The sequence below is a fragment of the Phytopseudomonas seleniipraecipitans genome (assembly GCF_900102335.1).
Classification (GTDB): domain Bacteria; phylum Pseudomonadota; class Gammaproteobacteria; order Pseudomonadales; family Pseudomonadaceae; genus Aquipseudomonas; species Aquipseudomonas seleniipraecipitans.
Genome location: NZ_FNBM01000004.1, coordinates 179,052 through 236,722, shown reverse-complemented (window position 1 = coordinate 236,722; position 57,671 = coordinate 179,052). Strand labels below are relative to the sequence as shown.

Here is a 57,671-nt window from a genome sequence, read left to right as displayed (position 1 = left end):
TCTGGGATCAGAGTGGTCGTGAGCTCATCGATTTCTCCGGTGGCATTGCCGTCAACGTACTGGGCCACGCCCATCCAGCGCTGGTTAAGGCGCTGACCGAACAGGCCAATACCCTGTGGCATGTGTCCAACGTGTTCACCAACGAGCCGGCGTTGCGCCTGGCCAAGAAGCTGGTCGAGGCCACGTTCGCCGAGCGCGTGTTTCTCTGCAACTCCGGCGCCGAAGCCAACGAGGCGGCCTTCAAGCTGGCCCGTCGTGTTGCCCACGACCGCTTTGGCGCCGACAAGTACGAAATCATCGCTGCCACCAACAGCTTCCATGGCCGCACCCTGTTTACCGTCAGCGTCGGTGGCCAGCCGAAATACTCCGATGGCTTTGGGCCGAAGATCCAGGGCATCACCCACGTGCCTTACAACGATCTCGAGGCGCTCAAGGCGGCCATCAGTGACAAGACCTGCGCCGTGGTGCTGGAGCCGATCCAGGGCGAAGGCGGCGTGCTGCCGGCAGACCTGGCTTATCTGCAAGGCGCGCGTGAACTCTGTGATCAGCACAACGCGCTGCTGGTGTTCGATGAAGTGCAGAGCGGCCTGGGACGTAGCGGTCATCTGTTCGCCTATCAGCACTACGGCGTAACGCCGGATGTGCTGTCCAGTGCCAAGAGCCTGGGCGGTGGCTTCCCGATCGCCGCCATGCTGACCAGCGAAGCGTTGGCCAGCCACTTGGCCGTCGGCACCCACGGCACCACCTACGGCGGCAACCCGCTGGGCTGCGCGGTGGCCGAAGCGGTGCTCGATGTGGTCAACACCCCTGAGGTGCTTGATGGCGTGAAGGCCAAGCACGAGCGCTTCAAGACTCGACTGCTGCAGATTGGCGAGCAGTACGGTGTGTTTTCCGGCGTGCGCGGCATGGGCCTGTTGATCGGTGCGGTGCTGTCCGACGCCTGGAAGGGCAAGGCGCGCGCCTTCTTCGACGCGGCGGCTGAGGAAAATCTGATGATTCTCCAGGCCGGCCCGGACGTGGTGCGTTTCGCCCCGAGCCTGGTAGTCGAGGATGCCGACATCGACGAAGGCCTGGACCGTTTCGAGCGTGCTGTGGCCAAGCTGGCGGCCGCTGCTTGATCTACCTGACTGGCGGCCTGAGTGCCGCCAGTACTCATACTCGCCTGACCGGATGATCCGGTCGGCATCACGGATGATGGTTCTCGCTGCCGGAGACTGCTGTCTCCGGGTTCTGTTGAAGGAGTGACACCATGCTGGTGATGCGCCCCGCGCGAATGACCGACCTCGCTGAAGTCCAGCGTCTGGCTGCTGACAGCCCGGTCGGGGTCACCTCGCTTCCGGATAACGCCGAGCGCCTGCGCGACAAGATCACCGCCTCGGAAGCCTCGTTCGCCGCCGAAGTGAGCTTCAATGGCGAAGAGCGCTATTTCTTCGTCCTCGAAGACACCGAATCCGCTCGTCTGGTCGGCTGCTCGGGCATCGTCGCCTCGGCCGGCTACTCCGAGCCGTTCTACAGTTTCCGTAACGAAACCTTCGTTCACAACTCCCGTGAGTTGAAAATCCACAACAAGATCCACGTGCTCTCGCTGTGTCACGACCTGACCGGCAACAGCCTGCTGACCAGCTTCTATGTGGAGCGCTCGCTGGTGGACAGTGTGTGGTCCGAGCTCAACTCCCGGGCGCGCCTGCTGTTCGCCGCCTGCCACCCGGAGCGCTTCGCCGATGCGATGGTGGTAGAGATCGTCGGTGAGAGCGACGACGCCGGCGAGTCGCCGTTCTGGGATGCAGTGGGTCGGCATTTCTTCGGCATGAGCTACGCCGAGGCTGAGCGGTTATGCGGGCTGCGCAGCCGCGCCTACCTGGCCGAGCTGATGCCTCATTACCCGATTTACGTGCCGCTGCTGCCGGATAGCGCCCAGGAGTCCATGGGACTGGTGCACCCGCGGGCGCAGGTATCGTTCGACATTCTCATGCGCGACGGTTTCGAAACCGATCACTACATCGACATTTTCGATGGCGGGCCGACGCTGCATGCACGCACGTCGGGTATCCGCTCCATTGCCCAGAGCGCGGTGGTACCGGTGATGCTCAGCGAAGCGGGCGAGGGCGGTCAGCCGTACCTGATCAGCAACGAGCAGCTGCAGGGCTTTCGCGCGGTAATCGCCGAACTCAACTGGGCGCCCGGCCAGCCGGCTGTGCTCGACCCACTCACGGCGCAGACGCTCGGCGTCAGCGAAGGCGGTCAGGTCCGGTTGGTGGCGGTATGAGGTTGTCAGCGATGCATGCCACGTGTCTGGCCCGCAGTTTTCCGGAGGCATCATGATCGTTCGCTCCGTCCGTGCTGGCGATCTGCCGGCACTCATTGACCTGGCGCGCAGCACAGGCACCGGCCTGACCACCTTGCCGGCCAACGAGGCGCGCCTGGCCTATCGGGTTGGCCGCGCCGAGAAAACCTTTCGCGGCGAGGCCGAACGTGGCGATTGCGACTACATGTTCGTGCTCGAGGACGACGACGGCCGCGTGTTGGGGATTTCGGCGATCGCCGGCGGGGTTGGCCTGCGCGAGTCCTGGTACAACTACCGCGTGGGGCTGACGGTCTGCGCGTCCCAGGAGCTGAATATCCACCGCCAGGTACCGACGCTGTTTCTGGCCAACGACCTGACCGGCCATTCCGAGCTGTGCTCGCTATTCCTGCATGCCGACCACCGTAACGGGCTCAATGGCCGGCTGCTGTCCAAGGCGCGTTTTCTGTTTATCGCCGAATTTCGCGAGCAATTTGGTGACAAGATCATCGCCGAGATGCGTGGCGTCTCCGATGAAGAAGGCCGGTCGCCCTTCTGGGAATGCCTGGGCCGACACTTTTTCCGCATGGAGTTCTCCCAGGCGGACTACCTCACCGGCGTTGGCAACAAGGCCTTCATCGCCGAGCTGATGCCCAAGTTTCCGCTGTACACCTGTTTTCTGTCCGAGGCTGCGCGTGAGGTGATCGGCCGCGTTCACCCGGACACCGAGCCGGCGCTGGCGATGCTCAAGTCCGAAGGCTTCAGCTATCAGGGCTATGTCGACATCTTCGACGCGGGCCCGGCCATTGAAGCGGAAACCGCGAAAATCCGTGCCATCCGTGACAGCCAACTGCTGGTGCTGGCCATCGGCACACCCGGCGATGACGCGCCGGTGTACCTGGTGCATAACCGCAAGCGAGAAGACTGCCGTATCACCGCGGCGCGTGCGCGCATGGCGGCCGGCACCCTGGTGGTCGACCCGCTCACGGCCAAACGCCTGCGCCTGAGTGTTGGCGACCAGGTGCGGGCGGTGGCGCTGGCGGCGCAAGCCTGACGCACGATTGTGAAGTAAGCCGGGGCAGGGCCCCGAACCGGTGATGTCGCCACAGAGCGGCAGCCGTCAGATGTACAAGGTCATCGCCTGGCGGTGGCCCTTGAACCGTGAAGCCTGGAGTGAACGACCATGAGCACGCATTACATTGCAGGTCTCTGGCAGATTGGACAGGGTGACACCCTGGAATCCCTTGATCCGGTCAGCCAGCAGGTGCTCTGGGTGGGGCGCGAAGCCAGTACCGAGCAGGTCGAGGCGGCCGTGCAGTCTGCGCGCGAGGCGTTTCCTGCATGGGCGGCTGCACCGGTTGCCGAGCGAATCGCCGTGCTCGAACGTTTTGCCGCAGTGCTCAAGCTGAAGCAGGACGACCTCGCTCACGCCATCGGCGAGGAGACCGGCAAGCCGCTCTGGGAAGCAGTTACCGAAGTCACCAGCATGATCAACAAAGTGGCTATCTCGGTGCAGAGCCAGGCGGAGCGTAGCGGAACCCGAAGTGGCGTTCAGGGCGACGCCAGCAGTGTGCTGCGCCACAAACCACACGGCGTGGTTGCCGTGTTCGGGCCGTACAATTTTCCGGGCCACCTGCCGAACGGGCATATCGTGCCCGCGTTGCTGGCCGGCAACACGGTGGTGTTCAAGCCCAGCGAGCACACGCCGAAGGTCGCCGAGCTGACCCTCACGTGCTGGATCGAAGCCGGCTTACCCGCTGGCGTGCTCAACCTGGTGCAAGGCGCACGCGATACCGGCGCTGCGCTGGCGGCCAGCTCGGGCATCGACGGCCTGTTCTTCACGGGTTCCAGCCGCACGGGCAACGTGCTGCATGCCCAGTTCAGTGGCCGACCAGAAACCATCCTGGCCTTGGAGATGGGCGGCAATAACCCGCTGATCGTCGAGCCGGTGGCCGATCTGGATGCCGCGGTGTATTGCATCATCCAGTCCGCCTTCATCTCGGCCGGCCAGCGTTGCACCTGTGCACGGCGTCTGCTGGTGCCCGCCGGTGAGTGGGGCGACAGGCTGCTGGCGCGCTTGGTGAGCGTGGTGGCGAGCATCACCGTCGGCGCGTTCAACGCCCAGCCTGCGCCGTTCATGGGCGCGGTCATCTCCCTGGATGCCGCTCAGCATCTGCTCAAGGTGCAGGCGCGATTGATCGACAAGGGCGCCCGCCCGCTGCTGGACATGAGCCAGCCCCTCGAAGGCGCGGCGCTGCTGACGCCCGGCATCATCGACGTCACCGACGTGCAGCCGCGTGCCGACGAAGAGGTCTTTGGGCCACTCCTGCAAGTGGTTCGTTACGCCGATTTCGACTCGGCCATTGAGGAGGCTAACGCCACCCGTTTTGGCCTCGCTGCCGGCCTGTTGTCCGACTCGCGCGAGCGCTACGAGCAGTTCTGGTTGCGCAGCCGCGCCGGCATCGTCAACTGGAACAAGCCGCTGACCGGCGCCGCCAGCAGCGCCCCGTTCGGTGGTGTCGGCGCTTCCGGCAACCACCGCCCCAGCGCTTACTACGCGGCGGATTACTGTGCCTATCCGGTTGCCTCGCTGGAAAGCGAACGGCTTGCCTTGCCGGATACTCTGGCGCCAGGAGTGAGCCTATGACCCGTTCGCTGGCCTCGGCGTGTGAGCTGAATATCGACGGTCTGGTTGGCCCGACGCACAATTACGGTGGCTTGTCGTATGGCAACGTCGCCTCGCAGAACAACAGCCAGGTGGCCTCCAATCCCCGCGAGGCTGCTCGCCAGGGCTTGGCGAAAATGAAGGCGTTGATGGACATGGGCTACGCCCAGGCGGTGCTGGCGCCGCAGGAGCGGCCGGACGTGCAGGCGCTGCGCGCCTGTGGTTTCAGCGGCAGCGACACACAGGTGATCGAGAAGGCGGCGCGCGATGCCATGCCGCTGCTGATCGCCAGCTGTTCGGCGTCGAGCATGTGGACGGCCAACGCCGCCACCGTCAGCCCCAGCGCCGACACGGCCGATGGCCGCGTGCATTTCACCGCCGCCAATCTCAACTGCAAGTTTCATCGCTCCATCGAACACCCCACTACCAGCCGCGTGCTGGCAGCAATGTTCGCTGAAGAGCGCTATTTCGCCCACCATGCGGCGCTGCCTGCGGTCAGCCAGTTCGGGGATGAGGGGGCGGCCAACCACACGCGCTTCTGCCGCGACTATGGCGAGCCGGGTGTGGAATTTTTCGTGTTCGGGCGCAGCGCCTTTGACCTGCGCCTGCCATCGCCACAGCGTTACCCGGCGCGGCAGACTCTGGAAGCGTCCCAGGCGGTCGCGCGCCTGCACGGCCTGAACGACAATGCGGTGGTATTTGCCCAGCAGAACCCCGCGGTCGTCGATCAGGGCGTGTTTCACAACGACGTGATCGCGGTCGGCAACGGTCAGGTGCTGTTCCATCACGAGGATGCTTTTCTCGACAGCCCGCGGGTTATCGGTGAGCTGCATGACAAGCTCGCGCGCCTTGGCGGCGACCTGCAGCCCGTGTGTGTGCCACGCCAGGCGCTGCCTGTGGAGGATGCAGTGCGCTCCTATCTGTTCAACAGCCAACTGCTCACCCGCGCCGACGGGCGTATGCTGCTGGTGGTGCCGGAGGAGTGCCGCGGCAATCCGCGTGTCTGGGCGTACCTGCAAACGCTGCTTGGCAGCGACGGGCCGATTGCCGAAGTGCGCGCGTTCGATCTCAAGCAGAGTATGCAGAACGGTGGCGGCCCGGCGTGTCTGCGTTTGCGGGTAGCCTTGCAGGCCGAGGAGCTGGCTGCGATGAACCCAGGCGTGATGCTCACGCCAGCGCTGTATCAACGGCTGCTGCAGTGGGTCGACCAGCATTACCGAGATCGCCTGAGTGAAAGCGACCTGGCCGATCCGCAACTGCTGAACGAGTGCCGCACCGCTTTGGATGAACTGACGCAGATCCTTGGACTCGGCGCGGTTTATCCCTTTCAATTGAATTGAGGCGGCTCGCCTTCGAGCCGTTACTGACCTTGGAGTACTTATGAGCGACGCCCTGCAACTGATCCTTGAAGATAACGACGGCACCCAGCTGGAAACCTCGTGCACGCGTTTTGCCGTGCTCTGGCAGGGCAAGGAAGTGTGGATCCAGCAAGTCGGAAACGGTCAGTTGATGATCGGTGTCGATGTGGCCGAGGGCGATACCGAATACGCCAGCCTGCTGCTGCGCCCGATGGCCACCAACCTGGTCAGCCTGGAACTGGAAATCGAGCCCGCAGACGATGACGCCGATGACGGCCACGTCCACGGTCCGGACTGCAATCACTGAGGAACGCCCATGCTCGCCCTCGGCAAACTGCTCGAACTGACCCTGGCTGGCTATGAGCCGGCCGCGAAGATCCAGTTGACGCCGGAGGGCACGCGCCTGCGCTGGCTGGCCGAAGGTGCGCTCGAAGTGACACCGGCAGCGGGCCGCGACAATGGCATGGACCTGCTGCTCTCAGCCGGTATCCATGGCAACGAAACAGCTCCCATCGAGCTGCTCGACCGCCTGCTGCGCGGCATTGCGCGTAACGAACTGCAACCACGCGCGCGCCTGCTGCTGTTGTTCGGCAACCCATCGGCGATGCGCCGTGGCGAGCGCTTCGTCGAGCAGGACATCAACCGTTTGTTCAGCGGTCGCCACGAGCTGAGCAGCGGTGCCGAAGCGATGCGTGCCTGCGAGCTGGAGCACCTGGCGTCGTCGTTCTTTGCCGATGCCGAGCGCACACGCCTGCATTACGACCTGCACACCGCCATTCGCGCTTCGCGCATCGAGCAGTTCGCCTTGTATCCCTGGGCCGAAGGGCGCCGCCAGTCGCGTCATGAATGCGCCCGCCTGCAGGCCGCCGGTATCGACGCCGTGCTATTGCAGAGCAAGGCCTCGACCACCTTCAGTGCTTACACCTACGCTGAGCTGGGCGCCGAGGCATTCACGCTGGAGCTGGGCAAGGCAAGGCCGTTCGGGCATAACGAACTGGTCAATCTGGATCGCCTGGAAATGCGCCTGCAGGCACTTATCGAAGGGCGCGAGCCGCCTGTAGATGAGTCGGCTATCGAGCACCTGCAACTGTTTGCTTTTGCCCGTGAAGTGATCAAGCACAGCGACGCCTTCACGCTGCACCTGCCAATCGACGTGGAAAACTTCACCGAGCTGGCGCCCGGCTATCTGCTCGCCGAGGACCTGGCCAGCAGTCGCTGGGTGGTGGAAGAGCAGGGCGCACGCATCATTTTCCCTAATCCCAAGGTACACAACGGCCAGCGTGCCGGCATCCTCATCGTGCCCGTCGACGCTTCGCTGCTGGCGTGACTGACCGCCGCGGCGTTGTGCTCGATCTCTCAATCATCTGTTCGCCCAGGAGCGTTCATGTCCATCATTGATCTGCGTAGCGATACCGTCACCCAACCCACCGCCGGCATGCGCGAGGCAATGTTGGCCGCCGAACTGGGCGACGACGTGTATGGCGAGGACCCGACCGTAAACCGCCTGGAGCAGCGGCTGGCGCGGGAACTGGGGTTCGCCGCTGCGCTGTTCGTGCCGACCGGCACCATGAGCAACCTGCTCGGCCTGATGGCTCATTGCGAACGGGGCGACGAATACATCGTCGGGCAGCAGGCGCACACCTACAAATACGAAGGCGGTGGCGCAGCGGTGCTGGGCTCGATTCAACCCCAGCCGCTGGACATGGAGGCCGACGGCTCCCTCGACCTGGCACGGGTCGAGGCAGCAATCAAGCAGGACGACTTCCATTTCGCTCGCACGCGTCTGCTGGCGCTGGAAAACACCATGCAGGGCAAGGTATTGCCGCTCGATTATCTGGCTGAAGCCCGTGCCTTCACCCGCGACAAGGGGCTAGCACTGCACCTAGATGGCGCTCGCCTGTTCAATGCCTCCGTCCGGCTGGGCGTCGAGGCGCGCGAAATAACCCGGCATTTCGATTCGGTGTCGGTGTGCCTGTCGAAAGGGCTGGGCGCGCCGGTCGGCTCCGTCTTGTGTGGCAGCGAAGCGCTGATCGGCAAGGCCCGGCGCCTGCGCAAAATGGTCGGCGGCGGCATGCGCCAGGCTGGTGTGTTGGCAGCGGCAGGGCTGTACGCGCTGGATCATCAGGTCGAGCGGCTGGTCGAGGATCACGCCAATGCCGACTGCCTGGCGGCAGGCCTGCGTGAGCTGGGTTACTCGGTCGAGCCGGTGCAGACCAATATGGTTTATGTGCAGGTCGGCGAGCGTGCCAGCGAGCTGAAAGCCTTCTGCGCCGAGCGCGGCATTCATCTCAGTGCAGCGCCGCGCCTGCGTATGGTGACCCATCTGAATGTTGGAGCCGACGCCATCGGCCAAGTCATCGAGGCCTTCGCCGCGTTTCGCGGCTGACGCGCCTCGCGGCGCCATGGGCTCCGTTCGTGCGGGCTGATCGAGGGCTACGCAACGCCGTCTCTCAGTGGCCCGCCGGATTGTCGCTAGCGCCCGGAAATTCCGGTTATCGAGCTGCCCGCAAATAATTCCGCTATGGCCTAGCCGCCGCGGACAAGCCCGATATAATGCGGGCTTTTGCCGGCTTCGCCGTGGCCGCCTGTTTTCCTGGAAAATGCCAATGAAAAGCGCAGAAATCCGTGAAGCTTTCCTGAGCTTCTTCGAAGAGAAGGGGCACACCCGTGTCGCTTCCAGTTCCCTGATTCCAAACAACGATCCCACGCTGTTGTTCACCAACGCCGGCATGAACCAGTTCAAGGACTGCTTCCTGGGCCTGGAGAAGCGCGCCTACACCCGCGCCGCCACCAGCCAGAAGTGCGTGCGCGCCGGTGGCAAGCACAACGACCTGGAAAACGTCGGCTATACCGCACGTCACCATACGTTCTTCGAAATGCTCGGCAACTTCAGTTTTGGCGACTATTTCAAGCGCGACGCCATCCATTTCGCCTGGGAATTCCTCACCGGCGAGAAATGGCTGAAGCTGCCCAAGGAGAAACTCTGGGTTACGGTCTATGCCACCGATGACGAGGCGTACGACATCTGGACCAAGGAAGTCGGCGTGCCCGCTGAGCGGATGATCCGTATCGGTGATAACAAGGGCGCTCCGTACGCGTCCGACAACTTCTGGACCATGGGCGATACCGGCCCGTGTGGCCCATGCACCGAGATTTTCTTTGATCACGGCGAGCACATCTGGGGCGGCCCACCCGGCTCGCCAGAAGAGGATGGCGATCGCTACATCGAGATCTGGAATAACGTTTTCATGCAGTTCAACCGCACGGCGGATGGCGTTCTGCACCCGCTGCCGGCACCGAGTGTGGACACTGGCATGGGCCTGGAACGTATCAGCGCGGTGCTGCAGCACGTCAACTCGAACTATGAGATCGACCTGTTCCAGAGCCTGCTCAACGCTGCGGCCAAGGCCATCGGCTGCGCCAATGAAGGCCAGGCCTCGTTGAAGGTGGTGGCTGACCATATCCGCTCCTGCGGCTTCCTGATCGCTGACGGTGTGACGCCGTCCAACGAAGGCCGTGGCTACGTGCTGCGCCGTATCGTTCGCCGCGCCTGCCGCCATGGCAACAAACTGGGTGCCAAGGGCAGCTTCTTCTACCAGATCGTCGCGGCCTTGGTCGCCGAGATGGGCGATGCGTTCCCGGAACTGAAACAGCAGCAGGCGCACATCGAGCGCGTGCTGAAGACTGAAGAAGAACAGTTCGCCAAAACCCTGGAGCAGGGCCTGAAGATCCTCGAGCAGGACCTGGCTGAACTGAAGGGATCGGTCATTCCGGGTGAAGTGATCTTCAAACTGTACGACACCTACGGTTTCCCGATGGACCTCACTGGCGACATCGCCCGTGAACGCGAGCTGACCCTAGACGAGGCCGGTTTCGAGCGCGAGATGGAAGCTCAGCGCGTGCGTGCGCGTTCTGCCAGCGCGTTCGGCATGGACTACAACAGCCTGGTCAAGGTTGACGCAGACACCCGTTTCCTCGGGTACGCCGCCACCGTTGCCAGTGGCGAGCTGCTGGTGCTGCTGCGCGACGGTCAATCCGTCGACACCCTGAACGAAGGTGAGGAGGGCGTGGTAGTCCTCGATCAGACGCCGTTCTACGCAGAGTCCGGCGGCCAGATTGGTGATTGTGGCTTCCTGGAAGGCCCGGGCGTACGTTTCGACGTGCGTGACACCACCAAGGTCGGCGGCGCCTGGCTGCATCACGGCGTAGTCAGTAAGGGCAGCCTGAGCGTCGGCGCGACGATCCACGCGGAAGTAGACGCCTCGGTGCGTACCGCAACTGGCCTCAACCATTCGGCGACTCACTTGCTGCACGCCGCGCTGCGTCAGGTACTGGGCGAGCATGTGCAGCAGAAAGGTTCGTTGGTCGACAGTCAGCGCCTGCGTTTCGACTTCAGCCACTTCGAGGCGATCAAGCCGGAGCAGCTCAAGGAGCTCGAAGAGATCGTCAACCGCGAAGTGCGCCGTAATACCCCGGTGCAGACGGAAGAGATGGACATCGAAAGTGCCAAGTCCAAGGGCGCGATGGCGCTATTCGGCGAGAAATACGGCGACAGCGTTCGCGTACTGACCATGGGCGACGGCTTCTCCGTCGAGCTGTGCGGCGGCATCCATGCCAACCGCACCGGCGATATCGGTGTGTTCAAGATCGTCAGTGAAGGCGGTGTGGCAGCCGGTGTGCGTCGTATCGAAGCCGTCACCGGCGCTGCGGCATTCGCCTATCTGAATGGCGCAGAAGAGCAATTGAAAGAAGCGGCATCGCTGGTCAAGGGGAGTCGCGACAACCTGCTCGACAAGCTGGCTGCCGTGATCGATCGCAATCGCCAACTGGAGAAAGAGCTGGATCAGCTCAAGGCCAAGGCCGCCATCGCGGCAGGCAGCGATCTGGCCGGCTCGGCCGTGGACATCAAAGGCGTCAAGACGCTCAGCGCACGCATCGACGGTCTCGATGGCAAGGGCCTGCTGGCGCTGGTCGATCAGTTGAAGAACAAGCTTGGTAGCGCAGTGATTCTGCTCGGCGGCGTGCAGGACGATAAAGTCGTGCTGGTGGCCGGCGTGACGCAGGACCTCACTGCCAAGTTGAAAGCGGGTGATTTGATGAAGCAGGCTGCTGCGGCAGTCGGCGGCAAAGGCGGTGGTCGGCCGGACATGGCGCAGGGCGGCGGGGTCGATGCGGCCTCGCTCGACGGCGCTCTGGCGTTGATCGGTCCCTTCGTCGAGCAGGGTCTTTAAGATCCCGTAACTCAAGCGTGACCAAGCTGCTCGCCATGCCCGGCGAGCGTCTTGGTGGTGTGTGGTGTTGTCTGTTTAATGGGCGCCCTTCACGGGCTGAGGCAGCTTTGAAATGGCTTTGATCGTACAGAAATTCGGCGGTACTTCCGTCGGCACCGTCGAGCGTATTGCGCAGGTTGCCGAGAAGGTGAAGAAATTCCGCGAAAAGGGTGACGATATCGTCGTCGTGGTATCCGCCATGAGCGGCGAGACCAATCGCCTTATCGACCTGGCCAAGCAGATCAGCGATGACCAGCCGGTAGCGCGTGAACTCGATGTGATGGTGTCCACCGGTGAGCAGGTAACTATTGCACTGCTGGCGATGGCGCTGATCAAGCGTGGCGTGCCGGCGGTGTCTTACACCGGCAGCCAGGTGCGCATCCTGACCGACAGCTCGCACACCAAGGCGCGCATCCTGAGCATCGACGACAGCAATATCCGTGCTGACCTGAAGGCTGGTCGTGTGGTGGTGGTCGCAGGCTTCCAGGGTGTGGACGAGCACGGCAATATCACCACCCTGGGACGCGGCGGTTCGGATACCACGGGGGTCGCACTCGCTGCGGCCCTCAAGGCTGACGAATGCCAGATTTACACCGATGTAGACGGGGTCTATACCACTGACCCGCGCGTCGTGCCAAAAGCCCAGCGTCTGGAGAAGATCACCTTCGAAGAGATGTTGGAGATGGCCAGCCTCGGCTCCAAAGTCCTGCAAATCCGTTCGGTGGAGTTCGCCGGCAAGTACAACGTCCCGCTGCGCGTCCTGCACAGCTTTCAGGAGGGTCCAGGCACCCTCATTACCCTTGATGAAGAGGAAACCATGGAACAGCCGATCATCTCCGGCATCGCTTTCAATCGCGACGAAGCCAAGCTGACCATCCGTGGCGTACCCGATTTGCCGGGCGTTGCGTTCAAGATTCTCGGCCCGATCAGCTCCGCCAATATCGAAGTGGACATGATCGTGCAGAATGTCGCGCACGATAACACCACCGATTTCACCTTCACCGTGCACCGCAACGATTACCAGAGCGCTCAGCAGGTGCTTGAAGCCACTGCGCGCGAGCTGGGTGCTCGTGAAGTGGTGGGCGACGTGAATATCGCCAAAGTGTCCATCGTCGGCGTTGGCATGCGCTCGCACGCCGGTGTCGCCAGTCGCATGTTCGAAGCGTTGGCCAAGGAAAATATCAACATCCAGATGATCTCCACCTCGGAGATCAAAGTCTCGGTTGTCATCGAAGAGAAATATCTGGAGTTGGCAGTGCGTGCCCTGCACACTGCGTTTGAATTGGATGCTCCAGCCCATCAGGGTGAGTGAGTAATTCACAAAGAGGCGCGGCTATCCGCGCCTTTTTGCTCTTTTGGTTGGTGTTGGCGGAACTTTCCTTCCGTTCGTGCTGGTCAATACTAGGGTGTCGATAGCTTCGTCTTAGCGCGTCGGTGCTTTTCAACTGCTTGCAGACTTGTTGTCCGAAATTGAATCCGTAAGGAGAAAGGAATGCTGATTCTGACTCGCCGGGTCGGAGAGACCCTGATGGTGGGTGACGAAGTCACTGTCACTGTGTTGGGTGTTAAAGGTAATCAGGTGCGGATTGGCGTGAATGCGCCTAAGGAAGTCGCCGTTCACCGTGAAGAGATCTACCAGCGCATCCAAAAAGAGAAGGACGAAGAACCAAACCACTAATTTTTCTCGAAATTTTGGTTTGCAAACGGGGAAAACATGTTTATCATGCGCCCCGTGTTGCGGAGAGGTGGCCGAGTGGCCGAAGGCGCTCCCCTGCTAAGGGAGTACACCTCAAAAGGGTGTCGGGGGTTCGAATCCCCCCTTCTCCGCCATTATTTGGCACGCTTGGCTCAGGCCAGGCTGGCAAACAAACCAGAGGTGATCTGGTCTAAAAACACCAACGGACTCATAGCTCAGCTGGATAGAGTACTCGGCTACGAACCGAGCGGTCGGAGGTTCGAATCCTCCTGAGTCCGCCATATTGAATGGCTTGCAGCAGTGCAGGCCATTTTGTTTCAACCAGCGGTGATCTGGTCTAAAAGCACCAAAGATCGCATGAAAGCGTTGCTAGCGAAGGTCAGGCAAGGCGAAAGCAAGCGAAGAAGCGCAGTTTAGGTTTCTAAATGAGCATTCTGAGTTTGCTTTCAACGCAGCATGATCGAGCGCAGTAGCTTTCAGGTGATCTGTTGATTTGTTTGCTACGAACCGAGCGGTCGGAGGTTCGAATCCTCCTGAGTCCGCCATATTGAATGGCTTGCAGCAGTGCAAATCATTTTGCGTCAACCAGCGGTGATCTGGTCAAAAAGCGCCACACGGACTCATAGCTCAGCTGGATAGAGTACTCGGCTACGAACCGAGCGGTCGGAGGTTCGAATCCTCCTGAGTCCGCCACATAAAAAAGGGCCTGCAGCGATGCAGGCCCTTTTTCTTTGCCTAGCGTTTTCCCGCCACGCAATCATTCTGGTCGAAGCTGACCGTACGCCGCTCGCTGTTGTGCTTGCTGACATAGTGATAGGTGGTCTGGCCGTTGCGCCGGCTGATGCGCTCAGGTTTGCCCAGTGCGCTCTCGACGTCATTGCGCGTCATCCCCGCCCGCACCTGTTTTCTGATGATAGCTTCACGTCGAGCGTTGCCAGTGACGGCGTTGTCGCAGCCATCCTGCTGCTCGCCGACGATGGTGAGCGAGCTTGCGTTGCTGCTCGCTGGTGGGCTTTTGTTGGTGGGTTGCGGTATCGCCAGCGGAACGGCTGCGCCGCTGCCGGGTCTGGGGTTGTAGGCGTTTTGTATATGCTGTTGCTGGCTCTCGGTGCAGCCGTGCCGAGTGAAGGTGATGTGGCCCTGGTCGTCCACACAACGAAACACGCTGGAGGCCAATAGAGGGGTAGGGCAGAGCAGGATGGTGAATATGGCTGTGCAGTGCATCCAGTGCATGATGGCGTCCTCCGTGACGTTCCTGATAAAGCTTAGCTGATGATCCTCTTGCTGCCAGGTGTCTTGCCGGGCTCTACGTGCGTCGCAGTATCGGAGCTTGTGCAAGTGGGCTCAGGAAAACGCTGCAAGCGCTTGTCTTGCCATGCCTTTGTCACGTAGACGGCTGCTTCGCGTGTTATTATTCGCATCGTCAGCCCCGCCGGGGCTTGTGGATCCTCACCATGGACTTACCCAGTAGTAACTCAGAATTCCAAGTGTGCAATCACGTACTGACTGATTGATCCTCGCGGGCGCGCGCCGCCGCTGGGGGCGGAGTGTGCCAATGACCGAAGTAGAAGCCAAAAAGCCGCAAGAAAGCCTGCAGGACCGACTCGCTCAGGTCGTCGAACTGTTGCAGCGGCATCGGCTGGTCGAAGACCTGACCCATCGCCAGGAAGGCCAGCACCAGGACCGTGTCGAAGGCCTGGTGCATCGGCAGAATCTCGCCGAGCTGCAACGCAAGCTCGATGACCTGCACTCCGCGGACGTCGCCTATATTCTCGAAGCGCTTCCCCTGGAAGATCGCCTGGCCATCTGGCAGTTGGTCAAAGCGGACCGCGACGGCGATATTCTTCTCGAAGTCTCCGATGCAGTGCGTGAAACGCTGCTGGCCGACATGGAGGATCACGAGATCCTGGCGGCGGCCAAGGAGATGGATGCCGATGAGTTGGCCGACCTGGCCTCCGAGCTGCCGCGCGATGTCGTCCACGAGCTCATGGAGACACTTGACGCCCAGCAGCGTGAGCGCGTGCGCTCTGCGCTCTCCTATGAGGAGGATCGGGTCGGTGCGCTGATGGACTTCGAGATGGTCACCATCCGCGAAGATGTCAGCCTGGAAGTGGTACTGCGTTACCTACGTCGCCTCAAGGAGTTGCCGGGGCACACCGACAAGCTGTTCGTGGTCGATTATGACGGCGTGCTCAAGGGTGTGCTGTCTATCAAGCGGTTGCTGGTCAATGATCCCGAAACGCAGGTTGCCGAGGTCATGGCTAATCATCCGGTCAGCTTCCACCCGGATGAAGACGCCTACGACGCAGCGCAGGCGTTCGAACGTTACGACTTGATTTCCGCGCCGGTGGTCGACAAGAACGGCAAGCTGATCGGTCGACTGACCATCGACGAAATGGTCGACCTGATTCGTGAGGAAAGCGAAAGCGAAGTCCTCAACATGGCGGGTCTGCGGGAAGAGGAGGACATCTTCGCCTCGGTCTGGAAGTCGGTTCGCAACCGCTGGGCGTGGTTGGCGGTTAACCTGGTCACTGCGTTCATGGCCTCGCGGGTTATCGGCTTGTTCGAAGGCTCGATCGAAAAGCTGGTCGCGCTGGCAGCCTTGATGCCGATCGTCGCTGGTATTGGCGGGAATTCCGGCAACCAGACCATCACCATGATCGTGCGCGCCATGGCGCTCGATCAGGTCAGCACCGGCAACGGCAATACGTCGCGGTTGATTCGCAAGGAGCTGGGGGTCGGGTTGATCAATGGCCTGGTATGGGGCGGGGTGATCGGGGTGGTCGCTTACGCGCTATATGACAGCTGGTCGCTGGGGGTGGTGATGACCGCCGCGATGACCCTTAACCTGCTGCTGGCAGCGTTGATGGGGGTGCTTATTCCCATGACGCTGATGCGCTTTGGCCGCGATCCGGCAATGGGCGCCAGTGTGATGATTACAGCTGTGACCGACAGTGGCGGTTTCTTTATCTTCCTGGGGCTGGCATCGGTGTTTCTGTTGTAAGGCGCGCGCATTGTTCGAAGCAACAAAAAAACCGGCTCGGAGCCGGTTTTTTTGATTTGCAGATTTAGTCGTCGTTGCCGGCGGCCATCTCTGCATCGTGGGCAATCAACGCCACGAGAGCGTTTTGCTGGCGACGCGATAGCTGGCGGAAGCGCTGTAACAGTTCCCGCTCATGCAGGGACAGCTCAGGGCTATCCAGGCGCACGCCGAGCTCGTCGTCCAGAGCGCCTTCCTGAAGCATGCTCTGCTCCAGGCGCGCAATGATCTCAGAATTCATACTGCGATGGTGTTGGCGGGCAACATCAGCAATGCGCTCGCGCATGCCGTCGGGCAACCGAACGACAAACTTGTCAGCCGTACGGCTTGAGTAGATAGCCTGTTTCATAGGGCGCATACATCAACCAATTAGTTCAGGAAAACGAAGCTGTAATGGCATATAGCTACGGGATAGTCGACATTTTGACCATCCTTTACGCTAGCCGTTCCATTCCGTCGGCATTTTGTCTGATGATTACAGTTGTTGCTAGCAGATAATTGACGCCAATTACGTGTCGCATTCTGGCTCGGCTAGAGGCTTTTTGCCAGCACCAGTTATCGAAATTCATTCAAGTGTGCGTAACGCCGCATATTTCGTGGGTTTTCGAGATGGCCGCTTACGTTTGAAGCAGGCTCACTAGGCCTCGATGAATGATGGTTGGGCGCAATTTCCGTAGCTGGGTCGCCTCGCTTCGTCGCAGCGCAGCTGCCGCTGTAAGCCGCTCATGTCCGTAGGCGAGCGATGATAGCGCTCTGCTTGATCTGCGCAATGAACCACGTCGCTTGGTAGGCAAGGTTTGGAGGATTTTATGGTGGGCAGGCTGATTTATCTGATGGGCGCCTCTGGAGCCGGCAAGGACAGCTTGCTCGATGCTGTGCGTGGGCAGCTCGAGGCCCAGCGGTGCCGCATCGTTACTCGAGTCATCACGCGTTCCGCTGAAGCCAAGGGTGAGAACGCCTTCGCCGTTTCTGCGACAGAGTTTGATAGGCGGCGTCGCGATGGCGATTTTGCGATGAGCTGGGAAGCCAATGGCTTGGCTTATGGCATCCCTAAAGAAATCGATGCCTGGCTGGCAGCGGGCTCCCATGTGCTCGTCAACGGTTCACGGGAATATCTGCATGAAGCGCGCAAACGCTACCCGGACCTGTTAGCTGTTCTGCTACAGGTCGAACCTGAGATGCTGCGAGCACGGCTATTGGAGCGTGGCCGGGAGACGCCCGACGACATCGAGGCCAGATTGATGCGTAACAGCAGGTTCGCGAGCAATGCCGGGAAGGGCGGTGACGGCGTGATCTGCTTGGATAATTCCGGGCCGTTGCAGGATAGCGTGACCCGGCTGGTGCAGTTGATCGGCAGTTCTGCGCATGCCTTTGACTAAGTTAGCGACGCTGCGACTAACTCAGCTCAGCGCAAAACCGGGTCAAATTTGACCCGCTTGCCAATCAGCAATGCGACTGCCAGTGAAATTCCACTTAGAGCCAGCACTGCCTTGGCTGTAGCGGTCAGCCAGTCGGCTTGCTCCGGCGCTGCCCATAATAGGCACCCAGATATCACTGCCGTCAGCAGAAACAACAAGGCTGGTTTGGACATCATGCTCTCCTCGCGCTGCACAGTTGGCGTCTAGAAAAAAGGATCGTGGGGACCGTTTTGTTCATCCGTGAACGTATTGGGAGGGACTCGATCCGAGAGTCCATCTATCAGCCATATGGCCGCACAGGTGATCGCAGCGAGTAGCAGCACAAAGCCCGGAAAGAAAACGCTCCACATGATCAACTACTCAAAATGTGAAGCGTTGCTGTGGACGTGGCTGCAAATCGCTGTTGGTCAGCGGTTTGGCTGCGAACTGGCCGGGCTCGACGCGGGTCGCATGTTGGAACTGGACCGGAGTGGCACGCATCTGCTGAACCAGTTGCGTGGCAACTGCCTGCTGCTGATCACTTTGGAAGTTGGCGAATGCGGCGCCTGCAAGCAGGGTCAGGGCAATGGCGGTAGCCAGGGCGATGAGGCTGTTCATGGTTGGGATCTCGCATTCAAGTTTCTATGCGAGTAGAAGAGCAGTTCTCGTGCCAGTATTTTTAAATTAAAAATACTATATAAATCAAAGGCTTATTTAGATATCGGATTGCCTTTCCCGTGCATGTTGCAAGGTGGTCGAACTGTTGTATTGCAAAATGCATGACCGCGCTATGGCGTCAGTCCAGTGGCAGCTCCGTTGTACGCTTCACTTCGCTCATGGCGATGCCGGAATGGGCCTCCTGAACGTGCGGGCGCTGTAAAAGCTGATCCCGGAGAAAGCGCTCATAGCTGGCAATATCCCGCGCTACGACCTTGAGCAAATAGTCCGAGCTGCCTGCCATGGTGAAGCATTCGAGGACTTCGGGATAACCGATGATGGCTTGCTCGAATTCGTCCAGATTGCTGCGCCCATGGGCGGACAATTTGATGCTCACGAACACGGTGATGTCGAAGCCGAGCCGCTTATGGCTCAGCAGGGCTACCTTGCGTTCGATAAAGCCGTCTTCTTGAAGGCGATTGATGCGCCGCCAGCATGGCGATTGTGACAACTCCACCTTCTTGGCAATTTCGGCAGCGCTCAGGTCTGCATTGCGCTGCAGCAGGCGCAAGATGCGGCGGTCGATGGCGCTTAGAGGCTCATGCATGTTCGTTTCCATCTTTTGATTTTTATTGGAACGTTCATGTGCAGTATTGGCGCTGACGGCACGAATGAGAAAGAAAAACTCACCGAACTCCGGTCTATGCTTAAGACATTCGTCCATACAGTGATCCTGATGGATGTAGGCAGGTGGTACCTACCGTTACCGCTTGAAGGTCGCGATAAAAACAATAGGAGCGCCGTCCAATGTCTCTGGCTGAAGTCCGCTTGGATGATAAGTATCGTCTCGCTACAGGTCATCTCTATTTAACCGGCACACAGGCGCTGACTCGCCTGCCCATGCTGCAAAAGCAGCGTGATACGGCCGCTGGCTTCAATACCGCATGCTTTATTTCTGGCTACCGGGGCTCTCCTCTCGGGGGGCTGGACAAGAGCCTCTGGGAGGCGAGGGAGTTTCTGCAGCAGAACGCGATTCACTTCCAGCCCGGCGTCAATGAAGAACTCGGTGCCACAGCGGTTTGGGGTAGCCAGCAGACCAACCTGTTTCCAGGCGCCCGGTATGACGGTGTGTTTTCCATGTGGTACGGCAAGGGGCCGGGCGTTGACCGCAGTGGCGATGTATTCAAGCACGGCAACTCGGCGGGCGTGTCGCCTCTAGGCGGTGTGCTGCTGTTGGCCGGAGACGACCACGGTTGCAAGTCATCCACCATTGCCCATCAGAGCGAGCATGCGTTCATTGCCGCGTCGATTCCCGTGCTCAATCCTGCAGACGTCCAAGAGATTCTCGACTACGGCATCATTGGCTGGGAGCTCTCACGCTACAGCGGATGCTGGGTAGCCCTGAAAACAATTGCCGAAAACGTCGACTCGTCGGCCGTGGTGGATGTCGACCCGCAACGCGTGAAGGTTTACCTGCCAGATGATTTCGAGCTGCCGGACGACGGTGTGCACATCCGCTGGCCAGATCCACCGCTGGCACAAGAGAAGCGCCTCAACGTCTACAAGATCTACGCGGCCCGGGCGTTTGCGCGCGCCAACGGCCTGAACAAGGTCATGCTCGATTCGCCCAATCCTAGGCTGGGCATCATCACCACAGGCAAGTCGTACCTGGACGTACGCCAAGCGCTGGACGACCTTGGTTTGGATGAGGAGCTCTGCGCCCGCGTCGGCCTGCGCGTGCTTAAGGTAGGGATGAGCTGGCCGCTGGAGCCTGTTTCCGTACACGATTTTGCCGACGGCCTGGATGAAATCCTGGTGGTGGAGGAGAAGCGCAGCATCATTGAGGACCAGTTGACGGGGCAGCTCTACAACTGGCCGGTCGGCAAACGGCCGAGAGTGGTTGGCGAGTTCGACGAGCAGGGCGAATCGCTCTTGCCGAACCTCGGCGAATTGACGCCCGCCATGATTGCGCGTGTGATCGCGCGGCGCCTGGCGCCGATCTACACCAGCGAATTGATCGAGGCGCGACTTGGCTTTCTCGACGCCAAGGAAAAGGCGCTGGCAGCACGCAGTTACAGCACCGTGCGTACACCGCACTTCTGCTCGGGCTGCCCCCACAACAGCTCGACCAAGGTGCCCGAAGGCAGTCGGGCGATGGGCGGCATCGGCTGCCATTACATGACCCAGTGGATGAATCGCAGTACTGAAACGTTCACGCAAATGGGCGGCGAGGGGGTGACGTGGATCGGTCAGGCGCCGTTCACTGATACGCCTCACGTGTTCCAGAATCTGGGTGACGGCACGTATTTTCATTCCGGCCATCTTGCTGTGCGTGCTGCCGTGGCCGCAGGCGTCAACATCACTTACAAGATCCTCTACAACGACGCGGTAGCGATGACCGGTGGTCAGCCCGTGGACGGAGAGCTGCGAGTCGATCAGTTGAGCCAGCAGGTGTTCGCGGAAGGCGTGAAGCGCATTGCGGTGGTCAGTGATGAGCCGGACAAATATCCGAGCCGTTCGACCTTCGCTCCTATCACCAGCTTTCACCATCGGCGTGAGCTCGATGCCGTGCAACGCGAGATGCGCGAATGCAAGGGCGTTTCGGTGATCATTTACGATCAGACCTGCGCGACTGAAAAGCGCCGTCGGCGCAAGCGCGGCAAGTTGGTCGATCCGGCCCGTCGCGCATTCATCAACGCGGCGGTGTGTGAAGGCTGCGGCGACTGCAGCGTCAAATCGAACTGCCTGTCGGTGCTGCCGCTGGAAACCGAGCTGGGCCGCAAGCGGGAAATCGATCAGAACGCCTGCAACAAGGATTTCAGTTGTCTGGACGGTTTTTGCCCGAGTTTCGTAACGGTTCACGGTGGGCAGTTGCGCCAACCCGAGGCAATAGGCGCTGGCGCCTTGTTCGTAGCCCTGCCTGAGCCACAGCTGCCGTCTCTGCAGCGCCCCTGGAGCATCCTATTGCCTGGGGTGGGTGGCAGCGGTGTAACCACCGTCGGCGCTCTGCTGGGCATGGCGGCGCACCTCGAGGGCAAGGGCTGTACGGTTCTGGATCAGGCCGGGTTGGCGCAGAAGTTCGGTCCGGTGAATACCCACGTGCGTATTGCCGCCCACCAGGCTGATATCTACGCGGTGCGTATCGCCGCCGGCGAGGCCGATCTGTTGATCGGCTGCGATCTGGTAGTGGCTGCTGGCGAAGATGCGTTGGCCAAGCTCAATGAGCAGGTCTCTCATGCTGTGATCAACAGCCACGAGGCAGCGACCGCCGAGTTCACCCGCAATCCCGATGCACAGGTACCGGGCCAGGCAATGCGCCAGGCGCTGACCGACGCGGTGGGTGCGGACAAGACCTGGTTCGTCGATGCTACTCACCTGGCGACTCGCTTGCTGGGTGATAGCATCGCCACCAACCTGTTCATGCTCGGTTATGCCTATCAGAAAGGCTTGGTGCCGATCAGCGCGCATGCTATCGACAGGGCCATCGAACTTAACAACGTAGCGGTGGCGTTCAACCAGCAAGCGTTTCTCTGGGGGCGGCGTGCCGCTCACGATGCGGCAGCGGTGGCGCGTCTGGTGCGGCCGGCCATCGCAATAGCGCCGCGCTGCGAAACACTGGAAGCGCTTATTGAAGACCGTGCGGCGCGTCTCACTGCCTATCAGAACGCAGCCTACGCTGATCGTTATCGGCAGCTGGTACAGCGCGTTAGCGCGCGCGATAGCGATCCGCAGAAGCTACTGAGCCAGGCGGTGGCGCGTTATTACTTCAAGCTGCTGGCCTACAAGGATGAGTATGAAGTCGCGCGCCTGTATAGCGATAAGGCGTTCACTGATTCTCTGCAGGCACAGTTCCAGGGTGATTTTCGTCTGCAATTCCACCTGGCGCCGTCCTGGCTCAGTCAAACGGATAAATCCACCGGTGAACCACGCAAGCGCAGCTTTGGCCCCTGGATGCTGAAAGCGTTCAAGGTGCTGGCAGGATTACGCTTTCTGCGCGGCAGCTGGTTGGACCCATTCGGCCGAAGCGAGGAGCGCAAGCTCGAACACAGGCTGATCGAGGAATACGAGCAAAGCGTCGTATCGCTGTTGGAGCGTCTGACCAACAGCAATTACCAAACAGCACTGGCGATTGCCGAACTGCCGGAGCAGATTCGTGGGTATGGCCACGTCAAGGAGAGGGCGGTGGAGCAGGCGAGGGTCCAGCGGCAGCATTTGCTGGCAAAGCTGGCGGCGGAGGACGTTACGGTGGTGAGGTTGTTTGAGCCGGCCGCCTGACGAGCGTAAGCTGCTGATGGCATGACAAATTGCGGTTTGATGGTTAACATGCCGGCCGGCTGCAGAAACGCACGCCGGATCGAGCAGGTCTCCTTAGTTCAACGGATAGAATAAGCCCCTCCTAAGGGCTAGATGCTGGTTCGATTCCAGCAGGGGACGCCATGATCCAGCGCGGGACGAAAGCACTCATCCAATTCAGCCGACGGTTTTCATTAGCCTGAAAAAAAGCAAAAAAAGACCCGGCAAAATAGCCGGGTCAATAACCGTGATTAGCCTGATGAGGAGATAACTGGAGCTTCCGTCTGGATGCATTCAGATTATCAAGCCAGCTTGGCAGCTGACGGCTTAGATAATAATCATTCTCGAATCATAGTCAATACAAATCCTTCTCATTTCTATCGCGATATTTTCTGAGCACTGCTTTGTTCAGGAAAATCATTGATTTGCGCGCTATGAAATATCTGCATCGCGCATGTCATCTTGCGAGTCAGCAAGCTACGCTAGGGCTTCTCCCTCCAGCCAGGTAAGCGACATGTCCGATCAGCCTAACGATGTATCTGGCGCAGAGCCGTTGACCGCCATCGAGGCGCGCATTCTAGGTAGTCTGATTGAAAAACAGGCGACGACTCCAGAAGCCTACCCCCTGACGCTGAATGCCCTGGTGCTGGCATGCAACCAGAAGACCAGTCGCGACCCGTTGATGGCGCTTACTCAGGGTGCCGTCGGCCAGGGGCTGCGAAGCCTGGAAGAGCGAGGCATGGCGCGGCTGGTGATGGGCAGCCGTGCTGATCGCTGGGAGCAGCGAGCCGATAAGGCGTTGGAGTTGGTTGCGCCGCAGGTGGCGCTGATTGGCTTGCTGTTGCTGCGCGGGCCGCAGACGGTCAGTGAGCTGCTCACGCGCAGCAACCGTCTGCATGAGTTCGACGATGCCGAGCAGGTACACCACCACCTGGAGCGTTTGATCGGCCGCGGGTTGGTGAAGTTGGTAGGGCGCCAGCCTGGTCAGCGCGAGGACCGCTATGCACATCTTTTGGGCGACCCGGCTGAACTGCAACTGCAACTGGACGAGCGCGCGGGGCAGGGGGAGCGCACCAGCACTGCATCTTCTGCAGAGCGCCTGGAAGCGCTGGAGGCGCGGATCAATGAACTTGAGGCACGTCTGGCAGTGCTGGAAGGCAGCACCTCAGCCTGAGTGGGTGGCCATTCGGGTTTGGTTTTCTTGCCACGGAATAATGAACGTTACGTATCGCCGGTCATCAATATGGCACTGGTCATTATTCTGACTCAAGGTCGATCTGGCCGCTTTGCATGATGTTCTCAGATTTAGGTTGAGCTTCCGATCGAGGAGCTGGTTACAAGGAGTTGTTGCAGTCCCATGCGTACGATCTGGAAGTCCTTCAGCTCGCTGTATATCGCCACCGTTCTGATGTTGCTGGGCTCCGGTCTGCTGAGCACCTACCTGGCGCTGCGCCTGGCTGAGTCCGGTGAAGGCGTGTGGGCGGGCGCGCTGATGGCCGCCAATTATTTCGGCTTGGTGCTGGGCGGCAAAATTGGCCATAGGCTGATTGCGCGGGTCGGGCACATCCGTGCTTATGTCGCCTGTGCCGGGGTGGTTACCGCAGCGGTGCTCGGGCATGGTCTGCTCAACTGGTTGCCCGCCTGGCTGGTACTGAGGGTACTGGTCGGCCTGGGCATGATGTGCCAGTACATGGTTATTGAAAGTTGGCTCAACGAGCAGGCCGATACCAAGCAGCGGGGGCTGGTTTTCGCAGGGTACATGGCAGCGTCCTACCTTGGCTTAGTGCTCGGGCAGTTGGTATTGGTCGTGCATCCGACGCTTGGTCTGGAGCTGCTGATGCTGGTAGCCCTGGCATTCGCCTTGTGCCTGGTGCCAGTGGCCCTGACACGGCGCTTGCACCCTGCGGCGCTGCATCCGGCTCCGCTGGAAATGCGTTTCTTCTTTCAGCGGGTCCCGCTGTCGCTCACTGCTATCGGTGTGGCGGGCCTGATGATTGGCTCCTTCTACGGCCTGGCGCCGCTCTATGCCGCCGAGATGGGGCTGGCGACCGAGCAGGTCGGTATGTTCATGGGCTGCTGCATTCTTGCAGGCCTGATCGTTCAGGCGCCGCTTGGTTGGCTGTCTGATCGCTTCGATCGGGTCAAGCTGATGCGGGGCATGTCGGGCGTCATGGTGGTGGTGGCTGCACCGCTCGCCGTACTGACAGAAGCGCCGCTGCTGCTGCTGATCTCGGTCGGCTTTATCGTCAGCATGCTGCAATTCAGTCTCTATCCCCTGGCAGTGGCGTTTGCCAATGACCACGTCGAAGCTGATCGGCGAGTGTCGTTGACAGCCATGCTGTTGGTGACGTTCGGGGTGGGAGCCTGTATCGGACCGTTATTGGTCGGCGTGCTGATGCGCTTCTTCGGCCCCAATATGCTGTACGCCTTCTTCTGCATCTGCGGGCTGTTCCTGGTCTGGCGTGTGCGCTCGAATATCGTTACGCATCTCCACCAGGTTGACGACGCGCCGCTGCAGCACGTGGCCATGCCCGTGAACATGACCGCATCACCTTTGATGGCAGCGCTGGATCCACGTGTCGATGAGCAGGTGGTTCAGGAGCAGATGCAGGATCCGGTGGTGGAGGATGCCGATGCTCACGGGCAGGCCGATTCTGCGGAGCAGCCTGCGCAACCGTCGCAGGCCTGATCGGCCAAGCGCGGCTATAGAAAGGTGTCGTTCTCGAAGCGGCGGGCTTCACGTTGCAGCTGATAGACGAACCGTTCTATCAGTCGCTGTTGCAGCCCACTGAGCGTTGCGAAGTGCAGACCGATGAAGGTCAGATCGAGCTTGTCGTCATAACGCACATGGCGCAACTCTACCGCAGCCTCAAGGCGACCGACTGGTAGCAGTGCAACGCACTCTTCATACACCTGCCCTGGCTGAAGCTGTTCACTGGCGTTACCGGTCAGGCGTACTTTGCAGCCCGATGCGGAAATATCTAGCATCAAGCCGTCCAGTGGCGTGCGCAGCTTGGTGCCACCCAGTTCGACTTTAACCTGATCGGCTTGTCTGAGTGCCGCTCGGAACGCGTTACGGCGCTGGTGATAGAGCACCTCGTCAGGAATGCCGCCAACGTAACAGCGCTCTCCCTGGTAGTCGCTCTCCTGCATGCCAGCCGCGCAATCCCAGGCGATCCGTACGCCGTCATGAAGGGATTCGACCCGGAAAGCCTCGCCGCCATTCATGTAGCGCTCACCATCGCTGGGCATCAGTTCGTCGAGAATCAGCAGATTCTTCTCGCGATCCACTTCAATGACATAGCTCTGAAAGCGCTGGTTGCGCTCTTTGAACATGATGATCAGCGGGTCGTGGTGTTGTTGCAGCAGACGTAGGTTGGCGACAATTTCCGTGGGTGTCTTGAGCACTTTCGGGGGTTGCGGGCCACCGTCCGAGACGAAGGGGTTGGACACGGTCCAGTGATCTCCAGAGCAAGGTACTGCGCGTCAGTGAGTACGGCATTATGCCGGCACTGAGCATCTTGTCATTATTTCAGGCCTGGCTAAGCGGGCGCTTGCTGCCGATTTTAGCGGTACCGCCGCTGCTGTCATAGAGCGATGGCGTCTCATTGCCGCGCAATATCCCTAACATGCTCTCGGTAGACTTCTGGCTTGAGCGGATGATGCGTCCGTTGCGCAGATTGGCGCTCTGGCAGCTCTCCAGTAACGCGCTCAACCGATCACTGGCGCTCAGCAGTTCGTCGCCCCGATCAGCGCGGGCGGCAAGCGTCTGCAGGCCGGCACGATCAGCCGTCAGTTGCTGGCCGAGAAGCGCTTGGGTGCGAGTTTTGCCGTGCTGATCGAGACTGGCCAGCAAGGGCTGCTTATCGGCCAGGATCTGCTGCAAGCGCGGCAAGTCATGCTCGCTCAGCGCGTGGTATTCGGCTTCGATCAACTCAAGTAACTGCTCGGCGTGGCCGATATCTTCGTTGAACAGGTCAAACAGGGGCGTAACGTTCATAAACGGGCTCTCTGGGATGAACCGGTACAAAGTCTTCCAGCCAACAAGCTAGAAAACCCCGAAACGGTTCCTGGGCGTCCAACACCCCAGTGCAAGCCCGCAGACTAGCGCTGGGATTCGAAATTAAGCAGCTTGCTGGCGACGCGCTGGTTGTCGACCTGGTAGCTGCCGTCAGCGACAGCCTGTTTCAGCTTGGCGACGCGCTCGGTGTCGACGACGGGTTGGTCGCGAAGTTTGTCGACGGTCTTCTGCAATTGCTGTGCTTCGCTGCTCAGCTGAACGGATTCGCCGCTCTTGCTGCTCACTGCTGCCTTTTGGCTTGCGGCTTCGCTACCACCGGCCTTGTTGTCGATGGCTTCGTTCTTGCCGCCCTGGGTGCTACCGGCACGTGTGGTGCTGGCCGGCGTGGAGCTGTTGAGTCGGTTGAAATCGATGACCATGATGCAGAACCTCTGACAGGGTTTGGACGCTTGCCTAGTGTGTCGGCTACTGCTGAGAAAACTTTAGGCAAAAAATCGCGTCGCTTGCACAGTCTAAAACACGCTGCTTGAACAGTCAGCCAGAGGCTTCGACAATCTATGGCTCAGAAGAATTCCAGCGGCTTGTTACATAGAAACTTCAACCTGTCCTGGGCCGATGACACGGGCACGGACCACACGTTGCGAGCGCTGGTTGCGGACATTGATCTGCCGGCCCACTGCGCCGTCAGATAGCGCCTCGCCAGGCATGCGTACATTGATGCCGCCAGTGCGTGCGCTGATCACCACCTGATCGCCACGGCGAATCACCTCGGCTTGCCGCAAATGCACGGGTGCGAGGATCTGATCGGGTTGCATCGCTCGGGTGATCTTTTTGCCAAGCGCCTGCTCGATGTCAATCAGGTAGCCCTGATTAAGCAGGCCGACGTCGCGTTCCGCGAGGGCGATATCGGCACTGCTGAGCACACCCTCACGCTTGACTGGCCGCACCAGCGTGACCACGTCGCGGAACAGCCGCACCTGCGCAGGCACGAAAACCGTCCAGGGCGACGTCCCGTCGCAGCGCACGCGCGTGGTGACCCTGCCGATGGGTTCTGCGGGTGTTTCGAGGGTGACGGTCAGCGGCTGATCACATAGCGGCAGGCGCAGGCGTGGATCAAGTCGGCTGACCTCGATCTCGTGCCGCGCCTGGATGCTGCTGCGTTGTAAATACTCTTCAACTGCCTGCTCAAGAAATCGCTGGGTCTCGCCGATAAGCTGATCGGGCAGAGTGACTGATGCGGTCGTCAGCGTGCTATAGCCGAGCGCCAGCAAAGCGGGTAAAACTGCCCGGCAGCGAAGGCTCTTGGTCACGGAGCGTCGATTAATTGTCGTTTGTGCATTCATACCTGGTTGGAAGCAAGGCGCGTGCCGCCTGCTACGCTAATCAAATCAGATGCACTATTGGAACATGGGAGCCCGTACATGGCCGGTGTGATGGACTCGGTCAACCAGCGTACTCAGCTGGTTGGACAGAATCGCCTGGAACTGCTGCTGTTTCGTCTCGATGGCCCACAGCTATACGGGATCAACGTCTTCAAGGTGAAGGAGGTGTTGCAGTGCCCGAATCTCACCATCATGCCGAAATCGAACCCGGTGGTTCGCGGTGTGGCGAACATCCGCGGCGGCACCATTCCGATCCTGGATCTGTCCATGGCGACTGGCAAGCGGCCGTTGGGTGATCTGCAGGGCAGCTTCGTCATCATTACCGAGTACAACACCAAGGTGCAGGGCTTCCTGGTGCGTTCCGTGGAGCGCATCGTCAACATGAACTGGGAAGAGATCCACCCACCACCCAAGGGCACCGGGCGTGACCACTACCTGACCGCGGTAACCCGGTTGGATGACAAGCTGGTCGAGATCATCGACGTGGAGAAGATCCTCGCCGAAGTCGCGCCGACTTCCGAAGTGATTTCCGTTGGCGTGGTAGATGCCGAAACTCAGAGTAAGGCCGTCAGTCAGCACGTATTGATCGTCGACGACTCGTCGGTGGCGCGTAAGCAGGTGATGCGTTGTCTGCAGACCATCGGCGTCGAGGTGACAGCGTTGAATGACGGGCGCCAGGCACTGGATTTCCTGCGCGCGTTGGCAGATGAAGGCAGGTCTCCCGAGCAGGAGCTGCTGATGCTGATATCCGATATCGAGATGCCGGAAATGGATGGCTACACGCTGACCGCAGCGATCCGTTCCGATCCTCGTATGCAGAAGCTGCATATTCTCCTGCATACTTCGCTGTCTGGGGTGTTCAACCAGGCAATGGTGAAGAAAGTGGGGGCCAATGATTTTCTGGCGAAATTCCGTCCGGATGACCTAGCCTCTCGTGTGGTCGAACGTATCAAGTCGAGCGACCACTCGGCATAACGCTTGAGCTGGCGAGTGAAAAGACTCGGCGGCGATGGCGATAAAATCGACAAATGGGTATTGGCCATTTGCCGAATCGACTTTTCAGATGGGCGAGGCTCCGCGAGTGTCTACAGGTAATTTGGATTTCGAACAGTTCCGGATCTTTCTGGAAAAAGCCTGTGGCATCGTACTGGGTAGCAATAAGCAGTACCTGGTCTCCAGTCGCTTGAACAAACTGATGGAGACTAACGGCATCAAGTCGTTGGGCGATTTGGTTCAGCGCATGCAGACCCAGCCGCGCAGCGGCCTGCGCGAGCAGGTGGTCGATGCCATGACCACCAACGAAACCCTGTGGTTTCGTGACGCCTATCCATTCGAGGTACTCAAGAATCGCGTACTCCCCGAACTCATCAAGGCCTATCCAGGCCAGCGGCTGCGTATCTGGTCGGCGGCCTGTTCGTCAGGGCAGGAACCGTATTCGCTGTCGATGAGTATCGACGAGTTCGAGCGCAGCAACATGGGGCAGCTCAAGACCGGTGTGCAGATCGTTGCCACAGACCTGTCGCCGACCATGCTCAACAACTGCAAATCAGGTGAGTACGACAGTCTGGCGATGGGCCGTGGTTTGGCTCCGGAACGCCTGCAGCGCTTCTTCGATCCCAAAGGGCCGGGGCGTTGGGTGGTGAAACCCGCGATCAAGAGCCGTGTCGAGTTTCGCCCGTTGAACCTGCTGGACAGCTACGCCAGCCTTGGCAAGTTCGATATTGTGTTCTGCCGCAACGTGCTGATCTACTTCTCTGCCGATGTGAAGAAGGACATCCTCACCCGCATCCACGCCATGCTCAAGCCGGGCGGCTATCTGTTCCTTGGCGCATCAGAGGCGCTTAATGGGCTGCCTGAGAAGTATCAGATGGTGCAGTGCAGCCCCGGGATCATTTATAAAGCTAAGTAATGTTGGGGAATGCACAAACGGGAGGCCTCGGCCTCCCGTTTTCATTTCGGTTTGTCTGATTCATAGCTGACAGTGTTCTGTCACCCCGCGTCAGAAAAGCGGCAAGCCACCCACGGATTGCCGCTCCCACCTTGCCAGCCGGCGGAAAACCTTTGCCGCTTGAGCCTGCCTTTGCCAGTCTTCTACGCCTATCCAGCTGATTTTAAATACAAAAATATTATTGGCACGTGCTTTGCTGAGAACTTTGCACGAAAACAGGCGAGCCGCCACGGCAAAGGTTCCTGAGATGAGCATCAGTTTCGATAGCGCACTTGGTATTCATGAAAAGGCATTGGGCTTCCGTGCCCAGCGTGCCGAGGTGTTGGCCAATAACATGGCTAACGCTGATACCCCCAACTACAAAGCCCGTGATCTGGATTTCGCATCCGTGCTGGCGCAGCAGGCCGCGAAGAGCAGTGGCAGTGGTAACGCGGGGCTGAAAACCACCAACAGCCGCCATATCGCAGCAGAAGGCGTGCCAATGGGCGACGCGGCGCTCGCTTACCGCATTCCGACGGCGCCGTCGATCGACCAGAACACGGTCGATGCTCAGGTTGAGCAGGCCAATTACGCCGAGAACTCGGTGGCGTTCCAGGCCAGCTTCACGCTGCTCAACAGTAAATTCAAAGGGCTTGTCAGCGCCCTGCGTGGTGAATAAAGGAGCCCGATATGTCACTTACCAGCGTATTCAACATCGCCGGAACCGGCATGAGTGCCCAGAGCACTCGCCTGAATACCATTTCCAGCAACATCGCCAACGCCGAAACCGTCTCGTCGAGCATCGACCAGACCTATCGCGCACGGCACCCGGTGTTCGCCACCGTGTTCCAGCAGGCTCAGGGCGGTGAAAACGGTTCATTGTTCGCTGATCAGGATCAGTCGGGGTCCGGTGTTCAGGTGCTGGGCATCGTCGAGGACCAGAGTGAGCTGATGGCGCGCTACGAGCCGAATCATCCTGCCGCCGACGAAGCCGGTTATGTGTATTACCCCAACGTCAACGTGGTCGAGGAGATGGCGGACATGATTTCTGCCAGTCGTGCCTTCCAGACCAACGTGGAAATGATGAACACCGCCAAGCAAATGATGCAGCGCGTTCTGACCTTGGGTCAGTGAGCCGGGAGTGAGAAATGAGCACTGTTGATGGCATTGGCTCCAGTTCGGTACTGGACAAGTATCAGGTCAAGCAGGACAGCACGCAGAACAAGGAGCTGGGCAAGGATCAGTTCCTCAACCTGCTGGTGGCCCAGTTGAACAACCAGAACCCGCTCGAGCCTCAGGGCAATGGCGAGTTCATCGCCCAGCTGGCGCAGTTCAGTACGGTTGAAGGCGTCGAGAAGCTCAACTCGAGCATGGAGACCATTCTGTCGGGCTATCAGTCTTCCCAGGCCCTGCAGGCGTCCTCGTTGGTAGGGCGCAAGGTGATCGTGCCGGTGGACAAGGCGATGGTCGATACCAGTGAGAGCTTCAAGGCCAGCGCGGTGCTGCCGACCAGCAGCAGCAACGTGTACGTCAACGTTTATGACAGTGCCGGTTCGGTGGTCAACCGCATCAACCTGGGCGAGCAGCAGGCCGGCAACGTCAGCTTCATTTGGGACGGCAAGGATTCCAGCGGCAACGTGATGAAGCCGGGTACCTACAAGTTCGAAGCCCAGGCGACTTATGGCAACGAAACCAAGGGGCTCTATACCCTGCTGCCGGCCAACGTCGACAGCGTCACCCTGGGTGGCAGCGAATTGATGTTGAATCTTGCGGGCATCGGCAACGTGCCGCTGTCGCAGGTCCAGGTCATTGGTCAGTAATTAACAGGCTGTAACTGCCGGGCTTTCGGCAAAGGAGATTTTCATGTCGTTCAATATCGGTCTTAGCGGCCTGCGTGCTGCGACCAGTGACCTCAACGTGACCGGTAACAACATTGCCAACGCCGGCACTGCCGGCTTCAAGCAGTCGCGTGCCGAGTTTGCCGACCTGTATGCCTCGTCGATGCTCAGCAGCGGCTCTAACCCGATTGGCAGCGGTGTGCTGCTTAGCGATGTGTCGCAGCTGTTCAGCCAAGGCAATATCAACTACACGCAGAACTCGCTGGATCTTGCCATTCAAGGCAACGGTTTCTTCCGTACCAGCAATAACGGTGATATCAGCTATACCCGTGCCGGTTACTTTGGTACCGACCGCGAAGGCTTCATCGTCAACAACTTCGGGCACAACCTGCAGGGTTACGGGGTAGATGCCAATGGCAATCTGCAGAACGGCATCATCGGCAACCTGAGGGTGGAAACGGCCAGCCAGGCGCCGCGCTCGACCAGTACGATTACTCAGCCATTCAACCTGAATTCGACTGAAGGCGTTCCGGTGCTTCGGCAGAGTGCCTATGATTTATCAATTGCTAACGCGGTGGATCCGGCCAACCCAACTCCAGAGGAAGTCAATTTAGCTCTAGCCGAAGCTAATGCCACTTTTAACCCGACAGACCCTACCAGCTATAACCGATCAACTTCGGTCAATATTTTCGATGCCCAGGGCAACGCTCACGCCTTCACACAGTATTTTGTGAAGACTGGCGCTAATAGCTGGGACGTGAAGGTTCTGGTTGATGGTCGCAATCCGCTCGATCCTACTAATACTCAGCCCCTTTCAGCAGCTGTAACATTTGATGCGTCTGGAAAGATGGAGGCATTAAATCGTGCTGGTCTGAACCCACCTGAAAATCTTACCAGCGGGTTATCAGTTAACGCCGATGGCTCGTTGAGTATGAATGGCTGGAAGCCTGCTGCTCCGACTAATACCGAGGGTACCGTGTGGGCAGAAAACCGTGCAGGAGCAAGCCCCAGTGTAAAATTTGATTTTCGCGGTTCCACCCAGTTCAACAGCACCTTCTCGGTAGCAAAGGTTGAACAGGATGGTTACAGCACGGGCGAGTTGTCAGGTCTGCAGATCGATGAGACCGGCCAGCTTTTCGCGCGTTACACCAACGGGCAAACCAAGGTTCAAGGGCAGCTGGTACTGGCAAATTTCGCCAACATGCAGGGGCTCACCCCAGTGGGTAAGACCGCCTGGGTTCAGTCTTCAGAGTCTGGTGAGCCGGTGATTGGCACGCCGAGAAGCGGCACCCTTGGCTCGTTGCAGTCCGGCGCGCTGGAAGACTCCAACGTCGAGCTGTCTGATCAGCTGGTCAACCTGATTGTTGCGCAGCGCAACTACCAGGCCAACGCCAAAACCATCGAGACCGAAAGCGCCATCACGCAGACGATTATCAACCTGCGTTAATGATCGCGTCAGGGAGTTGTTGCCGGTAGCGGCAATAGCTCGCCAAGCGACAAATTACAGGCTCCTTCGGGAGCCTGTTTCGTTTCAATAAAATCAATAAAAACAGTTACTTATCTTGTTTTTGTATCTATGGCATGTGAATTGCTTTGTTGTGTTCGTCAGAGTCGCGGGCGAGTTGCCCCACCTCGGAGGAAACATGGACAAGATGCTGTACGTCTCCATGACTGGCGCCCACAACAATACGTTGGCCCAGCGTGCCCACGCCAACAATCTGGCGAACATATCCACCACCGGTTTTCGCCGTGATTTCGAGCAGGCCCGCTCGATGCCGATCTTTGGGGAAACCCAACCTTCACGCGTGTTCGCCATGAGCGAGCGGCCGGGTACCGACTTTACGCCGGGCGCCCTGCAGGAAACCGGCCGGGATCTGGATGTCGCGGTTGGTGGCAAGGGCTGGCTGGCCGTGCAGGCACCTGATGGCACCGAGGCGTATGTGCGCACCGCCAGTCTGAACGTGGATGCCAATGGCATGCTGCGTACCGGCAATGGCATGCCGGTCATGGGCAATGCCGGGCCGATTGCGGTGCCGCCAGAGCAGAAAATCGAAATCGGCCAGGACGGCACCATCAGCATCCGTGCTCTCGGCGAAGCGCCCAACGTGCTGGCCGAAGTGGACCGATTGCGGCTGGTGAACCCTGACCTCAAGCAGATGCAGAAGGGCAGCGACGGCATGATCCGTTTCAACGGCCCGCAGCCGCCGGAAATGGACGCCACCGTGCAGATTACCTCGGGCTTTCTCGAGTCCAGCAACGTCAATGCGGTCGAGGAGATGACCTCGATCCTGGCGCTGTCCCGGCAATTCGAGCTGTCGGTGAAAATGATGCGTACCGCTGAAGACAATGACACCGCTATGGCGCGTGTCTTGCAAATGACCTGATAACCAAACGCGCGGCGCCATGAATCCGGCGCCCGAGGAGAAACGCTATGCTCCCGGCACTTTGGGTCGCCAAGACCGGCCTGTCCGCTCAGGACATGAACCTGACGACCATTTCCAACAACCTGGCCAACGTCTCCACCACGGGCTTCAAGCGCGATCGCGCCGAGTTCGAGGACCTGCTGTACCAAGTCCGTCGCCAGCCCGGCGGCCAGTCCAGCCAGGACAGCCAACTGCCGTCCGGCCTGCAGCTCGGTACCGGTGTGCGTATCAATGGCACCCAGAAGATTTTTACCGCTGGCAGCCTGCAGACTACCGAGCAGCCAATGGATATGGCCATCAACGGCCGCGGCTTCTTCCAGGTGTTGATGCCTGACGGCACGGTGTCCTACACCCGTGACGGCAGCTTCCACCTGAACTCTGACGGCCAGGTCGTGACTTCCCAAGGTTTCGCTCTGGAGCCGGCCATCGTGCTGCCACCGGAAGTGCGTACTTTCACCGTCGGTGAAGACGGTACCGCTTCGGTGACCACGACGGGCAACCCGCAGCCGCAGATCGTTGGCAACATCCAGATCACCGACTTCATCAACCCGGCGGGCCTGGAAGCGATCGGCAACAACCTGTTCCTGGAGACCGCTTCCAGCGGTGCACCGCAGGTGGGTACGCCTGGCCTCAACGGCCTGGGCACCACGCTGCAGAACACTCTGGAAAACTCCAACGTCAGCGTGGTCGAGGAGATGGTCAACATGATCACCACCCAGCGCGCCTACGAGATGAACTCCAAGGTCATCTCTACCGCTGACCAAATGCTGTCCTTCATTACACAGAACCTTTAAGAAACGTGGGGTAGGGCAGTAGCTCACCCCTGATACGCCTGAACGCTGTGAGGTAGTGGTTATGAACCGCTTGGTGTGTGTGTTCTCTATTCTCGGCAGCGTAGTGCTGAGTGGCTGTATGGCGCCTGCCGCCAAGCCCAACGATCCGTACTACGCACCTGTGCTGCCGCGTACACCGCTGCCGGCGGCGCAGAACAACGGCTCGATTTTTCAGTCGGGTTTCGAGAACAACCTGTACGGCGACCGCAAGGCGTTCCGCGTGGGCGATGTGATCACCATCAGCCTCAGCGAGCGTATGCAGGCCAGCAAAAACGCCAGCTCGCAGATGTCCAAGGACAGCAACGCGAACATTGGCCTGACCTCGCTGTTTGGCGGTGGCGTATCGATCGATAACCCCAGCTCCAGCCTCAACCCGTTGAAGGCCGAGAATCTGGGCCTCAGCGCCCAGTATGGCGCGCAGCGTGACACCAGCGGCTCCGGCCAGGCCGGGCAGAGCAACAGCCTGACCGGCTCGATCACCGTGACGGTGGCCGAAGTGCTGCCCAACGGTTTGCTGGTGGTGCGCGGCGAGAAATGGATGACCCTTAATACCGGTGACGAGCTGGTGCGCATCGCCGGGCTGGTTCGCTCCGACGACGTCGCCCGTGACAACACCGTGGCTTCGACCCGTATCGCTGATGCACGGATCACCTATTCCGGTACTGGCGCGTTCGCCGATGCCAGTCAGCCAGGTTGGCTGGATCGCTTTTTCGTCAGCCCACTGTGGCCGTTCTGAGGTTCGTGATCATGCGCAAATGGATCATCACTGTTGCAGCGCTGCTGCTGGCCTCGACCGCTCAAGCCGAGCGACTCAAGGATCTGGCCAGCATCCAGGGCGTGCGTAGTAACCAGTTGATCGGTTACGGCCTGGTCGTGGGCCTCAATGGCAGCGGCGACCAGACCACCCAAACGCCGTTTACCGTGCAGACCTTCAACAACATGATGGCGCAGTTCGGCATCAAGGTGCCGGAAGGCGGCAACGTGCAGCTGAAGAACGTCGCCGCGGTGTCGATCCATGCCGACCTGCCGCCGTTCGCCAAGCCCGGGCAGACCATCGACATCACCATTTCTTCCATCGGTAATGCCAAGAGTCTGCGCGGCGGCAGCCTGCTGATGACGCCGCTCAAGGGGATCGACGGCAACACCTATGCAATCGCGCAAGGCAACCTGGTCGTGGGCGGTTTCGATGCCAGTGGCGCGGATGGCTCGCGCATCACCGTCAACGTGCCGTCAGCCGGCCGTATTCCGGGTGGCGCCACGGTTGAACGTCCGGTGCCGAGTGGTTTCGATCAGGGCAATACCCTGACGCTGAACCTCAACCGTCCGGACTTCACTACCGCCAAGAACATCGTCGACCACATCAACGAATTGCTCGGCCCCGGCGTGGCTCAGGCACTCGACGGTGGGTCGGTTCGGGTCAGCGCGCCGCTCGATCCGAGCCAGCGCGTCGACTATTTGTCGATTCTGGAAAACCTCGAGGTCGATGTCGGACAGGCGGTGGCCAAGGTCATCATCAACTCGCGTACCGGGACCATCGTGATCGGCCAGAACGTGCGTGTGCAGCCTGCCGCCGTAACTCACGGCAGCCTGACGGTGACTATTACCGAAGACCCGATCGTCAGCCAACCGGGCGCATTGTCCGGCGGTGAGACGGCCGTGGTGCCGCGTTCGCGTGTCGGCGCCGACGAGGAAATGAAACCGATGTTCAAGTTCGGCCCCGGCACCACGCTCGACGAAATCGTGCGGGCAGTGAACCAGGTGGGCGCTGCGCCTTCCGACCTGATGGCCATCCTGGAGGCGCTCAAGCAAGCCGGCGCTCTGCAGGCCGACCTGATCGTGATTTAAAAGGAACGGGACATGGATACTCGACTCGCGGCCGCCGGCACCAGCAGCGTTGATACTGGCGCCTACACCGATCTCAATCGCCTCAACCAGTTCAAGGTTGGCGGCGACAATGAGGAGAACATTCGCAAGGTCGCGAAGGAGTTCGAGTCGCTGTTCCTCAATGAAATGCTCAAGACCATGCGCTCGGCCAACGAAGTGTTCGGTGAAGGCAACTTCATGAACAGCAATGAGGCCAAGACTTACCAGGACATGTACGACCAGCAACTGTCCGTGACCATGGCCGGCAACAAGAACGGTATTGGCCTGGCAGACGTAATGGCGCGGCAGATGTCGAAGATGCGCAACGTCAGCGATCGGCCCAATCCGTTCGCTCAGGTCGATGCACCCGTGCCCGCTGCACCGAGCAAACCGCTGGCGCGCACCGAAGAAGCCGCCGCGCCCATGCAGGTGGAAAAGGCTACCGCGGCGTCTACAGATGGTGATCGCAACGACATGGTGTTGCTCAACCAGCGCCGCCTGTCACTGCCTGGCAAGCTGGCGCAGCGCATTCAAGCCGGTATCGTGCCGGGCGCCGAGACGGCCACTGCCGCTACGGTTGCCGGCACGCCTGCGGGCGATGCGGTCGGCAAACCACTGGCCAAAGGTGACTGGTTGCCGGCCAAGGCCTATGCCGCACCGGCTGAGCGCAGCCTCAACATCAATGGCAGCGAAGAAATTGCCAGCCGCACCACGTTCAAATCGGCCAAGGAATTCATGGAAACCATGCTGCCGATGGCCGAAAAAGCGGCCGCCAAGCTGGGCGTCGATCCGACCTACCTGGTTGCTCAAGCGGCGCTGGAAACCGGCTGGGGCAAATCGATTATCAAGCAAAGCGATGGCAGCAGCAGCCACAACCTATTCGGCATCAAGACTCACAACACCTGGAGCGGCGACTCTGCCCGAGTGACGACCACTGAATACGAAAACGGCAAACCAGTGAAGCAGGCAGCCTCGTTTCGCGGCTACGAATCCTTTGCCCACAGCTTTGACGATTACGTGAGCTTTCTGCAGAGCAACGGGCGCTATGAGAAGGCCCTGAGTTCGACCGCTAACCCTGAGCAGTTCGCCCGCGAGCTGCAAAAAGCCGGCTATGCCACCGATCCGCAGTACGCCCGCAAGGTGTCGCAGATCGCTCGCAAGCTGTCGACCTATCAGATGATCGCCGCCAACGGCGCGCCCTCCAACCGGGGATGATGAAGCATGGCTGACTTACTGAGCATTGGCCTGTCGGGCCTGTCGGCGAACAAGACCTCGCTGGCGGTCACCGGCCACAACATCACCAATATCAACACGCCGGGGTTCTCTCGTCAGGACACCATCCAGGCCACGCGTACTCCGCAGTTCAGCGGGGCGGGCTATATCGGTTCCGGCACTTCGCTGGTGGATATCCGTCGCAGCTACAGCGAATTCCTGACCACCTCGCTGCGCAGCAGTACCTCGTTGAGCAGTGATGTGGCGGCCTACAAGAGCCAGATCGATCAGTTGGATTCGCTGTTGGCCGGTACCACAACTGGCGTCACGCCGTCGCTGCAGAAATTTTTCTCGGCACTGCAGACAGCCGCCGAAGACCCGTCCAACCTCCCTGCGCGGCAGTTGGTGCTTTCCGAGGCCGAGGGCCTGAGCCGGCGGTTCAACACGGTTTATGATCGGTTGAACGAGCAAAACAGTTTTGCCAACAAGCAGATGAGCGCCGTTAGCGATCAGATCAACCGCCTCTCCGGCTCCATCGCCAGCCTCAATCAATCCATCGCGATCGCGCAATCCAATGGCAGCCAGCCCAATGACTTGCTGGATGCCCGTGAAGAAGCCGTGCGCCAATTGTCGACTTTTATCGGCGTCAATGTGGTCGCGCAGAATGATGGCACGCAGAACGTCTTCATCGGCTCTGGTCAGCCGCTGGTAATCGGCAGTAATGCGGCGCGCCTGGAAGTGGTGCCTGGTACCAATGACCCGAATCGCTCGGAAATCCAGTTTCTGGTCGGGGCCTCAAAGCAGACCATCACCACGCAGGTTACTGGCGGGGAGCTGGGCGGTATCTTGCGTTATCGCGAGGAGGTGCTGGATACCACGTTCAATTCGCTTGGGCGTCTGGCCTTGGCGGTTAGCGATCAGGTCAACAGCCAGTTGGGGCAGGGCCTGGATCTGAAAGGGCAGGTCGGCACCAAGCTGTTCGGTGACTATAACTCGGAGTCACTGGCGCGCTTGCGCGTGTTGCCGTCTTCCAATAACGAAAGCAACGCCTCGCCAATATTAAATATCAGTAATAGCTCGGTGCTGACTACTAGCGACTATCGGCTGGAATTTGACGGTACCAATTACTCCGCGCGGCGCTTGAGCGACAACCAGTCGATGACCGTGACGCAGAACCCTCCCGGCACCCTGAGCTTTGGATTTGTTAGGCCTAATGCCAACCCGAATCTACCGCCAATCGTCCAGGATCAGGGCTTCCAAGTCGTCATCGGTACGCCTGCACCGGCCCCCGGTGATTCGTTCGTGCTGCAGCCGACCCGCATCGGTGCCTCGACCATTTCCACCGTGCTGGATCAGGCTGATCAGTTGGCGTTCGCTGCGCCGATTCGCGCCGAGGCCAACCTGCAGAACCGCGGCAACGGCGTCATCAGCCAGCCGACGCTTAAGCCAACTGACAGCGATATCAATCCAGGCGCACTGCAAATTGCATTTCCGCCGGTCACCCTGACTTATAACGCCGCTGACGATAATTTCTCTGGGTTACCCGCTGGGGCGAATCTGGTTAAAGTCGATGGGAAAGGTGTTCCGATTGCTTATGAGCCAGCGAATCTGAGTGATCCGAATAACCCGAGTAATCCGGACTACCAGCTATTTGTGCCGGGCCAGCAAAACAACTACCAACTGACCCTGGCCGATGGCACCAGCGTCAACATGAGCGTCAGCGGTCGCCCGGAAAACGGTGACCGCTTCGACATCAGCTTCAACCAGAATGGTGTGTCGGATAACCGCAACGCCCTTGCGTTGGTTGGTTTACAGAGTAAGCAGGTCGTTGGTGTTGACCCGAGCGTGAAGGGCATCACCACCGGGTCCAGCTTCACCGACAGCTACGGCGACCTGATCGAGCGCGTCGGCACTCTCACTGCCCAGGCGCGACAGGACAGCGAAGCCACGACCGCTATCCTCAAGCAGGCACAGGACAACCGTGACTCGCTGTCAGCGGTCAACCTCGATGAGGAGGCGGCGAACCTGATCAAGTTCGAGCAGTACTACAACGCGTCCGCCCAGGTGATTCAAGTTGCGCGCTCTTTGTTCGATACCCTGATCGGGGCATTCAGATAATGATGTAGGAGCGTCGCCCCCGGCGCGAATCGATGGTGGCCGCGACGCGATATTGACGCTGCCGCAGCTATTCGCCGTGTGGGCGCGCAGAAAACTATCAGGCACCGGGTGCACGATTATCCATTTCAACCATCCAGCGATGGCCAGATGGTGAGCAAATCCCCAAGAGGGTGCGGCCCTGGCAAACGCCAGTCGCCGCCAGAAAAGACGAGGCTGCTATGCGCATTTCCACTCTTCAGGCGTTCAACAACGGCGTGCAAGGCCTGCAGCGCAACTACGCCAATGCCATCCGCACCCAAGAACAGATCAGCACAGGCAACCGCATCCTCACGCCCGCCGACGATCCGGTCGCCTCGGTGCGCTTGCTGCAGCTTGAGCAGCAGCAGAATGTGTTGACTCAGTACAAAGACAATCTGACTGCCGCTGAAAATAGCCTTACTCAAGAAGATGTAACCCTTAACACAGTCGGGACCGTACTACAGCGTGTGCAGGAACTTGCAGTACGGGCGGGCAGTGGCTCACTGAGCGCAGATGATCGGAAGTCTATCGCCGCAGAGTTACGTGAGCGTGAAGATGAGCTTCTGGGCTTGATGAACAGTAGAAATGCTCGCGGGGAATATCTTTTTTCCGGCTTTCAAGGAAAGTCTGAGCCATTTGTTCGCAACGCTGATGGTACCTATAGATATGAAGGGGATGAGGGACAGCGCAAGGTTGAGATTGCAAGCTCTCTCGGCGTTGCCATTAGCGATAATGGCAAGAAGGTCTTCCAGAACATCACCAACGCAGGCCGTCTGCAGGCCACAGTGCCTGCTACGGTTGGTACGCCACCGGCACCCTATGCGACGCCGGCAGGATCAACCCTTAGAACATCGACGCCTCTTGTACAAGATGAGGTCGCCTTCGCTGGAAATCCCAAATTTCCAGATGCTGGAATAGATATCGTTTTTAGTGAAACAGAGCCCAATAGCTATAAGGTCTATGATTCAGCAACAGGTGAAGAGCTAAAGGACGGCAATGGATCCGTTGACGGTCGCGTTGATACGACTGACAAGCTAGTTTTTCGTGGCGTGGTAATCAATTTCAACGGTACATCGGTTGGCGGCGAGCGCATTCAGGTTACTAGCGACCCAACTGCGCAAAAGCAAGGCGTGCTGGATTCGATCGCAAACTTGCGTAGAACATTGGAAACAGAACCATCGACGCCCGAAGGTAATCTCGTCGTTCGCGATGCAATCGCCGAGGCCCTAACGAATCTCACAAATGCCAGCATCAATGTGGACAGCACGCGTGGGGATATCGGCGCCAGGTTGAACATCATTGATAGTGCAAAAGCCGATAACGATGATGTCACGCTGGTCAACAAGTCGACTCAGGCAGAGCTGCGCGAACTCGACTACGCCGAAGCGATGCCACGTTTGGCGTTTCAGACGTTGATTTTGGAAGCTGCTCAACAGAGCTATGTGAAAATCAGCGGCCTGAACCTGTTCAACAAGCTGTAACCGTTGAGTACGAATATGGCTGTAGTAGGGCGTATTAGCCGCAGGCGTAATACGCCGCACGTTCTCGGCACAGTAACACCCTAGGCTCACAGAGTCGCGTAATGCGCCAGCAATCTCGGCCCAGGTGCCGGACTACGCTTCGCTAATCCATCCGACGGTGCCGAATCTGACGCCAGAGTTGCTTGTGCCATTCGCGGCAGGACGCCACTCCTGCAGTGCGTGGTGCCACCTACGCGCTGAGGCATGCCAAAAATCTAGTAGGAGCGGTGCCCCGGCCGCGAAGCAGTCGCAGCCGCACCCTCGTAGCGGTGGAGGCATGCGTCCCAAGCGTCCGCCATCTAACCAGGGTCCGCCCATGCCGGATAACCCTACAGAAAAAGCCACCTCGGTCGATACCCATTCAGGCAAGCAACGGCGGATCGCCACCTTTGCTTGCAGGCGTGACGTGATGCTGAAAGGGCTTGCAAAAAAGTTTCACCAGTGCCCTAAAGCTTCCACCGAACACGCCGATAAAGATTACGAATGCGAAGTAACTGGGTGCCTGAGCAAGGCAACGGCCCAAGCGCTCGCACCACCCGGCTACCTTTAGTACCCGCCCCTTGGAGGCATGCAATCATGGCACTTACTGTAAATACCAACATCGCGTCGCTGAACACCCAGCGTAACCTGCAGTCTTCGTCCAACTCCCTGGCAACCTCCATGCAGCGCCTGTCTACCGGTAGCCGCATCAACAGCGCCAAAGACGACGCCGCGGGCCTGCAGATCTCCAACCGCCTGACCAGCCAGATCAACGGCCTGAACGTTGCTGTGCGTAACGCCAACGACGGTATCTCCCTGGCGCAAACCGCAGAAGGCGCTCTGCAACAGTCCACCAACATCCTGCAGCGTATGCGTGACTTGTCCCTGCAGGCTGCCAACGGCAGCAACGACTCGGTTGACCGTTCTGCCTTGCAGAAAGAAGTAGGCGCGCTGCAAAACGAATTGAGCCGTATTGCCGAAACCACGACCTTCGGTGGCCGTAAGTTGCTGGACGGTTCGTTCGGCTCCACTGCCTTCCAAGTGGGTGCGAATTCGAACGAGACCATCGATGTTTCGATAGGTAATGCCAGCTCTAACAAGATGGGTGCTTATACCTCTGATAAGGCCGGTACTGCCTCGGGGCTTGCTTCTGCTACGGCAGGCGATTCCAGCGGGACTATGACCATTTCGGCAAACGGCAAAGAGTATAAAGTTCAAGACGTCGCCGCTAAAGACACAGCCGCCGAGATTGCAAGCAAGATTAACTCTGCCGGTTCACCCATCAAGGCTTCGGCTCGTACAGATGCCGTCCTCACTAAAGCTGATACTATAAAAACTTTCGATCTTACGATTGAAGCTTTCAAGACTGATAACAGTCTTAGCCCAGCAGACTCTAAAATCGAGTTGAAAGGCCTAACGTCGTTCGATCAGGTCGTAAGTGCAGTTAACGCGAGCGGCTCTGGCCTCAGCGCCAAAGTGAATAGTAACGGTAGCCTCGAAGTTTCTTCTGGTGATGGTTCGACACTCAAATTCACCGCTTTGGGTAAGGTGGCTGCTGCAAACGCTACTGATCCAGACGTCGATGCTGCAGCTGCTGATATGAAATTAGCTGTACGCTCTGCTGAAGCGGATACTACAGACAAGAATATTGGTGCTCTGACTGCAACTCAGGATATTGGCGCTGGTGCTGCCGCGGGTGACTCAGGTTCGGCTTTCGCTAACGGCTACGTTAAACTCAGTTCGTCGGCGGCCTACTCTCTGAGCGGTACTGCTGTACCTAAAATCACGGGTGAAGCGGCAGGCGAGTTGGCCAAGATCAGCGATGTGGATGTGAGTACCGCCTATGGCGCTCAAAATGCAATCGACGTGATTGACGCTGCCATCGCATATATCGACTCCCAGCGTTCGGACCTCGGTGCCGTACAGGGGCGTTTTGACAACACCATTTCCAACCTGCAGAGCATTTCGGAAAACGCTGAAGCTGCCCGTAGCCGCATCAAAGATACTGACTTCGCTGCTGAAACCGCTACCTTGGCCAAAAACCAGGTGCTGCAGCAGGCCGGCACTGCGATTCTGGCCCAGGCCAAGCAGTTGCCGCAGTCTGTGCTCAGCCTGCTGCAGTAACGCGAGCCGTTACGAGGAAGCAAATAAAGGAGGGGCTCGCCCCTCCTTTATCCATTGATACGAGGTGAATCATGGATATAAGCAAAGTCGCGGGCAATGCGCTTGTGCAAGCCTCAGCTACGACCAACCCTGGCAGCCCAAAGGCTCCCGGGGTGTCTTCGGTTTCTGCTCAAGCTCCCGAGCAGGACCGCCGCGCAGCAACCAGCCGATCGTTAGTGGATTCGGCGGTGGTGGACATCCATTCTCAGATCCAGAATCTTCAACGCGACCTGAATTTTTCAGTGGATGATTCTACTGGTGATGTGGTGGTGAAGGTTATTGATGGTGAGTCAGGTAAGGTAGTCAGGCAAATACCTTCTAAAGAGGTGCTTGAGCTTGCTGCGCGGCTGGAAGATGTGCGCAGTTTGATGTTCGAAGCCAAGGCTTAACGGCACGATTCTTGATTAAGCAAAGCTAGGATCGCGTACGTAGTATTTTTTGACGGAGGCTATTATGGCTGGGATAACGGGTATTGGTGGAAGCGGGCTGGATATCGACAAAACCGTGAAGGCCCTGGTCGCGGCAGAGCGAAGCCCCAAGCAGACCCAGCTTGATAACCTTGAGAAAAAATCTACCACGACGATTACGTCTCTAGGTGCTGTGAAAAGTGCCATGAGTGAGTTCCAAAGCGCGCTTTCGTTGATCAATAGCCCGAGTTTGTTTCAGGCTCGCACTGCCACATCTTCGAAAACAGACTTGCTGACCGCTACCGCTGGCTTGAAAGCAGGGGCTGGCAGCTATCAGATAGAGGTCAAGAGTTTGGCGACGAGTAGTAAAGTCGCCCTTGCATCTGTTGCAGATAGCGCAAATGCCACCTTCGGCAACGGCACGTTTACCGTAAAGGTCGGCAATACCTCACTACCCGCCATCACGATTGACTCCACCAACAATACGCTGACGGGCGTCCGTGATGCCATCAACAAAGCCGGTGCCGACAAGGGGCTGTCTGCCACCATCATCAATGACAGCTCTGGGGCTCGCTTGGTACTGAGCAGCACAACAACCGGTGCGGGCGAGGATATTTCGGTCATTGCGGGATCCGATGACGGTTCAGGGAGCGTCAACCTTTCAAAACTGAACTTTTCCGCTCCTGCCTCTGGCGAGCCTGATCCTGCTGTCGGGCCGGATGATTCGGCTGCGCGGATTATTAGCCGTGCCGAGAGCGCCGAGCTCACCGTCGATGGGCTTAAGGTCATCAGCAAAAGTAATACGGTTGATACCGCGATTGAAGGGTTAACGCTCAATCTCAAAGGGGTCACTGCAGCCGATTCTCCTCTTACCGTGGGTGTTTCCCAAGATAAAGGCGGCGTGAAAACCAATATTCAGAATTTCGTCGATGCATACAACAAGCTGATGGGCGTTATCAGCGCTGAGACAAAAGTTACCCCCGTTGGCGACGGTAAAGCACCGGTGATAGCTGGGCTCGTCGGCGATGCGATGGCGCGAGGTATCCTTAGCGCAGTACGTGGTGAGTTGGTAAATGTTCCCAACGGTAGCAGTGGCGTGCGCTCGCTTGCTGACCTGGGCATCACGACCCAAAAAGACGGTACGCTGACGGTCGACAGCGCCAAGCTAGACAAGCAACTGACTAACAATTTTGAATCGATTTCGGCACTATTTACGGGTGATACGGGTCTGGCTTCACGCCTTTCGAAAAGGCTTGATCCCTATGTTCAAACGGGTGGCGTTATCGAGCAACGGGACAAATCGTTACGCTCGACCTTGACCACCATCGATAAGCAAAAAGAGGCGTTGAACACACGCATGCAAGCCGTGGAAGCGCGTTTGTTCAAGCAATTTAATGCTATGGACATGATGTATGCGCAGCTGTCCAACACTGCCTCCAGCCTCTCTGCTTCGCTTGATAACATGCCATGGGCGTCTGGCAACTCCAAAAAGTGATAATTTGGCGCTCTTTAAGCATCAAGTTTTTACGGCCCCTACCGATACATAGGTAAGTGATTTGTTACTCGAAGGGGTGCTCCATGAGATCGTTAGCCGCAATGAAGCAGTATCAGTGCGTAGATGTTCAAGCTCAAGTGACTGAGGCCAGTCCGCATCGGCTAATTCAGATGTTGATGCAGGGTGGGCTGGATCGTATCTATCAGGCTAAGGGGGCGCTTGAGCGCGGAGCTTATGCGGAGAAGGGTGAGCTGCTTGGTAAAGCAATCGCTATCGTCGGCGGCCTCCGTGAGGCATTGGATCAGAATGTTGATGGAGATCTGGTAGGTAATCTGGATAAGCTTTATGAGTACATGATCATGCGCTTGCTGGAAGGAAATCGCTCTAATGATTCAGGCAAGCTGGATGAAGTGGCCAACCTTCTTCGAGAAGTGAAATCCGGTTGGGATGCTATTGCCTAATCGGCATGAGTGAAAGGAGCCTCCCCATGAATACTTCCGTTCAGCGCTTGCAGGACACGGGCATTGCTATCCGTCAGGCTCTTTCTTCTCAGGATTGGATAGCCATCGGCGAGCTTGATCTGCAATGCCGCCAAGCTGTTGAGGATGCAATGGTCGACGCGGCTGATGACGATGGTGCGCTGCGCGCTCGTATGCAAGAGCTGCTGGATCTGTATAAGGATCTGGTGGGTGCTTGCCAGGCTGAGCGCCAACGGCTGGCAGGTGAGTTGATTCAGATGAATCAGTCGAAGCAGGGTGCCAAAGTCTACCAGCTGTTCGGTTGAATCTCGCTAGGGGCGCGGCTATGAAGTTGCGCTACCTTTGGGGAGGTTTGCCGCTATGCCTCTCTATTCCCCCCTTTGTTTTTGGCTGATCAGCTCCGCTCGTCCACCTCGCAACAAAAAAGCACGCCATAAAATTGACTAAGCGCCAAAAATTGTCTTAACTGCTGGCTAAATGCTGGCGCTAAAAAGTGCTGGGTGGCTTTTCCTTCTGGGCCAGAACAACTATGTGGCGTGAAACCAAGCTTCTGCTGATTGACGATAACCTCGAGCGCCGCCGTGATTTATCGGTGATTCTGAATTTTCTCGGTGAGGATCATCTGGCGTGCGGCAGCTTGGACTGGCGTGAGGTGGTAGATCATCTTGATTCGAGCCGAGGCGTGCTCAGCGTGTTGCTGGGAGAGGTGCAACTCAAGGGGAGAGCGCTGGATCTGCTGAAAGAGATCGCCGCGTGGGATGAGTACCTTCCTGTGCTGATGCTCGACGAGCACGCAACCGGCGACTGGCCGGAGGAGTTCCGCCGCCGTGTGCTGGCCTCGCTGGAAATGCCACCGAGCTACAACAAGCTGCTGGACTCGCTGCACCGAGCTCAGGTCTACCGTGAGATGTACGATCAGGCTCGTGAGCGCGGGCGCCAGCGTGAGACAAATCTGTTTCGTAGCCTGGTAGGTACCAGTCGCGCCATTCAGCAGGTACGGCAGATGATGCAGCAGGTCGCTGATACTGAGGCCAGCGTGCTGATTCTTGGTGAGTCGGGTACGGGCAAAGAAGTGGTAGCGCGCAACCTGCACTATCACTCCAAGCGCCGTGAAGGGCCGTTCGTGCCGGTGAACTGCGGGGCGATTCCTGCGGAGCTGCTGGAAAGCGAGTTGTTCGGACACGAGAAGGGTGCCTTCACCGGTGCAATCACTACTCGCGCTGGGCGCTTCGAACTGGCCAATGGCGGCACGCTGTTCCTTGATGAGATCGGCGACATGCCGCTGCCCATGCAGGTAAAGCTGCTGCGTGTTTTGCAGGAGCGTACGTTCGAGCGCGTGGGTAGCAACAAGACCCAGAATGCCGATGTGCGCATCATTGCTGCGACCCACAAGAATCTCGAAAACATGATCGAAGGTGGCAGTTTTCGTGAGGATCTCTACTACCGCCTCAACGTCTTCCCGATCGAGATGGCGCCACTGCGAGAGCGCATCGAAGACATTCCACTGCTGATGAACGAATTGATTTCGCGCATGGAGCATGAAAAGCGCGGCTCGATCCGGTTCAACTCGGCCGCGATCATGTCGCTTTGTCGGCACGACTGGGCAGGCAACGTGCGTGAGCTGGCCAACTTGGTCGAGCGCATGGCAATCATGCATCCCTACGGCGTGATTGGGGTCGGTGAGCTGCCGAAGAAATTCCGTCATGTGGATGATGAAGACGAGCAAATGGCCGCCAGCCTGCGCGAAGAGCTCGATGAGCGCGCCGTGCTGACGTCGCCCTCGTCTGGAATGGGATCACCGGCCATGCTGCCGGCTGAAGGGTTGGACTTGAAGGACTACCTTGGCAATTTGGAGCAGGGGCTGATCCAGCAGGCGCTCGATGATGCCGGCGGTATCGTGGCGCGTGCCGCCGAGCGGTTGCGCATTCGACGTACCACCCTGGTCGAGAAAATGCGCAAGTACGGTATGAGCCGGCGCGAAGATGAGTCCGGCGACGAGTAACGACTCGGTAGAGGGCTAGGTTGCAACGACCTGGCCCTTTTGCGCTAATTCGGCTTTATGGCCAATGATCTTCGCCACTGTACTGACGGTGGCACGCTAATAAATACCTACATGCCTGAAATTAAACGAGTTTATTTTCAGGCATGAGTATTGCTATCTCACTGGCAACTGACTGTCTTATGACGGCTCGCCACGCGAGAGAGCGTAATGAAACCCAGCCCGTACACACCCGCTTCGATAGAGCCCGAACCGCCAACACAGGCGGGGCGCGGTGATCTTGAGCAGTCACTGGCGCTGTTCGAGCAGATGTCCAGCCGGCTAGGCAGTTCTTACGATCTCCTGGAAAGTCGCGTCAATGAACTGACTGGCCAATTGGCCCAGGTCAGTGAGCAACGCGTCCAGGAATTGAACGAGAAGGAGCGCCTGGCCCATCGGCTGCAGAGCCTGCTGGATCTGCTGCCGGGCGGGATAGTGGTCATTGACGGTCACGGTATTGTGCGGGAAGCCAACCCCGTTGCTCGTGAAATGCTCGGTGAGCCATTGCTTGGAAGGCTGTGGCGCGAGGTCATCGCCCAGCGTTTTGCGCCGCGCCAGGATGATGGTCACGAAATTTCGCTTACCGATGGCCGTAGGCTTTCCATTTCCACAAGATCGTTGCAAGGCGAGCCGGGCCAGCTGGTATTGCTGACGGATCTGACAGAAACCCGCCGCTTGCAGGATCAGCTGTCCCGCCATGAGCGGTTGAGTGCCATGGGGCGTATGGTTGCTTCCCTGGCGCATCAGGTGCGCACGCCGTTATCCGCAGCGCTCCTGTATGCCAGCCACCTCACCGAACAGGTGCTGCCGGTCGAGCAGCAGCAGCGCTTCGCAGGCCGCCTAAAGGAGCGGCTGCACGAGTTGGAGCATCAGGTACGCGACATGCTGGTGTTTGCCCGCGGTGAATTGCCGCTCTCGGATCGTCTTCCTCCAGGCCAGTTGTTCGATGCGCTCAGGCGCTCTGGCGAGTCCTTGGTTCACGGGTTGGAGGTGCGCTGGCAGTGTGATGCCTGGCGGGGCGAGCTGCTGTGCAATCGCGACACGTTAGTCGGCACTCTACTGAATTTGGTTGAAAACGCCATTCAGGCCTCCGGTCCCGATGTTCGCTTGAAGGTCCATGCCTATATGCGCGGCGAGACCTTGCGTCTGTGCGTTAGCGACAATGGCCCCGGCATTGATGCAGCAACGCTGGCACGTCTGGGTGAGCCTTTCTTCACCACCAAGACCACCGGAACCGGCCTGGGGCTGGCGGTGGTCAAGGCGGTCGCTCGTGCTCATCACGGCGAGCTGCAGCTGCGCTCGCGGCCCGGGCGAGGTACCTGTGCCCTGTTGATCCTGCCGCTGATTGCGCCAGCGCAACCCTCGATTAAGGAGTGACCATGGCTACCAAAGTCCTGTTGGTGGAAGACGACCGCGCGCTGCGCGAAGCGCTGGCCGATACCATGGAATTGGGTGGCCATGCTTATCGAGCGGTCGATTGCGCCGAGGCGGCGCTGATCGCTATCGGCGAAGAGCCTTTTGGTCTGGTGGTGAGCGATGTGAACATGCCGGGCATGGATGGTCATCGTTTGCTCACGCTGATTCGTGAGCGGCAACCGCAATTGCCGGTGTTGCTGATGACCGCCTTCGGCGCCGTGGAGCGCGCTGTCGAAGCGATGCGTCGCGGCGCGGTCGATTATCTGGTCAAGCCCTTCGAGCCGAAGGCGCTGCTGTCGCTTGTTGAACAGCACGCGCTTGGGCGCGCCACTGGGCTGGAAGCGGACGGACCGGTTGCTCGTGAACCGGCCAGCCTGCAGTTGCTGGAGCTGGCTGCCCGAGTGGCGCGCAGTGACTCCACGGTGTTGATCACCGGCGAATCAGGAACCGGCAAGGAAGTCTTGGCGCGCTATCTCCACCAGCAGTCGCCGAGAGCGGCGGGGCCGTTCGTGGCTATCAACTGTGCGGCGATTCCGGACAACATGCTCGAAGCCACGCTATTTGGGCACGAAAAGGGCGCGTTTACCGGAGCTGTCGCCAGCGCGCCCGGAAAATTCGAGATGGCCGAGGGCGGCACCATCCTGCTCGATGAAATCTCCGAGATGCCGCTCGCTCTCCAAGCCAAACTGCTGCGTGTGTTGCAGGAACGCGAAGTGGAGCGGGTGGGTGGGCGCAAGCCAATCGTTCTGGATATTCGTGTGCTGGCGACCAGCAACCGTGACCTCGCTGCTGAAGTAGCGGCGGGGCGCTTTCGCGAGGACTTGTTCTATCGCTTGTCAGTATTTCCGTTGGCGTGGCGACCGCTGCGTGAGCGCCCGGCCGATATTTTGCCGCTGGCCGAGCGCTTGCTGGCCAAGTACGTACGCAAGATGAATCTGGCGCCTTTGCGGCTCTCTGCGCAAGCGGTCGCGTGCCTGACAAATCACGCCTGGCCTGGCAACGTGCGCGAACTGGATAACGCCATTCAACGTGCTGTAATTCTCCAGCAAGGAGGCGTTATCGAGCCCCACGACCTTTGTCTTACTGCGCCGATCGGTTTTGCCTCGGTGTCTCACGTGATGCAGCCTCAGCTGACTGTCGTGCCGCCAGCTGCCGCCTCCGAACCTGCCGCAATGGACGGCGCGCTGGGCGAGGACCTGCGTCGCCGGGAGTACCAGGTCATTATCGACATCCTGCGTGCTGAGCGAGGCCGTCGCAAGGAGGCTGCCGAACGCCTGGGCATCAGCCCGCGCACGCTGCGCTACAAACTGGCACAGATGCGCGATGCAGGGATGGATGTCGAGGCTTATCTCTATGCGAGTTGAGCACGTTTGTACTGGGGCTTCGAGTAGCCTGGGTTGAGCGAAGCGATACCCAGGGGCTGTTACAGCGTGCGTGTCGCTCGAATTGCCTCAACGTCGGATATCGCTTGGTGGGTTACGCGCCGCTCGCACGGCGTAACACGCATGATGGGCGTGGCCATGCGGCGCTAACCCACCCTACCTCTTAGCTTGCGAACGCGGCTCAGCGCGGCCCCGATGGGGTGAGCGAAGCGAATAGCCTGGGACGTAATCCCCGATGAGAGTCCAGCAGGCAATAAAAAACCCGGCATATTGACCGGGTTTCTTGAATTTGGCTCCGCGACCTGGACTCGACAGCGCAGCTGAACGCGCTTCAGCGCGGCCCCGAAGGGGTGAGCGAAGCGAATAACCTGGGACGTAGTCCCTGGTGAGAGTCCAGCAGACACAAAAAAGCCCCGGTATGAACCGAGGCTTTGAATTTGGCTCCGCGACCTGGACTCGAACCAGGGACCCAATGATTAACAGTCATTTGCTCTACCAACTGAGCTATCGCGGAACAACGACGCGTATCCTACTGATTACGAAGGGGAAGTCAAGCATCTGCCAGCTTCCCCTTAGGCAGCTCAAAGTACCGCGGCGATAGCCTTGGTGACGACTGGCAGGTTACGCGTGTTCAGCGCTGCGACGCAGATGCGGCCAGTGCCCACGGCGTAGATACCGAACTCGTTTCTAAGGCGTTCGACCTGCTCGGTGGTGAGGCCCGAGTAGGAGAACATGCCGCGCTGCTGGGCGACGAAGCCGAAGTCGCGCTTTGCATTCAGGGCAGCCAGCTGCTCTACCATGGCCAGGCGCATGGTGCGGATGCGATCGCGCATTTCACCCAATTCGGTTTCCCACATCACACGCAGCTCGGGGCTGTTGAGTACGGCTGCAACCACGCTGGCACCATGGGTAGGCGGGTTGGAGTAGTTGGTGCGGATCACGCGCTTGACTTGCGACAGCACACGGCCGGTTTCTTCCTGGTCGCCGGTGACGATGGTCAGTGCGCCGACACGTTCGCCGTACAGCGAGAAGGATTTGGAGAACGAACTGGAGACGAAGAACGTCAGGCCAGATTGGGCGAACAAACGCACTGCGGCGGCGTCTTCTTCAATACCGTCGCCGAAACCCTGGTAGGCGATATCAAGGAAGGGTACATGCTCGCGCTCACGCACGATTTCCAGCACCGCTTGCCAGTCTTCAGGCGTCAGGTCGACACCGGTCGGGTTGTGACAGCAGGCATGCAGCACCACGATCGAGCGCGCAGGCAGGTTCTTCAAGTCTTCGAGCAGGCCGCCACGGTTAACGCCGTTGCTGAAGGCGTCGTAGTAGCGGTAGTTGCGAACCGGGAAGCCGGCCGCCTCGAACAGCGCGCGGTGGTTTTCCCAGCTCGGGTCGCTGATCGCTACGGTCGCGTCTGGCAGCAGGCGCTTGAGGAAGTCCGCGCCGGTTTTCAGTGCGCCGGTGCCGCCGATGGCCTGGGTGGTGATCACGCGGCCTTGCTGGATCAGCGGCGAGTCGCTGCCCAGCAGCAGTGTCTGCACGGCCTTGTCGTAAGCCGCGATGCCTTCGATCGGCAGATAGCCACGCGGCGCGCGGGCGGCGGTCAGGGCGGCTTCTGCCTCGACCACAGCGCGCAGCAGCGGGATGCGGCCTTCTTCGTTGGTGTAGACGCCCACGCCAAGGTTGACCTTGGTGGTGCGCGTATCGGCGTTGAATGCTTCGTTGAGGCCCAGGATAGGATCGCGCGGAGCCATTTCGACGGCGGAGAACAGACTCATGAGGGCGGCAGCTCTGTAGTGAGGGTGGGTTTGGAAACCGATTTACGTTCCTGGCAGGCCGTTTAAAAACGTGATCGAGGCAGCCAGCGCAAGGCAGAAACAGTCGAAAAGGCGGAGTGTACGAGTAGTACATGAGCATTTTGAGACTGTTTTAACGCAGCGATGGCAACGCAGATAGTTTTTCAACAACCTGCTGGAGCAACCCCGGCAACTGCAGTTTGGGGTTGCGCAAGCGGGCCGTTAGTATAGCGGCCCATATTCTGTGTCGCGACAGCGTACACCAGGTATGACGCCCGCTTTTTCGCGGCGTCACAGCCTTTTGTAGAGGTATTTATGTCCGAGTTCCAACTGGTCACCCGTTTCCAGCCTGCCGGCGATCAGCCCGAGGCGATCCGGCAGATGATCGAGGGTCTGGAAGCGGGCCTTTCGCACCAGACGCTGCTCGGTGTGACCGGCTCCGGCAAGACCTTCAGCATCGCCAACGTGATTGCCCAGGTGCAGCGTCCGACCCTAGTGCTGGCGCCGAACAAGACCCTGGCGGCGCAGTTGTATGGCGAATTCAAGTCGTTCTTCCCGAACAACGCGGTGGAGTATTTCGTTTCCTACTACGACTATTACCAGCCCGAGGCTTATGTGCCTTCGTCGGACACCTTCATCGAGAAGGATGCCTCGATCAACGACCACATCGAGCAGATGCGTTTGTCGGCGACCAAGGCGCTGATCGAGCGCAAGGATGTCATCGTGGTCTGCACGGTGTCGTCGATCTACGGCCTGGGCAGCCCCGAGGAGTACCTGAAAATGGTGCTGCACCTCGACCGTGGCGACAAGATGGACCAGCGCGCGCTGTTACGCCGCCTGGCCGAGTTGCAGTACACGCGCAACGACATGGATTTCGCCCGTGCGACCTTCCGCGTGCGTGGCGATGTCATCGACGTCTTTCCTGCTGAATCGGACCTCGAAGCGATCCGCATCGAGTTGTTCGATGACGAGGTCGAGAACATCAGCGCCTTCGACCCGTTGACTGGTGAGGTGATCAGCCGCTTGCCGCGTTTCACCTTCTATCCCAAGAGCCACTACGTGACGCCCCGCGACACCCTGCTCGAGGCCATGGAGAAGATCAAGGTCGAGCTCAAGGACCGTCTGGACTACCTACGCGGTGCCAACAAACTGGTCGAGGCACAGCGGCTGGAGCAGCGCACCCGCTTCGACTTGGAAATGATCCTCGAGCTGGGCTATTGCAACGGCATCGAAAACTACTCGCGCTACCTGTCGGGTCGTGATTCCGGATTGCCGCCGCCGACACTCTATGACTACTTGCCGGCCGAAGCGCTGCTGGTGATCGATGAGTCCCACGTCAGCGTGCCCCAGGTGGGCGCCATGTACAAAGGTGACCGCTCGCGTAAGGAAACCCTGGTGGAGTACGGCTTCCGCTTGCCATCGGCGCTGGATAACCGACCGATGCGCTTCGAGGAGTGGGAGGCGGCAAGCCCGCAGACCATTTTCGTGTCGGCGACGCCAGGTCCTTACGAGGCCGATCATGCCGGGCGCGTCATCGAACAGGTGGTGCGGCCGACCGGGCTGGTCGACCCGCAGATTGAAGTCCGTCCTGCGCGCACCCAGGTCGACGACCTGCTGTCCGAAATCAACAAGCGCGTGGCGATCGAGGAGCGGGTGCTGGTCACCACCCTGACCAAGCGCATGGCCGAGGACCTCACCGACTACCTGGGCGATCACGGCGTCAAAGTGCGCTACCTGCACTCGGACATCGACACCGTGGAGCGGGTCGAGATTATCCGCGACCTGCGCATCGGCACCTTCGATGTGCTGGTAGGCATCAACCTGCTGCGCGAGGGACTGGACATGCCTGAGGTGTCGCTGGTGGCGATCCTCGATGCCGACAAGGAAGGTTTCCTGCGCTCCGAGCGCTCGTTGATTCAGACCATCGGCCGCGCCGCGCGGAACCTCAACGGCCGGGCCGTTCTCTATGGCGACCGGATGACCGGCTCCATGGAGCGCGCCATCGGTGAAACCGAGCGCCGCCGTGAGAAGCAGATCGCCTTCAACGAGGCCAACGGCATCGTGCCCAAGGGCGTGTTCAAGGACGTCAAGGACATCCTCGAAGGCGCCGTGGTACCCGGCGCCCGCAGCAACAAGCGCAAGGGCATGGCCAAGGCCGCAGAAGAGAGTGCGCGCTACGAAGCCGAGCTGCGTTCGCCCTCGGAGATCACCAAGCGCATTCGCCAGCTGGAAGAGAAAATGTACCAATTGGCACGTGACCTTGAATTCGAGGCGGCGGCGCAGATGCGCGATGACATTCAGAAACTGCGTGAGCGTCTGCTGACCGTATGAGCACGAGTGCGACGGCAAGGATCTATCTGGCCGGATTCGACGTGTTCCGGCGCGACGCCGTCGAGCATGGCGTGTACCTTAAAGGTCTCTGTCGGCAGCAGGGGATGGAAGGCCTTTATCCTTTCGACAACGAGGTCGCGCAGGATCTTTCACCTGCTGAATGCGCCGCGCAGATCTGCCGGCTGAACCTGGCGATGATCCGCGAGGCGGATGCCGTACTGGCCAATCTCAACCTGTTTCGCGGCTTCGAGCCGGATTCGGGTACCGCCTTCGAGATCGGTGCTGCGGTGGCGCTTGGCAAACCGGTGTGGGCCTACTTTCAGGCGCAGGGAGCGATGCGTGAGTGGCTGTCCAGCGACCTCCAGGGGCGCGATGCCGATGGCTTCCTCATTGAGGATTTCGGTCTGCCGCGCAATCTGATGCTCGCCTGTTCCTGGGCGGGTTGCAGTGCCAGCGTGGAGGAGGGCGTCATCGCCTTGCGTCAGCATCTGTCCGGCCAGCCCACCTCAGGCTGATACTGCAGGTCGCTGGAGCCCGCAGGGGCTGGCCTGTTAAGATTCACGCCTTTCGCCCTTGTGCGTTTCCACGACGCCTGCGCCGGCAGCTTCTCGGCTACGCCGCAGAAACGCCGTAGGCCGGTTTGCGCCTTACCTCATCGGGATTATCCATGACCACCGTCCGTACTCGCATCGCACCATCGCCCACTGGCGATCCCCACGTAGGGACTGCCTACATCGCCCTGTTCAACCTGTGCTTCGCCCGTCAGCACGGTGGTGAGTTCATCCTGCGTATCGAAGACACCGACCAGGTGCGTTCGACCCGCGAGTCGGAACAGCAGATTTACAACGCCCTGCGCTGGCTGGGTATCGAGTGGAACGAAGGCCCGGACGTAGGCGGCCCTTACGGTCCCTATCGGCAGAGCGAGCGCGGCGAGATTTACCGCAAGTACGCGCTGGAGCTGGTCGAGAAAGGCCATGCCTTCTACTGCTTCTGCACCCCGGAAGAACTCGACCAGATGCGCGCCGAGCAGATGGCCCGTGGCGAGACGCCGCGCTACGACGGCCGTGGCCTGCTGTTGTCCGATGAAGAAGTGCAGCGTCGCCTGGCGGCAGGTGAACCTCACGTGATCCGCATGAAGGTGCCGAGCGAAGGCATTTGCGTGGTACCGGACATGCTGCGCGGCAACGTCGAGATCCCGTGGGATCGCATGGACATGCAGGTGCTGATGAAGACCGACGGCCTGCCGACGTACTTCCTCGCCAACGTGGTCGACGACCACCTGATGAAGATTACCCACGTGCTGCGCGGCGAAGAATGGCTGCCGTCGGCACCCAAGCTGATTCTGCTGTACGAGTATTTTGGCTGGGAAAAACCGCAGCTTTGCTACATGCCGCTGCTGCGCAATCCGGACAAGAGCAAGTTGTCCAAGCGCAAGAACCCGACCTCGATCACCTTCTACGAGCGCATGGGCTTCCTGCCGCAGGCGATGCTCAACTACCTGGGCCGCATGGGTTGGTCGATGCCGGATGAGCGCGAGAAATTCACCCTGGATGAAATGATCGCGCACTTCGACGTGCAGCGCGTCTCCCTGGGCGGGCCGATTTTCGATCTGGAAAAGCTGTCCTGGCTCAACGGCCAGTGGATGCGCGACCTGAGCGTCGAGGAATTCGCCGCGGGCGTGCAGAAGTGGGCGTTCAACAGCGACTACCTGATGCAGATTGCTCCGCATGTGCAAGGCCGGGTGGAGACCTTCAGCCAGATCGCGCCGTTGGCGAGTTTCTTCTTCGCCGGTGGCGTGCAGCCTGACAGGGCGCTGTTCGCACACAAGAAACTGTCCGACGACCAGGTGCGCCAACTGATGCAGTTGATCCTGTGGAAGCTCGAAGCGCTGCGCCAGTGGGAGAAGGAGCGCATCACCGGGTGCATCCAGGCGGTGGTCGAGCATCTGGAGTTGAAATTGCGCGACGCCATGCCGCTGATGTTCGCCGCCATCACCGGCCAGGCCAGTTCGGTGTCGGTGCTCGATGCCATGGAGATTCTTGGCCCGGATCTCACCCGTTTCCGTCTGCGTCAGGCCATCGAGCTGCTCGGTGGTGTGTCGAAGAAAGAGAACAAGGAATGGGAAAAACTTCTGGCCGGCATCGCCTGATGCCTGGCCGCCGGTCGCTTGCGCGAGGCGGGGGCCTGGCGTGGGCGGTAAGTGTTTGTTATGTCAGCGAAATAAAACGCATCACCGGCTAGAATTTTGTTGACAGGGTGCGGGGCCGCACTTAACATGCGCCCCGTCCTCGAGATGGGGCTATAGCTCAGCTGGGAGAGCGCTTGCATGGCATGCAAGAGGTCGACGGTTCGATCCCGTCTAGCTCCACCAAT

The 57,671-nt window shown here is 59.3% G+C and carries 51 protein-coding genes and 6 tRNA genes (1 of these 57 only partly in view); 46 read left to right on the top strand and 11 right to left on the bottom strand.

What is annotated here, in order from left to right; translation table 11 throughout:
- The 14 genes from BLS60_RS11135 to BLS60_RS11070 all read left to right on the top strand — a co-directional run.
- Positions 1-1,118, top strand: partial view of an aspartate aminotransferase family protein gene (locus BLS60_RS11135; protein ID WP_092367883.1) — the 3' portion only. It extends 106 nt beyond the left edge of the window; only the last 1,118 of its 1,224 coding nucleotides appear in the window; its start codon lies off the left edge, out of view; the stop codon is at positions 1,116-1,118.
- Between the two features lie 131 nt (positions 1,119-1,249).
- On the top strand, positions 1,250-2,266 hold the full coding sequence (gene aruF, locus BLS60_RS11130; protein ID WP_092367880.1) for an arginine/ornithine succinyltransferase subunit alpha: 1,017 nt from the start codon (positions 1,250-1,252) through the stop codon (positions 2,264-2,266).
- Between the two features lie 52 nt (positions 2,267-2,318).
- Complete coding sequence (astA, locus tag BLS60_RS11125; protein WP_070881812.1) at positions 2,319-3,335, top strand: arginine N-succinyltransferase; 1,017 nt, start codon at positions 2,319-2,321, stop codon at positions 3,333-3,335.
- 129 nt (positions 3,336-3,464) lie between these two features.
- A complete protein-coding gene (gene astD, locus BLS60_RS11120; RefSeq protein WP_092367877.1) occupies positions 3,465-4,928 on the top strand; it encodes a succinylglutamate-semialdehyde dehydrogenase in 1,464 nt (487 codons plus the stop codon).
- A complete protein-coding gene (astB, locus tag BLS60_RS11115) occupies positions 4,925-6,286 on the top strand; it encodes an N-succinylarginine dihydrolase (RefSeq protein ID WP_092367874.1) in 1,362 nt (453 codons plus the stop codon). Before astD ends, astB begins: the two co-directional genes overlap by 4 nt.
- A 40-nt stretch (positions 6,287-6,326) precedes the next feature.
- A complete protein-coding gene (locus BLS60_RS11110) occupies positions 6,327-6,611 on the top strand; it encodes a topoisomerase II (protein WP_070881815.1) in 285 nt (94 codons plus the stop codon).
- A 9-nt stretch (positions 6,612-6,620) separates the two neighbouring features.
- Entirely contained in the window at positions 6,621-7,631 is a 1,011-nt protein-coding gene (astE, locus tag BLS60_RS11105; protein ID WP_092367871.1) for a succinylglutamate desuccinylase, read from the top strand.
- Between the two features lie 57 nt (positions 7,632-7,688).
- The gene (gene ltaE / locus BLS60_RS11100) at positions 7,689-8,690 is read left to right on the top strand and encodes a low-specificity L-threonine aldolase (RefSeq protein ID WP_070881817.1); all 1,002 of its coding nucleotides are present in this window, start codon (positions 7,689-7,691) and stop codon (positions 8,688-8,690) included.
- A gap of 220 nt (positions 8,691-8,910) precedes the next feature.
- Positions 8,911-11,535, top strand: coding sequence for an alanine--tRNA ligase (alaS, locus tag BLS60_RS11095; protein ID WP_092367868.1), 2,625 nt, complete (start codon positions 8,911-8,913; stop codon positions 11,533-11,535).
- A 112-nt stretch (positions 11,536-11,647) separates the two neighbouring features.
- Positions 11,648-12,886, top strand: a complete 1,239-nt coding sequence (locus BLS60_RS11090) for an aspartate kinase (RefSeq protein WP_070881819.1) — start codon at positions 11,648-11,650, stop codon at positions 12,884-12,886.
- Between the two features lie 180 nt (positions 12,887-13,066).
- Positions 13,067-13,252 carry a carbon storage regulator CsrA gene (gene csrA / locus BLS60_RS11085; RefSeq protein ID WP_070881820.1) on the top strand — a complete coding sequence of 62 codons (186 nt, stop codon included), beginning with the start codon at positions 13,067-13,069 and terminating at the stop codon, positions 13,250-13,252.
- Between the two features lie 61 nt (positions 13,253-13,313).
- A tRNA-Ser gene (locus BLS60_RS11080) sits at positions 13,314-13,404 on the top strand.
- A gap of 70 nt (positions 13,405-13,474) precedes the next feature.
- A tRNA-Arg gene (locus tag BLS60_RS11075) sits at positions 13,475-13,551 on the top strand.
- A 335-nt stretch (positions 13,552-13,886) separates the two neighbouring features.
- A tRNA-Arg gene (locus BLS60_RS11070) sits at positions 13,887-13,963 on the top strand.
- Between the two features lie 42 nt (positions 13,964-14,005).
- On the opposite strand, the gene bamE is transcribed toward BLS60_RS11070, so the two are convergent.
- Positions 14,006-14,503, bottom strand: coding sequence for an outer membrane protein assembly factor BamE domain-containing protein (gene bamE / locus BLS60_RS11065; protein ID WP_244153395.1), 498 nt, complete (start codon positions 14,501-14,503; stop codon positions 14,006-14,008).
- Between the two features lie 322 nt (positions 14,504-14,825).
- Between bamE and mgtE the strand changes: the two genes are divergently transcribed.
- On the top strand, positions 14,826-16,274 hold the full coding sequence (gene mgtE / locus BLS60_RS11060) for a magnesium transporter (protein ID WP_070881822.1): 1,449 nt from the start codon (positions 14,826-14,828) through the stop codon (positions 16,272-16,274).
- A 64-nt stretch (positions 16,275-16,338) separates the two neighbouring features.
- On the opposite strand, the gene BLS60_RS11055 is transcribed toward mgtE, so the two are convergent.
- Positions 16,339-16,668 (bottom strand): Arc family DNA-binding protein, encoded by a 330-nt coding sequence (locus tag BLS60_RS11055; protein WP_027906133.1) that lies wholly within the window; start codon positions 16,666-16,668, stop codon positions 16,339-16,341.
- 451 nt (positions 16,669-17,119) lie between these two features.
- Between BLS60_RS11055 and phnN the strand changes: the two genes are divergently transcribed.
- On the top strand, positions 17,120-17,689 hold the full coding sequence (gene phnN, locus BLS60_RS11050) for a phosphonate metabolism protein/1,5-bisphosphokinase (PRPP-forming) PhnN (protein ID WP_092367864.1): 570 nt from the start codon (positions 17,120-17,122) through the stop codon (positions 17,687-17,689).
- A gap of 26 nt (positions 17,690-17,715) precedes the next feature.
- Here phnN and BLS60_RS11045 read toward each other — a convergent pair whose 3' ends face one another.
- From BLS60_RS11045 to BLS60_RS11035, 3 genes are all read right to left on the bottom strand, one after another.
- Positions 17,716-17,901, bottom strand: a complete 186-nt coding sequence (locus tag BLS60_RS11045; RefSeq protein ID WP_070881824.1) for a PA3371 family protein — start codon at positions 17,899-17,901, stop codon at positions 17,716-17,718.
- Positions 17,902-18,088: 187 nt separating this feature from the next.
- Positions 18,089-18,325 (bottom strand): hypothetical protein, encoded by a 237-nt coding sequence (locus BLS60_RS21320; protein WP_143024592.1) that lies wholly within the window; start codon positions 18,323-18,325, stop codon positions 18,089-18,091.
- A 178-nt stretch (positions 18,326-18,503) separates the two neighbouring features.
- Positions 18,504-18,971 carry an Lrp/AsnC family transcriptional regulator gene (locus tag BLS60_RS11035; RefSeq protein WP_070882045.1) on the bottom strand — a complete coding sequence of 156 codons (468 nt, stop codon included), beginning with the start codon at positions 18,969-18,971 and terminating at the stop codon, positions 18,504-18,506.
- Positions 18,972-19,171: 200 nt separating this feature from the next.
- On the opposite strand from BLS60_RS11035, the gene BLS60_RS11030 reads away from it, so the two are divergent.
- From BLS60_RS11030 to BLS60_RS11015, 4 genes are all read left to right on the top strand, one after another.
- On the top strand, positions 19,172-22,639 hold the full coding sequence (locus BLS60_RS11030) for an indolepyruvate ferredoxin oxidoreductase family protein (protein WP_092367858.1): 3,468 nt from the start codon (positions 19,172-19,174) through the stop codon (positions 22,637-22,639).
- 87 nt (positions 22,640-22,726) lie between these two features.
- Positions 22,727-22,801, top strand: a tRNA-Arg gene (locus BLS60_RS11025).
- Positions 22,802-23,171: 370 nt separating this feature from the next.
- Complete coding sequence (locus BLS60_RS11020) at positions 23,172-23,831, top strand: YceH family protein (protein WP_092367855.1); 660 nt, start codon at positions 23,172-23,174, stop codon at positions 23,829-23,831.
- Between the two features lie 183 nt (positions 23,832-24,014).
- Positions 24,015-25,346: an MFS transporter gene (locus BLS60_RS11015; RefSeq protein WP_092367852.1), complete on the top strand. Its 1,332-nt coding sequence runs from the start codon at positions 24,015-24,017 to the stop codon at positions 25,344-25,346.
- Between the two features lie 14 nt (positions 25,347-25,360).
- Here the strand turns inward: BLS60_RS11015 and BLS60_RS11010 are convergent, their stop codons facing one another.
- The 4 genes from BLS60_RS11010 to flgA all read right to left on the bottom strand — a co-directional run bounded on the left by BLS60_RS11010 (position 25,361) and on the right by flgA (position 28,021).
- Entirely contained in the window at positions 25,361-26,110 is a 750-nt protein-coding gene (locus BLS60_RS11010) for a flagellar brake protein (RefSeq protein ID WP_092367848.1), read from the bottom strand.
- A 79-nt stretch (positions 26,111-26,189) separates the two neighbouring features.
- Positions 26,190-26,657, bottom strand: coding sequence for a flagella synthesis protein FlgN (locus BLS60_RS11005; protein WP_092367845.1), 468 nt, complete (start codon positions 26,655-26,657; stop codon positions 26,190-26,192).
- A 104-nt stretch (positions 26,658-26,761) separates the two neighbouring features.
- Positions 26,762-27,097 carry a flagellar biosynthesis anti-sigma factor FlgM gene (gene flgM, locus BLS60_RS11000; protein ID WP_070881831.1) on the bottom strand — a complete coding sequence of 112 codons (336 nt, stop codon included), beginning with the start codon at positions 27,095-27,097 and terminating at the stop codon, positions 26,762-26,764.
- 165 nt (positions 27,098-27,262) lie between these two features.
- Complete coding sequence (gene flgA, locus BLS60_RS10995; RefSeq protein ID WP_070881832.1) at positions 27,263-28,021, bottom strand: flagellar basal body P-ring formation chaperone FlgA; 759 nt, start codon at positions 28,019-28,021, stop codon at positions 27,263-27,265.
- Between the two features lie 78 nt (positions 28,022-28,099).
- Between flgA and BLS60_RS10990 the strand changes: the two genes are divergently transcribed.
- The 22 genes from BLS60_RS10990 (at position 28,100) to BLS60_RS10890 (ending at position 51,153) form a co-directional block, all read left to right on the top strand.
- Positions 28,100-29,035, top strand: coding sequence for a chemotaxis protein CheV (locus tag BLS60_RS10990; protein WP_070881833.1), 936 nt, complete (start codon positions 28,100-28,102; stop codon positions 29,033-29,035).
- 106 nt (positions 29,036-29,141) lie between these two features.
- Positions 29,142-29,969: a protein-glutamate O-methyltransferase CheR gene (gene cheR, locus BLS60_RS10985; RefSeq protein ID WP_070882046.1), complete on the top strand. Its 828-nt coding sequence runs from the start codon at positions 29,142-29,144 to the stop codon at positions 29,967-29,969.
- A gap of 286 nt (positions 29,970-30,255) precedes the next feature.
- A complete protein-coding gene (gene flgB / locus BLS60_RS10980) occupies positions 30,256-30,666 on the top strand; it encodes a flagellar basal body rod protein FlgB (protein WP_092367838.1) in 411 nt (136 codons plus the stop codon).
- Positions 30,667-30,677: 11 nt separating this feature from the next.
- Positions 30,678-31,121: a flagellar basal body rod protein FlgC gene (gene flgC, locus BLS60_RS10975; RefSeq protein WP_070881835.1), complete on the top strand. Its 444-nt coding sequence runs from the start codon at positions 30,678-30,680 to the stop codon at positions 31,119-31,121.
- 14 nt (positions 31,122-31,135) lie between these two features.
- On the top strand, positions 31,136-31,807 hold the full coding sequence (gene flgD / locus BLS60_RS10970; RefSeq protein ID WP_092367835.1) for a flagellar hook assembly protein FlgD: 672 nt from the start codon (positions 31,136-31,138) through the stop codon (positions 31,805-31,807).
- A 43-nt stretch (positions 31,808-31,850) separates the two neighbouring features.
- Positions 31,851-33,272: a flagellar hook protein FlgE gene (flgE, locus tag BLS60_RS10965; protein ID WP_092367832.1), complete on the top strand. Its 1,422-nt coding sequence runs from the start codon at positions 31,851-31,853 to the stop codon at positions 33,270-33,272.
- 196 nt (positions 33,273-33,468) lie between these two features.
- Positions 33,469-34,209 carry a flagellar basal body rod protein FlgF gene (locus tag BLS60_RS10960; protein ID WP_092367829.1) on the top strand — a complete coding sequence of 247 codons (741 nt, stop codon included), beginning with the start codon at positions 33,469-33,471 and terminating at the stop codon, positions 34,207-34,209.
- Between the two features lie 47 nt (positions 34,210-34,256).
- Positions 34,257-35,042, top strand: a complete 786-nt coding sequence (gene flgG / locus BLS60_RS10955) for a flagellar basal-body rod protein FlgG (protein ID WP_070881839.1) — start codon at positions 34,257-34,259, stop codon at positions 35,040-35,042.
- Between the two features lie 61 nt (positions 35,043-35,103).
- Positions 35,104-35,817: a flagellar basal body L-ring protein FlgH gene (gene flgH / locus BLS60_RS10950; protein WP_070881840.1), complete on the top strand. Its 714-nt coding sequence runs from the start codon at positions 35,104-35,106 to the stop codon at positions 35,815-35,817.
- Positions 35,818-35,828: 11 nt separating this feature from the next.
- A complete protein-coding gene (locus BLS60_RS10945; protein WP_092368221.1) occupies positions 35,829-36,926 on the top strand; it encodes a flagellar basal body P-ring protein FlgI in 1,098 nt (365 codons plus the stop codon).
- Between the two features lie 12 nt (positions 36,927-36,938).
- Positions 36,939-38,159, top strand: a complete 1,221-nt coding sequence (gene flgJ / locus BLS60_RS10940; protein ID WP_092367826.1) for a flagellar assembly peptidoglycan hydrolase FlgJ — start codon at positions 36,939-36,941, stop codon at positions 38,157-38,159.
- 6 nt (positions 38,160-38,165) lie between these two features.
- Positions 38,166-40,274: a flagellar hook-associated protein FlgK gene (flgK, locus tag BLS60_RS10935; protein ID WP_092367823.1), complete on the top strand. Its 2,109-nt coding sequence runs from the start codon at positions 38,166-38,168 to the stop codon at positions 40,272-40,274.
- 218 nt (positions 40,275-40,492) lie between these two features.
- Complete coding sequence (gene flgL, locus BLS60_RS10930) at positions 40,493-41,773, top strand: flagellar hook-associated protein FlgL (RefSeq protein WP_092367820.1); 1,281 nt, start codon at positions 40,493-40,495, stop codon at positions 41,771-41,773.
- Positions 41,774-42,128: 355 nt separating this feature from the next.
- Positions 42,129-42,362, top strand: a complete 234-nt coding sequence (locus BLS60_RS21315) for a hypothetical protein (protein WP_143024591.1) — start codon at positions 42,129-42,131, stop codon at positions 42,360-42,362.
- A 26-nt stretch (positions 42,363-42,388) separates the two neighbouring features.
- Complete coding sequence (locus tag BLS60_RS10925) at positions 42,389-43,915, top strand: flagellin (RefSeq protein WP_092367817.1); 1,527 nt, start codon at positions 42,389-42,391, stop codon at positions 43,913-43,915.
- Positions 43,916-43,986: 71 nt separating this feature from the next.
- Entirely contained in the window at positions 43,987-44,343 is a 357-nt protein-coding gene (locus BLS60_RS10920) for a flagellar protein FlaG (RefSeq protein WP_092367815.1), read from the top strand.
- A 64-nt stretch (positions 44,344-44,407) separates the two neighbouring features.
- Entirely contained in the window at positions 44,408-45,856 is a 1,449-nt protein-coding gene (gene fliD / locus BLS60_RS10915; protein WP_092367812.1) for a flagellar filament capping protein FliD, read from the top strand.
- A gap of 83 nt (positions 45,857-45,939) precedes the next feature.
- Entirely contained in the window at positions 45,940-46,317 is a 378-nt protein-coding gene (gene fliS / locus BLS60_RS10910; protein ID WP_092367809.1) for a flagellar export chaperone FliS, read from the top strand.
- 26 nt (positions 46,318-46,343) lie between these two features.
- Positions 46,344-46,640: a flagellar protein FliT gene (fliT, locus tag BLS60_RS10905; protein WP_092367806.1), complete on the top strand. Its 297-nt coding sequence runs from the start codon at positions 46,344-46,346 to the stop codon at positions 46,638-46,640.
- Between the two features lie 224 nt (positions 46,641-46,864).
- Complete coding sequence (locus BLS60_RS10900) at positions 46,865-48,337, top strand: sigma-54 dependent transcriptional regulator (protein WP_092367803.1); 1,473 nt, start codon at positions 46,865-46,867, stop codon at positions 48,335-48,337.
- 207 nt (positions 48,338-48,544) lie between these two features.
- The gene (locus BLS60_RS10895; RefSeq protein WP_092367800.1) at positions 48,545-49,750 is read left to right on the top strand and encodes a sensor histidine kinase; all 1,206 of its coding nucleotides are present in this window, start codon (positions 48,545-48,547) and stop codon (positions 49,748-49,750) included.
- Between the two features lie 2 nt (positions 49,751-49,752).
- A complete protein-coding gene (locus tag BLS60_RS10890; RefSeq protein WP_092367797.1) occupies positions 49,753-51,153 on the top strand; it encodes a sigma-54-dependent transcriptional regulator in 1,401 nt (466 codons plus the stop codon).
- Positions 51,154-51,609: 456 nt separating this feature from the next.
- Here the strand turns inward: BLS60_RS10890 and BLS60_RS10885 are convergent.
- Positions 51,610-51,685: transfer RNA gene (locus BLS60_RS10885), tRNA-Asn, on the bottom strand.
- 67 nt (positions 51,686-51,752) lie between these two features.
- Positions 51,753-52,949, bottom strand: coding sequence for an amino acid aminotransferase (locus tag BLS60_RS10880; protein WP_092367794.1), 1,197 nt, complete (start codon positions 52,947-52,949; stop codon positions 51,753-51,755).
- 333 nt (positions 52,950-53,282) lie between these two features.
- Between BLS60_RS10880 and uvrB the strand changes: the two genes are divergently transcribed.
- From uvrB to BLS60_RS10860, 4 genes are all read left to right on the top strand, one after another.
- Positions 53,283-55,298 carry an excinuclease ABC subunit UvrB gene (uvrB, locus tag BLS60_RS10875; protein WP_092367791.1) on the top strand — a complete coding sequence of 672 codons (2,016 nt, stop codon included), beginning with the start codon at positions 53,283-53,285 and terminating at the stop codon, positions 55,296-55,298.
- Entirely contained in the window at positions 55,295-55,813 is a 519-nt protein-coding gene (locus BLS60_RS10870) for a nucleoside 2-deoxyribosyltransferase (protein WP_092367788.1), read from the top strand. The genes uvrB and BLS60_RS10870 overlap by 4 nt, the downstream gene beginning before the upstream one ends.
- Positions 55,814-55,965: 152 nt before the next feature.
- Positions 55,966-57,447, top strand: coding sequence for a glutamate--tRNA ligase (gene gltX, locus BLS60_RS10865; RefSeq protein WP_092367785.1), 1,482 nt, complete (start codon positions 55,966-55,968; stop codon positions 57,445-57,447).
- A gap of 146 nt (positions 57,448-57,593) precedes the next feature.
- A tRNA-Ala gene (locus BLS60_RS10860) sits at positions 57,594-57,669 on the top strand.
- Positions 57,670-57,671: the final 2 nt, after the last annotated feature.

Bases quoted from the DNA above. Each gene is read 5' to 3' on its own strand.
- aruF (WP_092367880.1), top strand. From the start codon at position 1,250: ATGCTGGTGATGCGCCCCGCGCGAATGACCGACCTCGCTGAAGTCCAG.
- astA (WP_070881812.1), top strand. From the start codon at position 2,319: ATGATCGTTCGCTCCGTCCGTGCTGGCGATCTGCCGGCACTCATTGAC.
- astD (WP_092367877.1), top strand. From the start codon at position 3,465: ATGAGCACGCATTACATTGCAGGTCTCTGGCAGATTGGACAGGGTGAC.
- astB (WP_092367874.1), top strand. From the start codon at position 4,925: ATGACCCGTTCGCTGGCCTCGGCGTGTGAGCTGAATATCGACGGTCTG.
- BLS60_RS11110 (WP_070881815.1), top strand. From the start codon at position 6,327: ATGAGCGACGCCCTGCAACTGATCCTTGAAGATAACGACGGCACCCAG.
- astE (WP_092367871.1), top strand. From the start codon at position 6,621: ATGCTCGCCCTCGGCAAACTGCTCGAACTGACCCTGGCTGGCTATGAG.
- ltaE (WP_070881817.1), top strand. From the start codon at position 7,689: ATGTCCATCATTGATCTGCGTAGCGATACCGTCACCCAACCCACCGCC.
- alaS (WP_092367868.1), top strand. From the start codon at position 8,911: ATGAAAAGCGCAGAAATCCGTGAAGCTTTCCTGAGCTTCTTCGAAGAG.
- BLS60_RS11090 (WP_070881819.1), top strand. From the start codon at position 11,648: ATGGCTTTGATCGTACAGAAATTCGGCGGTACTTCCGTCGGCACCGTC.
- csrA (WP_070881820.1), top strand. From the start codon at position 13,067: ATGCTGATTCTGACTCGCCGGGTCGGAGAGACCCTGATGGTGGGTGAC.
- bamE (WP_244153395.1), bottom strand. From the start codon at position 14,503: ATGCACTGGATGCACTGCACAGCCATATTCACCATCCTGCTCTGCCCT.
- mgtE (WP_070881822.1), top strand. From the start codon at position 14,826: ATGACCGAAGTAGAAGCCAAAAAGCCGCAAGAAAGCCTGCAGGACCGA.
- BLS60_RS11055 (WP_027906133.1), bottom strand. From the start codon at position 16,668: ATGCGCCCTATGAAACAGGCTATCTACTCAAGCCGTACGGCTGACAAG.
- phnN (WP_092367864.1), top strand. From the start codon at position 17,120: ATGGTGGGCAGGCTGATTTATCTGATGGGCGCCTCTGGAGCCGGCAAG.
- BLS60_RS11045 (WP_070881824.1), bottom strand. From the start codon at position 17,901: ATGTCCAAACCAGCCTTGTTGTTTCTGCTGACGGCAGTGATATCTGGG.
- BLS60_RS21320 (WP_143024592.1), bottom strand. From the start codon at position 18,325: ATGAACAGCCTCATCGCCCTGGCTACCGCCATTGCCCTGACCCTGCTT.
- BLS60_RS11035 (WP_070882045.1), bottom strand. From the start codon at position 18,971: ATGCATGAGCCTCTAAGCGCCATCGACCGCCGCATCTTGCGCCTGCTG.
- BLS60_RS11030 (WP_092367858.1), top strand. From the start codon at position 19,172: ATGTCTCTGGCTGAAGTCCGCTTGGATGATAAGTATCGTCTCGCTACA.
- BLS60_RS11020 (WP_092367855.1), top strand. From the start codon at position 23,172: ATGTCCGATCAGCCTAACGATGTATCTGGCGCAGAGCCGTTGACCGCC.
- BLS60_RS11015 (WP_092367852.1), top strand. From the start codon at position 24,015: ATGCGTACGATCTGGAAGTCCTTCAGCTCGCTGTATATCGCCACCGTT.
- BLS60_RS11005 (WP_092367845.1), bottom strand. From the start codon at position 26,657: ATGAACGTTACGCCCCTGTTTGACCTGTTCAACGAAGATATCGGCCAC.
- flgM (WP_070881831.1), bottom strand. From the start codon at position 27,097: ATGGTCATCGATTTCAACCGACTCAACAGCTCCACGCCGGCCAGCACC.
- flgA (WP_070881832.1), bottom strand. From the start codon at position 28,021: ATGAATGCACAAACGACAATTAATCGACGCTCCGTGACCAAGAGCCTT.
- BLS60_RS10990 (WP_070881833.1), top strand. From the start codon at position 28,100: ATGGCCGGTGTGATGGACTCGGTCAACCAGCGTACTCAGCTGGTTGGA.
- flgB (WP_092367838.1), top strand. From the start codon at position 30,256: ATGAGCATCAGTTTCGATAGCGCACTTGGTATTCATGAAAAGGCATTG.
- flgC (WP_070881835.1), top strand. From the start codon at position 30,678: ATGTCACTTACCAGCGTATTCAACATCGCCGGAACCGGCATGAGTGCC.
- flgD (WP_092367835.1), top strand. From the start codon at position 31,136: ATGAGCACTGTTGATGGCATTGGCTCCAGTTCGGTACTGGACAAGTAT.
- flgE (WP_092367832.1), top strand. From the start codon at position 31,851: ATGTCGTTCAATATCGGTCTTAGCGGCCTGCGTGCTGCGACCAGTGAC.
- BLS60_RS10960 (WP_092367829.1), top strand. From the start codon at position 33,469: ATGGACAAGATGCTGTACGTCTCCATGACTGGCGCCCACAACAATACG.
- flgG (WP_070881839.1), top strand. From the start codon at position 34,257: ATGCTCCCGGCACTTTGGGTCGCCAAGACCGGCCTGTCCGCTCAGGAC.
- flgH (WP_070881840.1), top strand. From the start codon at position 35,104: ATGAACCGCTTGGTGTGTGTGTTCTCTATTCTCGGCAGCGTAGTGCTG.
- BLS60_RS10945 (WP_092368221.1), top strand. From the start codon at position 35,829: ATGCGCAAATGGATCATCACTGTTGCAGCGCTGCTGCTGGCCTCGACC.
- flgJ (WP_092367826.1), top strand. From the start codon at position 36,939: ATGGATACTCGACTCGCGGCCGCCGGCACCAGCAGCGTTGATACTGGC.
- flgK (WP_092367823.1), top strand. From the start codon at position 38,166: ATGGCTGACTTACTGAGCATTGGCCTGTCGGGCCTGTCGGCGAACAAG.
- flgL (WP_092367820.1), top strand. From the start codon at position 40,493: ATGCGCATTTCCACTCTTCAGGCGTTCAACAACGGCGTGCAAGGCCTG.
- BLS60_RS21315 (WP_143024591.1), top strand. From the start codon at position 42,129: ATGCCGGATAACCCTACAGAAAAAGCCACCTCGGTCGATACCCATTCA.
- BLS60_RS10925 (WP_092367817.1), top strand. From the start codon at position 42,389: ATGGCACTTACTGTAAATACCAACATCGCGTCGCTGAACACCCAGCGT.
- BLS60_RS10920 (WP_092367815.1), top strand. From the start codon at position 43,987: ATGGATATAAGCAAAGTCGCGGGCAATGCGCTTGTGCAAGCCTCAGCT.
- fliD (WP_092367812.1), top strand. From the start codon at position 44,408: ATGGCTGGGATAACGGGTATTGGTGGAAGCGGGCTGGATATCGACAAA.
- fliS (WP_092367809.1), top strand. From the start codon at position 45,940: ATGAGATCGTTAGCCGCAATGAAGCAGTATCAGTGCGTAGATGTTCAA.
- fliT (WP_092367806.1), top strand. From the start codon at position 46,344: ATGAATACTTCCGTTCAGCGCTTGCAGGACACGGGCATTGCTATCCGT.
- BLS60_RS10900 (WP_092367803.1), top strand. From the start codon at position 46,865: ATGTGGCGTGAAACCAAGCTTCTGCTGATTGACGATAACCTCGAGCGC.
- BLS60_RS10895 (WP_092367800.1), top strand. From the start codon at position 48,545: ATGAAACCCAGCCCGTACACACCCGCTTCGATAGAGCCCGAACCGCCA.
- BLS60_RS10890 (WP_092367797.1), top strand. From the start codon at position 49,753: ATGGCTACCAAAGTCCTGTTGGTGGAAGACGACCGCGCGCTGCGCGAA.
- BLS60_RS10880 (WP_092367794.1), bottom strand. From the start codon at position 52,949: ATGAGTCTGTTCTCCGCCGTCGAAATGGCTCCGCGCGATCCTATCCTG.
- uvrB (WP_092367791.1), top strand. From the start codon at position 53,283: ATGTCCGAGTTCCAACTGGTCACCCGTTTCCAGCCTGCCGGCGATCAG.
- BLS60_RS10870 (WP_092367788.1), top strand. From the start codon at position 55,295: ATGAGCACGAGTGCGACGGCAAGGATCTATCTGGCCGGATTCGACGTG.
- gltX (WP_092367785.1), top strand. From the start codon at position 55,966: ATGACCACCGTCCGTACTCGCATCGCACCATCGCCCACTGGCGATCCC.